The organism is Arenibacter sp. F26102 (assembly GCF_023015865.1).
GTDB lineage: Bacteria > Bacteroidota > Bacteroidia > Flavobacteriales > Flavobacteriaceae > Arenibacter.
The window spans coordinates 1-57,671 of the sequence record NZ_JALKBC010000005.1 but is presented as its reverse complement, the minus strand read 5'-3'; the positions used below and the strand labels follow the sequence as shown (position 1 = coordinate 57,671).

The following is a 57,671-nucleotide window of genomic DNA, read 5'->3' as shown; positions in this document are numbered from 1 at the left end:
GACCGCTGCCTGGAAAGCACCTTATTTATAACTGAGGGAGATTCAGCTTCCGGATCTATCACTAAATCGCGCGACGTAAACACACAAGCCGTATTTAGTTTAAGGGGGAAGCCCTTGAACTCTTACGGTATGTCCAAAAAAATTGTCTACGAAAACGAGGAGTTCAACCTGCTCCAGGCCGCCTTGAACATTGAGGAATCCATGGAGGATTTAAGGTATAACAAAATAGTGATAGCCACTGATGCCGATGTTGACGGAATGCACATTAGACTGCTGCTGATTACCTTCTTTCTGCAATTTTTCCCGGAACTTATTAAAGAAAATCACTTATATATACTACAGACACCGTTGTTTAGGGTGCGTAATAAAAAGGACACCTATTACTGCTACAGTCATGAAGAAAAACTACAGGCCATTGAAAAGTTATCAGGAAAGCCCGAATTGACAAGATTTAAAGGATTGGGCGAAATATCTCCCGATGAATTTCAGCATTTTATTGGTGAAGACATAAGATTGGAGCCAGTGATGTTGGACAAATCAATGCCTATAGAAACCATGCTGGAGTTTTATATGGGAAAAAACACCCCTGACCGGCAAGAATTTATTATCAAGAACCTCAAGGTAGAAGTTGACCTAGTTGAAGAAAACCAATTATAAACCCGCCTGCCGGCAGGCGGGCCAAACTAATCCGAATCTTTCTTTATGGAAGAGAATGAAGAACTGAACGAAGTACCACAAGAAAATCAAGAAGAATCCAATGACGCCCTTACGAAAGTAACGGGCATGTATAAAGACTGGTTTTTAGATTATGCTTCCTATGTAATTTTAGAACGTGCTGTACCCGCAATCGAGGACGGATTTAAACCTGTTCAGCGAAGGATTATGCATGCCCTAAAAGAATTGGACGATGGTAGATACAACAAGGTAGCCAATGTTGTGGGCCACACCATGCAATACCACCCACATGGTGATGCCAGTATTGCGGATGCAATGGTTCAAATTGGGCAAAAAGACCTTTTAATTGACACTCAAGGTAACTGGGGAAACATATTAACCGGGGATAGTGCGGCAGCCTCCCGTTACATTGAGGCCAGGTTGACCAAGTTTGCCTTGGAAGTGGTCTTTAGTCCAAAAATTACCGAATGGCAGCAATCTTATGACGGTAGAAAAAAGGAACCTGTAAATCTTCCTGTGAAATTTCCTCTCCTGCTGGCACAGGGTGCGGAGGGTATTGCAGTGGGACTATCCACCAAAGTGCTTCCTCATAATTTTATTGAGCTTATAGATGCCTCCATAAAACACCTGAAAGGGCAGCGATTCACGATCTATCCCGACTTTCCTACTTCGGGCATAATAGATGTAAGCAATTACAACGATGGCTTAAGGGGCGGAAAAATAAGAGTACGTGCCAAGATACAGCAATTTGATAAAAACACCTTGGTAATCAAAGAGATACCGTACGGCACCAATACATCTTCTTTAATAGATTCTATCCTTAAAGCAAATGACAAGGGAAAAATAAAAATCAAAAAAATTGAGGATAACACGGCAGCGGAGGTCGAAATTTTAGTGCATTTGCCATCGGGCCTTTCTCCAGACAAGACCATAGATGCCCTTTACGCCTTTACCTCCTGTGAATCCTCCATATCCCCTTTAGGCTGTATTATCGAGGACAATAAACCGCTATTTATAGGGGTTACGGAAATGCTGCAGCGCTCTACGGATTATACTGTGGAATTGCTTAAGGCGGAATTGGAAATACAACTTGGAGAACTGGAAGAACAATGGCATTTTGCTTCCCTTGAGCGTATTTTCATCGAAAATAGAATCTATAGGGACATTGAAGAAGAAGAGACTTGGGAAGGTGTTATTGCAGCTATAGACAAGGGGCTGGCACCATACACCAAACACTTAAAAAGAAAAGTTACCGAAGACGATATTGTTAGGCTTACGGAAATAAGGATCAAAAGAATCTCTAAGTTCGACCTGGACAAGGCCCAACAGTATTTGGACAGTTTAGAGGAAAAGATTGCCGAAGTAAAACATCATTTGGCCAACCTTATCGAGTTTGCCATCAACTACTTCAAATCGCTAAAGGAGAAATACGGCAAGGGTCGGGAGCGTAAATCTGAAATCCGAATTTTTGACGATATCGAAGCAACCAAGGTAGTTATTAGAAATACTAAATTATATGTAAATCGCGAGGAAGGATTCGTTGGAACCTCCTTGAAACGGGATGAGTATGTAACCGATTGTAGCGACATAGATGATATCATTGTATTCACACAGGATGGCAAGATGATGATTGCCAAAGTTGATTCAAAGATATTTGTAGGCAAAAACATTATTCATGTAGCAGTCTTTAAGAAAAAGGACAAACGAACCATCTACAATATGATTTATAAGGATGGTAAGGGCGGCCCCAGCTACATTAAGAGGTTTAGTGTTACCGGGGTCACCCGGGACAAACCTTACGACCTAACGGCCGGCAAGCCACAGTCCGAAGTGTTATATTTTTCTGCCAATCCCAACGGAGAGGCCGAAGTTATTACCGTTTTATTACGGCAGGTAGGAAGTATCAAGAAATTAAAGTGGGATATTGATTTCGCAGACGTATTGATCAAAGGCAGGGCCTCGAAAGGCAATATTGTTACCAAATACTCCGTGAAGCGAATTGAATTAAAAGAAAAAGGAGTTTCCACCCTGAAACCGAGAAAAATATGGTTCGATGAAATTGTCCGTAGATTGAATGTGGATGGCAGGGGAGAATTACTAGGAGAATTTAAGGGCGATGACATGCTGTTGGTGGTCACTCAAAAAGGAGTGGCCAAAACATTCATCCCCAACCTTTCTACACGTTTTGAAGAAGATATGGTGGTTTTGGAAAAATGGAATCCCAGCAAACCCTTATCGGCAATTTACTATGAAGGGGAAAAGGACCGTTATTATGTAAAGCGTTTTTTGATCGAGAACGAAAACAAAGAGGAACTGTTTATTTCAGAACATTCAAAATCGTTCTTAGAGCTCGTTTCCACGGACTGGAGACCGGTTGTGGAGATTGAATTCACAAAACCAAGAGGTAAGGAGGCAAAACCAAATCAAATAGTTGACTTGGAAGAATTTATATCGGTAAAAGGAATAAAAGCTTTGGGCAATCAGTTGACTTCGGATAAGGTTAAAAATATAAACGCCTTGGACCCCCTGCCTTACGAGGAGCCAAAGGAGAGTGAAACCAGCGAAATAGAGGTGGTGGATGAAGAAAATGTAACATCGGCCAACAAACCTAAATCCGATACGCCCAAGACTACGGAAGAAGAACCCAAAAAGCCAAAAAATTCGGCCCAAGACGATGACGAAACACAAACAACACTATTTTAAGACGTTGTGGGATAATCAAACCATTTACCAACACTTTGATTATCCTTTTTTTTTAGCTAATTAAAGGTTAATTGGCATAATTACTTCAGCATTCGTACAATAATACATTATATTTGCGAAAACTGATTTTTATATGGATTTTACCAACCCCCTGGTATATGGTGTGCCCTGTTTTATTGCTTTCATTTTATTAGAACTTACCTATAGTAAGACCCATGGAGATGATCAACTATATGATTGGAAAGATTTGGCAGCCAGTGGTTTTATGGGCGTTGGGTCTGCCATTATTGCTCCACTGATCAAGGTTGTATCTGCGATTGTAATATTCGAATTCACCTATGAATTATTCAATCCGGTTACAGACGGGATTAGAACCAACATTCTTGGATATACATCTTTCGGATATGCCTGGTACATTTGGCTACTATGTCAGCTAGCAGACGATTTCACCTACTATTGGTTTCACAGGGCCAATCATGAGGTCCGAATCCTATGGGCTGCCCATATTGTGCATCATTCCTCGGATAACTTTAACCTGGGCACAGCTGTGCGCAATGGATGGTTTACCATATTATATAAGCCTCTCTTCTACATGTGGATGCCAGCAATTGGTTTTCCCCCGGAAATGGTCGTAGTGTGCTTGGGAATCGAAGCTTTATGGCAATTTCAACTACATTCTGTTTATGTCCCTAAAATGGGATTCATAGAAAAAATATTCAACACACACACCATGCATCAAGTACACCACGCGCAAAATGTGGAATATTTGGACAAGAATCACGGTGGTTTTTTGAATATTTTCGATAAAATTTTTGGGACTTGGAAAGAGTTGGATGACGATGTTGATGTTAAATACGGTGTAATTCACGCACCAAATTCACACAATCCAGTAGTTATCCTAACACATGAATTCAAGGACATCTACCAAGATGTAAAGAAGTCGAAAAAACTTTCACACGCCCTAATGTATATTTTCGGCCCTCCTGGATGGAGTCCGGATGGCAGCACACTAACGGTAAAACAACAACAGCGATTGTTTAAGGAGCAAAAGAATTCCAATCCCGAGATAGCGTTTAGCAGGCCCAATTAAGGACAGGAACTGTTTACAAGCCCTTTTACCACAACCGCCTATAAGGCTTTAAATCCTTTTCTTTTGGTTATTTAACCAAGAGTACAATATTATTGTAAAACAGCCTCAAAAGACTCCTAAGCCTCTTCTACCTTATTTTATATATAACAAAAGCCAACTTAAATTAATAAGTTGGCTTTTTTCATTATTGTTGAAAAAGTTTTATTCTCCCATAGCTGCTGCTACTGCGGCAGACAATCTTTTGTAGGTGCCATTCTGCAAACGCTCACGAATTACGGAGAAAGCCTCCAAGGTTTCGGAAACGTCTTGTAGGGTATGGGTAGCCGTGGGAATCATTCTTAATAGAATTAAACCTTTAGGGATTACAGGATATACCACAATAGAACAGAATATTCCAAAATTCTCCCTCAAATCTTTTACCAATGCCATGGCTTCCGGAATACTTCCATTAAGATAAACCGGAGTAACACAACTAGTTGTGGTTCCTATATCGAATCCTCTTTCTTTAAGTCCATTTTGCAACGCGTCAACGTTTTCCCAAAGTTTGGCTTTAAGCTCTGGTTGGGTACGTAACATATCCAACCTCTTTAAAGCTCCTTTTACATAAATCATTGGCAATGATTTTGCAAACATTTGAGAACGCAAGTTATATTTAAGATAGTCTATAATCTCCTTATCCGCTGCCAAAAACGCACCTATACCTGCCATGGATTTTGCAAAAGTTGCAAAATAAACATCTATATCATCTTGCACTCCTTGCTCCTCACCTGCCCCGGCCCCAGTTTTACCCAAAGTTCCAAAACCATGTGCGTCATCTACAAACAATCTGAAATTATATTTCTTTTTAAGGGCTACTATTTCCTTAAGCTTACCCTGTTCTCCACGCATACCAAAAACACCTTCGGATATAACCAATATACCTCCTCCAGTCTGATCGGCCATTTTAACGGCGCGATCCAAGTTTTTCTCAAGACTTTCAATGTCGTTGTGCTTAAAGGTAAAACGCTTACCCATATGCAAACGTACCCCATCTATAATACAGGCATGTGCATCAACATCGTATACAATAATATCATCCTTGGAGACCAAAGCATCAATGGCAGAAACCATTCCTTGGTAGCCAAAGTTCAATAAATAAGCAGACTCTTTATTAACAAATTCAGCCAATTCCTGCTCCAATTGTTCGTGGAAATCCGTATGACCACTCATCATTCTTGCTCCCATAGGAAAAGCCGCACCGTACTCCAATGCCGCTTCGCCATCTACCTTTTTTACTTCTGGCAAATTGGCCAATCCCAAGTAATCGTTAATACTCCAGGTGATTACTTCCTTTCCTTGAAACTTCATCCTATTGGATATAGGACCCTCTAATTTTGGAAATACAAAATACCCCTCTGCTTGGGAAGCCCATTTTCCTAAAGGACCTTTATTTTCGATAATTCTGTCAAATAAATCTCTCATCTAGCCTACATTGATTATTACTGCAAAAGTATATATTTTTAATATGCATATGCAACTTATTTAATACCTAAAAAGCAACGACTTATGAACCGCTGCTCTTAATATCATAAGTTTTACATACTCCTTACTTTAAGAATTCTATTTTTTGTGGCTCTTCAACATTCTTACTATCAAAGAAACCTTGGTCGGCCATCCATTGGTCACTGTATATCTTACTCATATACCTGGAACCGTGATCGGGAAAAATAACTACCACATTGCTATTTTCATTAAACTCTCCCATTTCTTCCAATTGCCTCACAGCTTGCATTACCGCACCGCTAGTATAACCAACAAAAAGTCCCTCGGTTCTGGATATTTCCCTTGCCGTATGAGCGCTTTCTTCATCGGTAACCTTAATAAATTCATCTATCACCTCAAAGTTGGTTGCCGTAGGTATCAGATTTTTACCCAAGCCTTCAATTCTGTATGGATAAATCTCCTTAGTATCAAATTCTCCGGTCTCATGGTACTTTTTAAGAACGGAACCGAAAGCATCCACTCCTATTACACGAATATTCGGATTTTGCTCCTTCAAGTACTTGGCCGTACCCGAAATAGTACCTCCTGTACCACTACAGGCAACCAAATGGGTAATATGCCCATTGGTCTGTTGCCAAATTTCCGGTCCAGTACTTTTGTAATGGGCTTCAGAATTTAAATCATTAAAATATTGATTGATATATATGGATCCCTCAGTTTCCTCGTGCAATCTTTTGGCCACTTCATAATAGGACCTTGGATCATCGGCACTTACGTGCGCAGGACAAACATAGACTTTTGCCCCCATAGACCGTAACATGTCTATTTTATCTTTGGAAGATTTTGAACTTACTGCCAGTATGCAATCGTAACCTTTAATGATACTGATCATGGCAATGCTAAAACCCGTATTCCCCGAAGTTGTTTCTATAATGGTACTCCCCTTTTTTAACAATCCCCTGCGCTCCGCCTCTTCAATTATATAAAGGGCTATGCGATCTTTGGAAGAATGTCCTGGATTAAAGCCTTCTACCTTGGCGTAAAAATTACCTTCAAGGTTGGCAGCTATTTTATTGAGTTTGATTAATGGGGTGTTTCCTACAAGTTCTAGGAGGTTGTTACAAGCGTTTATCTTTTGTTCCATAAACAATTTCTAGGTTTAGAACATATCGACATTATTGATTTATGCCAATATTGATAGGACAAAATTAGTCTTTTTTTTGAATTAACGAATTTTATGCTCCAAATCTAACAAAAATGCATATTCCTTGGCCACCTCTTTTAAGGACTCAAAACGCCCTGAAGCACCGCCATGGCCTGCATCCATATTAATATTGAATAGCAACAAATTATTGTCTGTTTTATACTCCCTAAGCTTGGCAACCCATTTTGCCGGTTCAAAGTATTGCACTTGGGAGTCATGCAATCCTGTTATAACCAGAATATTGGGCTGTATTTGTCGTGATACATTGTCATAGGGCGAATAGGATTTTATATAATCGTAATATTCCTTTTCGTTAGGATTGCCCCATTCGTCATACTCTCCTGTGGTCAGGGGAATGGTATCGTCCAACATGGTGGTCAGCACATCAACAAAGGGAACGGCAGCAATTACTCCATTATATATTTCTGGACAAAGATTGACTATAGCCCCCATTAAAAGTCCCCCTGCGGATCCCCCGGAGGCGTACAAGTGTTTCGGGCTGGTATAATTCCTTTCAATTAGGAATTTGGAACAATCTATAAAATCGGTAAATGTATTTTTTTTATTTAACAATCTCCCTTCCTCATACCAAGTGCGTCCCAGATATTCCCCTCCCCTGACATGGGCTATGGCATATATAAAACCTCGGTCCAACAGACTTAAGCGTACAGTTGAAAAGTACGGATCTATGGTGTGACCATAAGAACCGTAGGCGTATTGCAACAATGGACTGGAACCGTCCAACTTGGTGTTTTTGTGATAAACCAAAGAGATCGGAACCTTTTTTCCATCTTGGGCAGTTGCCCAGATCCTTTCGGAAATATAGTTCTCCTTATTAAACTTTCCACCCAATACCTCTTGCTCCTTTTTTATAACCTTTTCCTTGGTCCTCATATTAAAATCAATGATAGAACTAGGGGTGGTCATGGAGTTATATCCATACCTGAGAATTTCCGTATCAAAATCCGGATTGGTGCCCACGTAGGCGGTATAGGTTTCATTGTCAAAGGGCAAATAATAGCTTTCTCCAGTATCCCATCGCACAATTTTCAACTGATTTAAGCCATTTTGACGCTCGGACAGGACATAATAATCATTAAACATCTCAATATCCTCAAGCAACACTTCCTCCCTATGTGGAATAAAGTCTACCCAGTTATCTGATTCTGTTTTATCTTCAGGGGTTGTCATCAATTTAAAATTGGTTGCCCCTTCCATATTGGTCAGAATATAAAAGTTGTCTTCGTAATGGGATAATGAATACTCCTGACCCCTTACCCTTTTTGAAAAAACATGAAATTTTCCATTGGGATCATCCGCCCTCAGTATTTGAAATTCAGATGTCAGTGTACTTGAAGAACCGATAACAATAAATTCCTTGGATTTAGTTTTATAAACAAAGGTGGTAAAGGTTTCATCCTCCTCATGAAAAACCAATTCATCCTCCTCCGGAGATGTCCCTAGAACGTGCTTATAGATATTATTGGACCTTAAGGTCTTAGGATCTTTCTTGGTATAGAACAAAGTCTTGTTGTCATTTGCCCAAACGGCACTTCCTGTTGTATTCTCAATTGTATCCTGATATACTTCCTGAGTACGTAAATTCTTTATCCGCAGTATATATTGCCTTCGTGAAACCGTATCCACTCCAAATGCCGCAAGTTCGTTGTTAGGACTAATAGACAGACCACCCAAGTTGAAATAGTCGAACCCTTCTGCCAAAATATTGCAATTGAACATTATTTCCTCCGCAGCATCCTCCTTTTCAAACCTTCGCGCAAAAATTGGATATTCCTTTCCCACTTCATAGCGCGTAGCATACCAATACCCATTATACTTGTAGGGTACGGAAGAATCATCTTCCTTGATCCTGGATTTCATCTCTTGGAACAAACTGTCCTTTAAATCCTTGGTATGTGCCGTCAATGCCTCGTAGTAGGCATTTTCCTGTTCCAAAAAAGCAATTACCTCTGGATTTTCCCTTTCGTTCAACCAATAATAATTGTCTATCCTAACATCATCGTGCTTTATTAATTGCTTCTCAATTTTTTTTGCACTTGGCGCTTTCAATTCCCACTGCATGACTATAGATGTTTTTAATAAGAAAGCGCAAAAATAATATTTAAATACCACCTACCTGATTAAATATGAGCTTTATCCATAATTAAATTACATGCCTCTAAAAACAACTATATTTATTAGGATCACGTATTATTTTTATATATCCCAAGCATTTTAGTAATTTTGGGGGTAGAACTTTTTAAATTTATAATTATGTTTGGAGATATGATGGGCATGTTGGGGAAATTGAAAGAAACCCAGGAAAAAGTAAAAGCCACTAAAGAAAGATTGAACACAGTAATACTGGATGAGCAATCACCGGACGATTTGCTAAAAGTAAGTATTACCGCCAATAGGACCATTAAATCAATTACCATAGATGATAGTCTTTTAAGTGACAAGGAACAATTGGAGGATTATCTGATCCTTACCCTGAACAAAGCTATTGAAAAAGCCACTACTATAAATGAAAACGAATTGGCAGCTGTTGCCAAGGAGGGTATGCCCAATATTCCGGGAATGGATTCGTTTTTGAAATAAATTTCAGTAAGTTTAGCACAGCCATATAATCAAAACTGTTATTAATGAAGAATTTTTTCATATTACTCTTGTTTCCATTTCTTGTTCATGCACAAAACAATAGTGTTGATACCCAAGAAACCGACTGGTTAACCGATTATAACAGTGCTCAAATAATGGCCAAGAGAAACAATTCCAACATCCTAATGTATTTTACTGGAAGTGATTGGTGCTCTCCATGTAAAGCTTTAAAGAAAGATCTGTTCGAGACCGAGCAATTTAAGGAAGTGGCCAAGGATTATGTACTCCTTTATATAGATCTGCCCCGAAAAAAAGAACGCCTTACTCCTGATGAAATGAAACAGAACAAGGAATTGTTATCACTATGGAACAAAAAGGGCATTTTTCCACTTATAAGTTTGGTAAGTACCGAAGAAAAAGAAGTGGCCACACTTTCGGGATATGGCACTAAAGGGGATGTGGAAAAGTACATGGATTTTCTTAGAAGTAACAGAAAAATGTGATTTAGGCCCCGACCAGTTCTTTTTATTTATTATTAATTCAGACCGTATTTTTACAAAAATTAAATCCCTTTTTTATTTTGCCGGCCTTATTTTTTGAAAGCCTACTACAGGATAAAAAAAAAGCTGGCCCAAGCTCATTATACCCTTTGGGAAAAACTGATATTTATTATAGAATTCATTATAATTGTAAAGGCATTTGTTTTTTGCCTTCCAACTTATATATACCTTACTAACTTCACATTAATTATGTCGGAAAATTATTTTAAAACCTATCCAGATAAAAATGGTTTTTTTAAAGAGTACGGTGGTGCCTTTATACCTCCTGTTCTTGAAGCAGAAATGAAAAAAATTACAGACGCTTATTATTCCATTAGCAAATCCCATAATTTTATTTCGGAACTGCGTAGCATTCGCAAACACTATCAAGGTCGCCCAACGCCAGTTTATTACTGCAATAGGCTGTCTGAAAAATACGGAGGGAGAATATATCTTAAACGAGAAGATCTTAATCATACCGGAGCCCATAAACTAAACCATTGTATGGGAGAGGCCCTTTTGGCGAAACACTTGGGCAAAAAGAAACTAATTGCAGAAACTGGAGCCGGACAGCACGGTGTTGCCCTAGCAACCGCAGCGGCCTATTTTGGACTGGAATGCGAAATCCATATGGGAGAAGTGGATATTGCCAAAGAACATCCCAATGTGGTTAGGATGAAAATCCTTGGCGCAAAAGTAGTGCCGGTTTCCCATGGCCTAAAAACCTTGAAAGAGGCTGTAGATTCGGCTTTTGAAGCCTATTTAAAAGACCCCATTACAACAATTTATTGTATAGGCTCTGTGGTAGGCCCACATCCATTTCCCATGATGGTCCGCGATTTTCAGCGTGTAGTGGGTATTGAAGCCAAGGAACAATTTTTTGAAATGACCGGAGAATTACCGGACAAGGTGGTAGCCTGTGTTGGAGGTGGTAGTAATGCCATGGGAATATTCTCCTCTTTTCTCGATGAACCCGAATGCACCTTGTACGGAGTGGAACCTGGCGGACGGTCCATGGAATACGGCGAACATGCCGCCACTATGACCCTGGGCACACCAGGAGTAATACATGGATTTAAATGTTATATGTTAAAAGATGAGAAGGGCGAACCGGGAGCCGTACATTCCGTAGCCAGCGGTTTGGATTACCCTGGGGTGGGTCCTGAACACAGTATGCTGAAAGACCTTAAAAAAGTAAACTATGAAGTAGTTTCCGACCAGGAAACTATAGATGCATTTTACGAATTAAGTCGATTGGAAGGCATTATCCCTGCATTGGAAAGCGCACACGCCGTTGCCTACGCCATAAAATTGGCGCAACAAAATCCGCAGTCCTCCATTTTGGTCAACCTAAGTGGTAGGGGCGATAAGGATATTGATTATGTTGTAGATACCTTCGGTCTGCCCGATGTTGAAAAATAATTTCAAAAAAAAACAAAAGAAAGGGAGTCCAAAAGCTATAACCCATAGCTTTTGGACTCCTTTTATATTACTTCTATACAAACCTCCGACTTGAAAGACGGACAATTTTTAGATAAAAGATTCCCATATTTTTGTGTAACTTTAAAAAAAGTTGCCTAGGCTATGCTAGAAATAAAAAAGGAATCGGATACCACTTATACCTTTAGTCTGCAATCGGAAAGCGGACAAACTCTCCTTACGAGCGTCCCATATAACAGTAGGGCAGAAATTGAGGATACCATTGCTAAACTCAAGATTCTTATTGGTCAATCTTCTGTATTTGAACGAAAGACAGACTACAACGGGAAATTTCTTTTCACCATGAAGAACAGTGAAGGAAAAACAATTGGAAACTCCATGCTTTATAGCTCCGAGGCCGGAATGGAAAATGGCATAAAAAATCTTAAAACCAGTATTTCCTTATTGCCGGATGCCATTGGGCTATAATTTGGGCAGTATATTCAATAAAAACTCGTGCATTTCCTCAGTATAATCCATATGCGTAACCATACGCAACTTACTTTGCCCCATTCCAATGATTTGAATATTCTTTTGTTTCAGCTTATCCAGAAAACGATCCGTAGAAATCTGCCTTTCCTCTATTTCGAAAATAATAATGTTCGTTTCCGTAGGCTCCACCTTTTTAATGTAAGGCAAGCCCGTTAATAGTTTACTAATTTCCGCAGCCTTTCTGTGGTCTTCCACCAATCTTTCCACGTGATTGTCCAAGGCGTATAATCCTGCTGCGGCAAGATATCCTGCCTGCCTCATTCCTCCTCCAAGCACCTTCCTCACCCTTAGCGCTTTGTCTATATTCTCCTTGTCCCCTATTAAAACGGAACCCACAGGACATCCTAGCCCTTTACTTAAACAAACACTGATGGTATGAAACAACTCCCCGTATTCCAAGGGTGATTCTTCTTTGGCCATTAGGGCATTCCAGAGACGCGCTCCATCCAAGTGATATTTTAAATGATGCTTGTCGCACACCTTTCCAATAGCTCTTAACTCTTCCAAATCCCAGCAAGCTCCCCCGCCTTTATTGGTCGTATTTTCTATGCACACAAGAGAAGTTAATGGGCTGTGGTAAAAATCCGGAGGGTTTATAGATTCCTCTACTTGACTCGCCGTCATCATTCCCCTATGACCATCCACCAATCTGCAGGAGACACCACTATTAAAGCTTACTCCTCCCCCTTCATAATTATAAATATGGGCGTACTTATCGCAAATTAATTGCTCCCCAGGTTGGGTGTGCAATTTTATGGCCGTTTGGTTGGCCATGGTACCGCTGGGAAAAAATAAAGCCGCTTCCATGCCAAACAATTTGGCCATCTTCTCTTCCAGCCTATTGACCGTAGGATCATTTTTAAAAACATCATCCCCCACCTCAGCGGTCATCATGGCCTGCAACATACCAGGCGTAGGTTTTGTAACGGTATCACTAATGAGATTTATAAACATAAAGATTGACAATTATATAGAACAAATGATTCAGGATTCACATACTTATTAAATTGGGTTCCTAAATTTATGTAAACGTATTAAACATTTTTCAAGTAGCTATTTTTTTCCTTTCATTTAATGTGAATCGACAATAATACCATTCCATATTTTAAGTATGGATAATTTTTTGGCTTAAAAAAATTAAATCGCACGTATGTAACTAAAATAAAGTAACTTGAAGAAAAATATACCTATGAACCCAGAGGTAAAAAAACCCATATTTTCTTCGTACATCAACAATCCTGCACTTTTTGATGAAGTTTTCAATACCGATGGATCGGCTAAAAATGTTTATCAAACATTGTTAGATCTATACGGGAATCATTCCATTCAAGACTATGTGCAATTGAACAATAAGGCTAAGTCCTCATTTTTTAACCAAGGAATCACTTTCCAGGTATACGACAATAAAGAAACACAGGAAAAAATATTTCCATTCGATCTTTTTCCAAGAATCATAGATGAGGATGAATGGGAAATTATTGAAAGGGGCGCTATACAGCGCAGTAGAGCATTAAACCTATTTTTATGGGATATTTATCACGATAAAAAAATCATCAAAGATGGCATAGTTCCGCTGGACTTGATCAGTTCCTCTGCAAACTATTTGCATCAAATGATTGGAGTTGACCCTCCTGGGGGCATTTATAACCACATATCCGGAACTGATATTATTAAACACTCGGATGGCAACTATTATGTTCTTGAGGACAACATTAGATGTCCTTCCGGGGTAAGTTATGTTATTTGTAATCGTACCGCCTTAAAAAGAGCGCTCTTCGGGGTTTTCAATCATTATAAAACGCATTCGGTGACGAACTACGCCGAAAACTTGTTGGATATATTGGAAAGTGTAAAACCAAAAGGGGTCGATGTCCCAAATTGTGTGGTTATTACACCAGGTATGTACAATTCTGCTTTTTATGAACATTCATATCTTGCAAAAGCTATGGGTGTGGAATTGGTGGAAGGTAGAGATCTATTTGTTGAGAACGATTTTGTCTACATGAAAACCATTCGCGGACCCATTAAGGTTGATGTGATTTACCGAAGAGTGGATGACCAATATTTAGATCCCCTGGAATTTAGGGCCGATTCGTCATTGGGGGTACCCGGTCTTTTCGCCGCCTATATAAAAGGCAATGTTTGTTTGGCAAATGCTCCGGGCACTGGAGTGGCAGATGATAAGGCCATCTACACCTACATGCCGGAAATCATTAAATATTATTTGGATGAGACCCCCATTCTCAACAATGTACACACCTACCATTGTAGCAGGCCGAATGAACTTAAATATGTATTGGAACACATACATGAACTAGTGGTTAAACCTGTGGATGAAGCAGGAGGTTATGGTATATCAATTGGCAATAGACTCTCCAAGGCTGAAATAAAGGTAGTTCAAGAAGAAATAAAACAAAATCCTAGAAAATACATTGCCCAGCCTATTATGTCCTTATCGGTTCATCCAACCTATATAGATGACAGCGAATCATTTGAACAACGTCATGTAGACCTAAGGACGTTTACCCTATTGGGCAATAATAAGGAGTTTGTACTCAAAGGTGGATTGTCTCGAGTAGCACTAAAAAAAGGAAACTTAATTGTAAATTCCTCTCAAGGAGGTGGTTCCAAAGATACTTGGGTATTAAAAAAATAAAAAAAATCTTATGTTAGCTAGAGTTGCCAATAACCTTTTTTGGATGGGGCGTTATATTGAACGTGCCGAACATGTTGCCAGATACTTAAATGTAAATTATTTCTCATCATTGGACGCTCCGAACGAGCTGTCACAATCCAGACAATTTGTTCTCCAGTCCATGATGTTCTTGGTAGGGGAGCCATTGGATGACGATTCCACAATTCTTAAAGAAGAAGATATTTTATTCAACATAGGACTAAATGCCAGTGTACCGTATTCCATTATCAATAACGTAAAACATGCCCGGGAGAATGCCAATAGCGCCAGAGACCTTATTTCTACGGAACTATATGAATCCATCAACAAATTTTATCATTTTGTAATCAATTATTCCATAGAGGATTTCACAAAAAAGGGTCTATACGATTTTACCGTAAATATCACTGAAATGACCGCCATTTTAAGAGGAAAAATAAGAGGTACGCTTTTGCATGACGAGGTGTATGCAATTATTATGCTCGGTATAAATCTGGAGAGGGCCACGCAGGTAATCAGAATCATTAATGCCAAATTCAATGATGCCGTAAAGGCCAAAGGGAGTTATGGCGATAAAATTAGCCATAGCTTTGAATGGACCACACTTCTTAAATGTGTGGAATCTTATGATATGATGCGCAGATATTATAAAAAGACGCCTTCCAGTATCTCCACTTTGGAATTCTTAATATTAAATCCAGATTGTCCAAGGTCTGTCATCAATAGTATAAACCAGGTACATAAACATATTAAAGTTTTGGATGAATCCAAAAGTCCAGATAAAAATTCCACCGCTTTTTTAATAAGTAAGGTTAAGGGAGAATATGAATTTAAATTTGCCGAAGAAATTGAAGAAGACATTCAGGGCTTTATTGAAAAAATACTCAATAGTCTGGTGCAGATCAGTCTTAAGATGGAAAATGAATTTTTTAACTATTGATTTAGATTCCATCGGATTACCTTTGCCTTAACAACTACTTAAAATGTCATTTGAATATTCAGTTACTTATTATGCCGAAAATAACTACGAAAATCCTGTAGAAAATGCATATTGGCAATTTTTGATTGTACCTGAGAATAACGATACGCAAGAATTGATCAGCGTGGAAATAAAAAATTCATTGGAAGCCAAAAGTGGTTTTTCCCAAAATGGTTTTGGATTTCAGACCATTAGGATAAATACCTCGGAACGATTCCAGAAAATTAACTTCAGTGCCACTTTTAAACTTAAAAAAATAAGCTTCAACCCATTTGGGCAAATTCCAATCTTTGATATCCCAAGCAACTATGAACTTGTTAAAAGCTTGAATTTCAAGGTAGATCATGAGCCTTATCTGCGAGAGACCAAATATACAGCCTTGCCAGCCGGTTCAGAAAACCTGTTTGTTTTTGATACTTCCATAAGTATATTCGATAATCTTCAAAAACTGAATAAATGGGTCTATCTTTTTATTCATTTCAATACTGGCGTTACCCATGTAAATACCTTATTGGAAGAAATCATAAATAATCCTGAGGGGGTATGCCAGGATTTCACTCATTTATTCTGTGCTTTATCAAAAAAAAATAATATTCCTACCCGTTATGTCTCGGGTTACCTGCACCAGGGTAATGGTTACTTTGGCGACTCGCAAATGCATGCTTGGGCAGAAGCATATATCCCCCAAGTTGGCTGGATAGGCTTTGACCCTACCAATAATTTATTGGTCAATGACAACCATATTAAAGTAGCTCACGGCAAAGACTATAATGATTGCTCCCCTTTAAAAGGCGTAGTATATTCCCAAGGCGCTAATAAAACCTCCCATTTCGTGGAAGTGCAGGCCGAACAATAAATATCATTTCATATTTGGTACATAATCAGAAAAAAGAATCCTATTTTTGGCTGAAAATAATTAGCATATGATAACTACGGACCATTATAAGAGTCTCATTGATCGCCTTGGTGCGTTAAGGAGGTATCTTTGACATAGATGCCAAGCTTGTAGAAATAGAAAACGAGGAGGAAAAAACACTGGCTCCAGACTTTTGGAACCATCCCCAGGAAGCCCAAGAACAGATGAAATTAATTCAATCCAAGAAACAATGGGTTGATGATTTTAATAGCGCTCAAAGTTTAGTGGCGGATCTGGAGATTTTCTTGGAATTTCAGAAAGAAGGTGAAATGTCCGAGGCCGATGTAGAAAGCCATTACAACAAGACTATTGAAGCCTTGGAGAAATTGGAATTCAAAAATATGCTCTCTGCCGAGGGTGATGAACTTACGGCCATAATTCAAATCACTGCGGGTGCTGGAGGCACGGAAAGTTGTGATTGGGCAGCCATGTTGATGCGGATGTACATGATGTGGAGTGAAAAGAATGGGTATAAGATAAAGGAACTCAATTATCAGGAAGGTGATGTGGCCGGAATAAAAACGGTGACCTTGGAAATTGATGGCGACTTTAGCTTTGGATGGTTAAAGGGCGAGAATGGAGTACACAGGCTTGTACGTATTTCACCTTTCGACAGTAATGCAAAGCGCCATACTTCTTTTGCTTCCGTTTATGTTTATCCATTGGTGGACGATAGTATAGAAATAGATATAAATCCGGCCGATGTAGAGATTACCACGGCTAGATCAAGTGGTGCCGGAGGGCAGAATGTAAATAAGGTGGAAACCAAAGTTCAACTTACCCACAAACCTTCCGGAATACAGATTTCTTGTTCAGATTCCAGATCGCAACACGACAATAGGGCTACGGCTTTAAAAATGCTTAAGTCCCAATTGTACGAAATAGAATTGCGCAAGAAAATGGAAGCCCGACAGGAAATTGAGTCTTCCAAAATGAAAATAGAATGGGGTTCACAGATTAGGAATTATGTAATGCACCCATACAAATTGGTAAAGGACGTGCGTACGGGTGAAGAAACAGGCAACGTTGACGCGGTAATGGACGGCAATATTGATCAATTCTTAAAAGCCTACCTAATGATGATGGGGCAAAAGGAAGAAATCTAAATTGAAGGCTGCTGCTTAAAACATTATAATAATGCTAAAGGACTTGATAGGAAAATTTCAGGCATCTTATTCAAAACGTTTTGTACAGTATAAACTGAATCCCTGTAACCTTTAACGACAAAACTTAATACCAAAATTATGATTAAAATATATCACAATCCCAGATGTGGAAAGTCTAGGGAAGGTTTGTCCATTTTGGAAAATTCTGGAAAGGAATTTGAAATTGTAAAATATTTGGACAACGTACCTACCAAAAAGGAACTTGAGTCCATATTAAAAATACTGGGCATATCCCCTATGGATTTGGTACGTACCAACGAAGCCATTTGGAAGGAAAAATACAAGGGAAAATCATTGACGGAAGACGAGATAGTGGTTGCAATGGTAGAAAACCCTAAATTAATTGAACGTCCCATTGTAATCGAAAACAAGCAGGGAGTTATTGGACGACCTCCCGAAAAAATAAAGGACCTTTTAAAAGGACAGGAGTTAAAATGATTTGGAAAAGGAACATTTATTATTATATTATGTACTTCCCAAAGAATCAAAAACAATTGGAGCCGCAAAACGGCATAATTCTTGAAATATTCAATTTAACAAACATTTAACCATTCACGGTTAAACCATCTATTAATTTTGGAATCCCACTAAGCAGTTGACATTATGAAAACGAACAAGAAATTATTTTTAAGTGTTTTATTGATCGTACTATCATTTCCTTTTTTAAGTGCCCAATATGGGTATGGAAATGGATACGGAAATGGATATGGATACGGAGGATATGGTAGACAGCGAAACAGTATTCCACAAGCACAGGAAACGCCCAAGGAACCAGAAAAATTAACGGCAGCTCAAATTGTGGATCAGGAAATGCCAAGCATTACAGAAAAATTAGGCTTAAACCCTTTTGAGGAAGCTGTTCTGAGCACCACCTTAAAAAAATACCTGCAGGAACGTATAGAATTGCAGATACTGGAACTACCAGCCGATAAGATGCGGGAAAGTTATGAGAAAATTACCTTAAAGCAAGATGAAGAACTTAAGGCAGGATTACCAGCGGATAAGTATGAGGCCTTTGTAGAACTTCAGAAAAACGGTTTTAAAAAGGTTAAAGAAAAAAAGAAGAAGAAGAAGAAAAAGAATAGATCTAAAACATAGCAAATGAAAAAACTACTCCCAGTTACACTATTATTAATCACTTTAATAGGTTATGCACAGGGGGGCCAAGGCCCGCAAGAACCGATAAAAATAACTGGGACCGTTTTGGACCAAGAGACAGATCAACCACTGGAATATGCCACTTTGGTACTACAAAGTGTAAGAAATCCTGAAAAAGTAACTGGTGGTATCACAGATGCCATTGGAAAATTTGAAGTTGAGGCTGCTCCTGGCAACTACAACATTAGCGTAGAATATATCTCCTATAAATCTTATAAATTAAACAATCAAAGCTTAAGAAAGGCGACCGATTTTGGGGTAATACGTCTTGCTCTGGATGTTTCGCAGTTGGCCGAAGTTGAAGTTGTGGGCGAGCGGACTACAGTAGAATTAAGGCTGGACAAAAAAGTATACAATGTAGGTTCCGACCTTACCGTAAAAGGGGGTTCCGTAACCGATGTCCTTAGCAATGTACCCTCGGTTTCCGTGGATGTGGAAGGCAATATCAGTCTTAGGGGCAACGAAAGTGTTAGAATCCTTATCAATGGCAAGCCATCCGCCCTGTCCGGGCTAAGTCCCGAGGCGTTACAACAGTTGCCTGCAGATGCTATAGAGAAGGTAGAAGTAATTACCAACCCATCGGCCAGATATGATGCAGAAGGAACAGCAGGTATCCTAAACATCATATTAAAACAAAGTAAGACCGCTGGGCTTAATGGTTCTGTAAATGTTTATACGGGACACCCAGAGACCTATGGCGGTTCTGTAAGCCTAAATTTAAGACGCGATAATTTCAATGTTTTTACCAATACCACCTATCGTTACCGCAGCGGACCAGGTAATGCCTTGTTCAATCAAGAAAATTTTGACAGTAATGGCAATACCCTGAGTTACCAGGATGAAATAAGGGATTACCAAAGAAAGGACAAAAGCTTTAACACCAATGTTGGTTTTGAACTGTTTTTAGATAAAAGCAGCAGTATTACCAACTCCCTTGTTTTTGGTAAATCCAATGGTGACAACACAGTTAATGTGGATTTTTCCAATTTTGATGAGAATAGAACCCCCACCATCCAAAGAAACCGATTTACGGTTGAGGACGAGTTTGAGGAAGAGGTGCAATACTCTTTAAATTATCAGAAGAAATTTGAAAAAGAAGGACACACACTTACTTTCGATTACCAATATTCCAAAGGAATTGATGATGAAAACTCAATAATCAAAGAGGTTATCTTGGGGGATAATATTGCCCTGGAAACGGAAAAGACCATAGATGCCCAAACACAAATTAGCCAATTGGTGCAAATGGATTATGTGCTTCCCTTTGGAAAGGATAACAAGTCCCAATTTGAAATAGGGTATCGCGGAACTTTCAATAATAACAATACCGACTTTGATTTTGGCATAGAGCAGGAAGATGGGAGTTTTGACAGCGACCCCAACTTTAGCAACGAATTAAATTATAAGGAATACGTAAATGCCGCCTATACGCAATTAGGATCTAAATTCGATAAATTCAGTATTCTAGGTGGATTGAGAGTTGAGGCTTCCGATATTGGAGTAGAACTATTGAACACCAACGAAATAACCAATAAGGATTATGTAAATTGGTTTCCTTCGATATTTTTGGGATATGAATTTTCAGAAAAGGAGCAAGTTACTTTAAGCTATAGCAAAAGACTCAGAAGACCGCGATCTAGGTTTATAAACCCATTTCCCTCCAGGTCCAGTAACACCAATCTTTTTCAAGGAAACGCGGATTTGGACCCTACTTTTACAGATGCATATGACCTTGGATATTTAAAAAGATGGGATAAATTCACTTTTACAACATCTGGATACTTTAATAGGTCTACTGGAGTGTTTCAATTTGTTTCCAGGGAGACCGGTGATTTTGTCACGATTGAAAATCCGGACGATCCACAAAATCCAATTGTCGTACCTGTACAGGTACGTAGCCCTATAAATTTGGCCACCGAAGATCGTTATGGTATGGAGTTTACCACTACATATACCCCAAAAAGAAATTGGAGATTAACTTGGAACGTCAATGCTTTTCAAAGGGATTTACAGGGAGATTTCACTTATATAAACAGTCAAAATGAAGAAATAGTTCAAAATTTTGATGCCAATAACTTTTCATGGTTTACGCGCTTTAGTGCAAAAATACCATTACCTGGAAAAATCGACTTTCAGACCAACTTCTTTTATATGGGCCCTTCCGAAGATGCCCAAAACACCAGTAAGGGTATGTTGAGTTCAGATCTTGGCTTAAGTAAGGATATCCTAAAAGATAAAGGCTCCCTAACCTTGAACGTAGGGGACATATTCAATACCAGAAAACGTAAAAGCGATACAAGAACCGAAAACGTAGCTACCTATAGTGAATTTCAATGGAGGCAAAGGCAAATTACCTTGTCTTTTCAATACAGATTCAATCAACCCCAGAATCAGAAAGGAAGAAATGGCGGAGGCCGCAATGGCGGTGGGGAAGACATGGATTTTGAAGGATAAAAGCTAAAACTTCAAAAACAAAAAGGGAACCGATGGGTTCCCTTTTTGTTTTATATATCGTAATCCTATTCGTTACGCTTCGCTTTTTTAGCAGCGCGCTTCTCCTTAAAGATTTCAAGTAGAGCACCACCTATCCAATAGGGTATAACAAATGTCAACAGAAAAATCATCAACCAAAAACCGATGGTTAAGATGGTCAAAAATGCTAAAAACCCTAGATATTGGTCAAAATCGAACATGATTGGTATGTTTTTTTAATTGTGGTACAAAGATATCAAAATCTAAGTTATTATTCCAAGGGCTATTAAAAATAATTTGCACAATTAGAGCACAAATTTTTCCCTGCTTACTCTCACCATAGACCATTTCTCAAGAACCTTACAAATCCCAAACCAGTGGAATAATAACCATGGGTCTTTTTATTTTAAGTTGTCCAGTATAAAATCCAGGGTCCTGTTATTATTACAATTCTGCCTAAAGGCCACATTGGTATGGGTCAAATCATTTGCTAGGCCCAAGTCTTTAAATCGGTTTATGGTGGCTTCAGATTCCATGGTAACCTTGCCCGTCAGCAAATTGTCCATAGACAAACCATTCTTGTGTCGTTTGTATATCTTTTTCAATCCACTTAAATACAAGCGATCTTTGGTAAATCCACCGCCTCTATGGACGCGCATAGTTATTGTAAAGGCCTTATTTCTATCCAACTTGTACTGCCCGTAGAGCATGTCGAAAGTATCGGAAAAGCTATATCCCTTAATTAAACTATCGGAGGCCAAGACCCTGTAGGCCAATTCCTTTACTCTTTTCAAGGTAAGGGCACCACTCATATACTCACTAAAAACCGCCAAACCTTCTTGGGTTTCAACATTTTTGGGAAATCCATTGGAAAAAACTTTAAGAGGCTGTAATGCGCCGTTATAAGTGGTTACCAAATGGACTCCTATCTCATGATTGGCCAGCGTAAGCAATTGGTTCCTGCTAAAAATGGCATTTTTTTTAATTAATAGGGATTGGGTATTGTTTCTCACCATAGCATCCGCTGCAATACTATTCGAGAAGGTAATATTTAAGGGAAATTTAAATTGCTGGGCAAACTCCTCGAAATAAGACTTTGCATCCTCAGGGGTATATATTTTCTCCATATCCCTTGAATCGGGTTCGTCGCCTACATGAAGAATAAATCTGGCATTCTGAACATCCTTTTCAGTGGGAGAACCATAAACCCTGAGAGAATTATAATAGAACTTTTTACCCTGACCAATGGTCTCTATGCACTGTATCATATTGGCATAGTAATAGATCACCTCCTGATAAAATTTTCTTATCTGTTCATCCTTGATGCGCTCCAACCGTTGGGAGAAGAACAGTCTGTGCAATTTATAAGGGTCAAATTGAAGTTTCTTATACTTAAATATAGGCTCCTCTACATACTTGGAAGAAAAAAATCGATGCTTTTCCTTTTCAATATTTAGCGGGTTTAAATAGGTAAGTAGTTCAATTTTCTTTACCAATCGGTCTAGGTTGGCATCTATTTCGAATACATTGGGAAACTGCCGTACAACCTCCTGTGGTCCCTTTTCTTTAATCATATAACCATATCTACGAATTACAAAATTTATAAACTTTCTATCGAAAATACAAAGCGCAATAAATCCCTTTATCCTTTCAGTGGGATGAATACCAAGAATTGTAGATTATTGTGGCTTTTTGTAATGATCGCTCCATTCTTTGACTTTAGGTTCTCCTAATTTATCAACAGACTTTGCCACCATCATGGACACCGCAGCATCTCCGGTAACATTAACTACCGTTCTACACATATCCAAAGGCCTATCTACAGCAAAGATCAATGCCAGTCCGGCTTCAGGAATCCCGGCCTGTGCCAAAACAATTACCAGCATAACCATTCCTGCTCCCGGTACGGCGGCACTACCAATTGAAGCCAAGGTGGCCGTAACTATAATGCCAAGTTGGGTGCCGAAACTAAGATCCATTCCAAAGGCTTGGGCTATAAATACAGCCGCAACAGCTTGATATAGGCTTGTACCATCCATATTTATAGTAGCCCCAATGGGCAATACAAAACTGGCAACTTCTTCCTCTACCCCTAAATGCTCCTCTACCCGTTCCATGGTTACCGGTAGTGTAGCAGCACTGGAACTGGTTGAAAACGCCAGCAACTGTGCAGGGGAAATTCCATTGATAAAAAATGATGGTTTACTTTTGGTAAATATCCATACCAATGAAATATATACGCCTATCATCAAAATTAACCCCAAAAGTACACTGATAGCATACCATCCCAATGCTTTGAATAGATCAAAACTGGGCGATTCCACTACCAAAGCTGCCAATAAGGCAAAAACTCCGTAGGGAGCGGCCAGCATAATCAAATCGATCAACTTCAGAATTACCTCATTAAATCCATCAAAAAATTTCTTTACCGGATCGGCCTGCTCCGCAGGTATCAAAATAAGTCCTATCCCGAAGAAAATGGCAAAAAAGATGACCTGCAACATGTTTCCGTTATCACTGGCCGCAGCAAAAATATTACTGGGAACCAAATCCTCCAATGCTCGTAAGGGTCCGGACTCCTTTTGCTCATTGGCCTGGGAAATTTTGGAATCGGCATCGCCTTTATAATTTTCCACCAATTCGTTACGTGTCTCTTCGCTAATTGAGGATCCCGGCTTTATCACATTCACTATAGTAAGACCAATGGAAACGGCAATTACAGTAGTCACAATGTAAATTCCAATAGTCCTCCCTCCCATTTTGGAAAGTTTGGAAATATCTTTTAGGTCTGAAACCCCCTTGATCAAGGAAGCTAAAATTAATGGAACCGCTATGAGTTTTAAGGAATTAATAAAAATATTCCCGAACGGTTTAATCCAATCCGAAACTATTTTGGGACCCCATTCAAACTGAACCATGGCTAGGGCAAAAAGAACTCCGCCCACCATTCCCAATATAATTTGCCAGTGCAATTCCAACTTCCTCATAAAAACAATGATTTAGATTGGAAAGATAGCATTTTGTGGTACAAAGCACCAAAAATACAGGGCTATAATTTAATGGTCCTATTTAGCAATGTAAAATCGGCCATTACCAAAGCTGCCATGGCCTCTACTATTGGTACCGCTCTAGGGACTACGCATGGGTCGTGCCTGCCCTTACCCTGAGTGGTTACTTTATTCCCCTCCTTGTCTATAGTATCATAGGCCTGAATTACTGTGGCTACAGGTTTAAAGGCAATATTGAAGTAAATATCCATTCCGTTGCTAATACCTCCTTGAATACCACCGCTATGATTGGTTTTTGTGGTGCCATCCGTATTAAATTGGTCATTATGGGCACTACCTTTCATCTTTACCCCTTCAAATCCGCTACCATACTCAAAGCCTTTTACAGCATTGATGGAAAGCATAGCCTTACCCAATTCGGCATGCAGCTTGTCAAAAACAGGTTCCCCTAAGCCAATTGGAACATTTTGGATAACACAGGTAATAATCCCACCAATGGTATCGCCTTCTTTTTTTATTTTTTTGATATAATCTTCCATTTTGGCCGCCATGGCGGTATCCGGACATCGTACCGGATTGGATTCTATAAGTGAAAAATCGAGTTCTTGGTAGCTTTTGTTCAATGATAGCTCCCCAACTTGGGAAACGTATGCATTTATTTTCATATTACCCAAAAATTGCTTGGCAATGGCACCAGCTACTACCCTACTGGCGGTTTCCCTTGCGGAACTCCTACCTCCCCCGCGATAATCCCTAAAACCATATTTTTGATCATAGACGTAATCGGCATGCGAAGGCCTGTAAGAGTCCTTTATATGCGAGTAATCATGAGATTTCTGATTGGTATTATGTATTGCAAAACCAATAGGTGTCCCAGTGGTCTTCCCTTCAAAAAGTCCGGAATAAAATTCAACTGTATCCGGCTCCTTACGTTGTGTAACAATGGCAGACTGACCTGGTTTACGCCTATCCAAATCCTCCTGAATGGCTTCCAAATTCAATTCTATGCCCGCTGGACAACCATCCAATACACCTCCAATAGCAACACCGTGAGATTCTCCAAAGGAGGATAATTTAAAAAGGGTTCCAAAAGTATTTCCTGCCATAATCGTAATTAAAGGTTGTGGTTATGCAATGGTTTCTAAGGTGATACCTACTTAAAGATCCAAAGGTAAATCTTAAAACAGAGATACGAAAATTGAACCCTTGGTTATTGCAAAATAAACGGTATTTAACTAGAAATCCCGACAAAAAAAGCGAGGTTTGTTACACTATCCCAATTACAATAAGCCTGTAGCTTCTGAAATTCTGGTCTCATGAATAAAAACAGAATTGGCCCAACTTAATAAAAGCTTAACTATTTCCTTAATCTAATTTGATTTTACCTTCACTTTAAGTTTAAACTCAAAGCTTTAATTTGATAAAATTCCTCTTCTGTGAAAAAGCGACAAATAGATTTAGTAGTTATTTCCGATGTACATCTAGGAACGTTCGCTTGCCATGCCGATGAACTACTTGCCTATTTAAATAGTATAAATCCCAAAAGGCTTATTTTGAATGGGGATATTATGGACACAGGGCAATTAACAAAGAAATATTTTCCTCCTACCCACCTAAAAGTGCTGAGAAAAATAATGGGCATGGCCACCAATGGGACGGAAGTGCATTATATTATTGGAAATCATGATCAAAGGCTGCGAAAATTCAGTGGCACCTCTTTCGGGAATATATATTTTGTGGATAAATTAATTCTTGAATTGGATGGTAAACGAGCATGGTTCTTCCACGGTGATGTTTTTGACATTTCCATTCAGAATGCCAAATGGGTGGCAAAACTAGGGAGATATGGGTATGATCTCCTAATTCTTCTTAACAGCACCGTTAATTGGTCATTGATCAAATTAGGCCGGGAGAAATATTCCTTATCAAAAAAAATAAAGGGCAATGTCAAGGGTGCCGTTAGGTTCATCCAGAATTTTGAACACTCGGTCAAGGAACTAGCTATCGACAAAGGTTATGATTATGTTATCTGTGGACACATTCATCAACCCAAAAAAGAGATCCACGAAAATGAAAACGGCAAATGCACCTATTTAAATTCCGGGGATTGGGTAGAAAATCTTACCGCCCTGGAATACACATTTAAACGTTGGAAATTATATAGATACAGCTCGGATAAGCTATCCCCCTTCTTTGCTGATGAAGAAATTAAGGGCATGGATATACACGAATTATTGGCTGCCACATCCATAAATATAAAGCCCTCCAAAAAAACTAAAATTTAGGAGTATTCCAAGACTAAGTTTAATTACTACAAACCTTTTCACATAGCTGGTAGCTACCAAATAAAATATAAGGAAAAAGCCCCGTCCAATATTGCATAACAAATATCGGACTGGGCTAATTTTTTTATTAAAGGTAAAAAAGAGCAGGCTCATAGCAATAAGCCAAACCCTTGTTACGCAATAAGAGCCTCTTTTAAAATGGAAATAGGGTGTAAGGCCTTTCTTTTGGTGCCGTCATAAATCTGATGCCTGCAACTGGTGCCGTTGGCAGCAATGATTACTTCATCGGCAGCTTTCCTTACTGCTGGAAACAACTTTAACTCCCCTACCTGCATACTTACCTCATAATGTTCCTTTTCATAACCAAAGGACCCCGCCATTCCGCAACATCCAGAGCTAATGATCGAAACACTGTAGTTTTGTGGAAGGTTCAATATATCAAAGGTCACCTTTTGGTTGGAAATGGACTTTTGATGGCAATGCGTATGAATCTTAACGGTCTTGGCTTCCTTTGTAAAGAGGTCCGAGGTTAAAACACCGGCCTGTATTTCCTTGGCCAAAAACTCTTCAATCAGATAAGAATTGGACCCAATGGCCTCGATCTTCTGCTTGTCGAACCCAAAACGCTTGTATTCATCCCTAAACGTTAATATAGCGGATGGTTCCAAACCTAGAATAGGAAGTCCCTTATCTGTTATTTCAGAAAGTTTCTCCAAATTCTTAATGGCCAATTTTTTGGCTTGTTTTAGAAATCCTTTGGAAATATAGGTGCGTCCACTCTCGGCATAAAAAAGTTCCACAGCATAACCCAATCGCGTCAACACTTCTATGGCATCTTTTCCAAGTTCAACATCCAAGTAGTTGGTGAATTCATCTATATACAATACTACAGTGGACCTAGTGGTATTGGATTTACCTTTAGCATTTAGAAGTTCCTTATCAAAGTCTACATTGTACACCTTTGGCAAACTTCGTTGATCTGCAACTCCGACCGACTTTTTAAGCAATGCTCCAAATATTTTGGAATCGTACATGGCATTGGTTATACCTGCCATTTTACTCCCCAATTTATTAAATTTGGTATTATAGGCGAAGAGCTTGGCTCTAAGCGGGTAGCCATTCTCCTCTTGGTACTGATAAAGAAATTCTGCTTTTAAGGTAGCCACATCCACATTACTCGGACATTCACTGGAGCATGCCTTACAACTCAAACATAGGTCAAAAACTTCCTTTAGCTCCTTATTATCGAACTTATTGGTCTTTTCAGAGGAAGTTAAAAATTCCCGTAGGGCGTTGGCTCGACCACGGGTGGTGTCCTTTTCGTTTCTGGTTGCATGGTAACTGGGGCACATAGCTCCGGATACCAAATGTGTTTTTCTACAATCCCCACTCCCATTACATTTTTCTGCAGCTTTTAGAATCCCTTCACTATCGGAGAAATCCATCAATGTCTCAATCTGTGGCTCTTCCCTATCAATTTCATAACGTAGGGATTCATCCATAGGGTAGGCATCCACAATTTTCCCTGGATTGAAAATATTATAGGGATCAAAATAGCTTTTTATGCGCTTTAGCAGCTCATAATTCTTTTGCCCTATCATCAACGGAATAAATTCTGCCCTTACAATTCCATCTCCATGCTCCCCACTAAATGATCCATTGTACTTTTTGGTAAGCTTTGCAACGTCTGTAGTAATGGCCCTGAACAAAGCCACATCGGTAGATTTCTTTAAATTTAGTATTGGCCTTAAATGCAATTCTCCTGCACCCGCATGGGCATAATAGACGGCATCTTGTTTATAATCCTTCATTATTTGGGAGAACTCGCCAATAAAATCCTTTAAATCTTCCAAGGCCACCGCAGTATCCTCTATACAGGCAACCGCTTTACGGTCACCAACAATGTTACCCAATAGTCCCAGCCCTGCCTTTCTAAGTTCAATGGCCTTATTAACATCCCCTAGCCTAAGAATGGGATTGGCATAGCTTAATCCCGACTTCTTAACGGTCTCCAATAATTTTTGAATTTGAAGATCTAGATCCTCTTCGGTAAATGCCTTAACCTCCAACATCAATAATGCTGCGGGATCCCCTTCAACAAAAAATCTATTCTCCAATTGGGTGCGGTTATTTTTGGTACAATCCAAAATTACCTTATCCATCATTTCACAGAGATGCAAATTATGCCCCATCACAGGAGCAACATCCAATAAACAGTCCTCCAACGTTTTGTAATGGGTAACCACCATGGCTGAAAGTTTGGGAGGCATCTCTGTTAATTGAAGCACTATTTCTGTGGTAAAGGCCAAAGTTCCCTCACTCCCACTCAATAATTTACATAGGTTTATTCCCTCGTCGCCATCGCCAAAAATATTATTATGCAGTAGCTCGTCCACAGCATAACCCGTATTGCGTCTATGGATTTGGGGTTTTGGAAATTCCTTAACAATTTCCGCCTGTATCTCCTTATTGCTTAATTCTTTATGAATGTTGTTGTAAATTTCTCCTTCAAAACTGTCCAAGGACATTTTACCCAGAAATTCGTTCATGGACAAAGTCCTAAATTCAACCTTATTACCATCGGATAAAAATGTCTTAAGGGAAACCACCTGATCACGGGTAACCCCGTATTGTATTGAAGTAGTACCCGAGGAATTATTACCGACCATCCCCCCGATCATACAACGATTGGAGGTAGAAGTGTTGGGTCCAAAAAATAATCCATAAGGTGCCAAATAAAGGTTCAACTCGTCCCGAATTACCCCTGGCTGCACGGTCACCTGTTTTTTGTCGACATCAACAGAAAGTATCTTGGTGAAGTTTTTGGATACATCCACTACAATTCCATCACCAACACACTGTCCGGCAAGGGAGGTTCCGGCTGTTCTGGGTATTAGGCCAATTTTGTGTTCTCCAGCAAAAAGAATTAGCTTTTTAATATCCTCCTCAGATTTCGGGTAGGCCACGGCCATTGGCATTTTTCTATATACGGAAGCATCCGTGGCATATAGGGTGGTCATTAATTTGTCTACAAACAAATCTCCCTCTAAATCGTCCTTTAATTTATTTAGCATATTTTTATCCAACTCGAAACAATTTTGGGAACAAAATTAAGTTTTATTGTTTCAGATTAATAATGAATTAATAATTTTTACATTAATTAACTTTAGAACACTTATGAAAATTTTAAAATTGTTTACTCTATTTATGTTCTGCTCCTGGTACTCTATGAGCGCTCAGGAAATATCCGATAATACCATTGGGCTTCGCTTGGGAGATAGTGATGGCTTTGGTGCAGAAATTTCCTATCAAAAATCCTTGGATCGCGATAATAGGTTGGAAGCCAACCTCGGATGGCGGGACAGTAGGTATTTTGACGCCTTTAAATTAACGGCTCTTTACCAATGGGTTAGGCCTTTGGACGGGAACTTTAATTGGTATTACGGTGTAGGTGGTGGACTTGGAAGTGTTGATTTTGCCTCCAGGCCCAATAATCAAAATGAATACTATACCCCTGATGGAGGATTATTTGTTTTGGCTGCAGGTGATATTGGTATAGAATATAACTTTGACATTCCTTTATTGCTTTCACTTGATTTTAGACCGGAAATTGGTATTGCGGGCTATAAGAATTTTTCGGATAATTTTGATTTTGATATCGCTTTGGGCGTTCGCTATCAGTTTTGATATAAACACCTAAATACTATTTTATTAGGCCATGAATGTTCTTGTAACATTTATGGCTTTTTTTATTACCCATATATAAGTACATTTGCGGCAATAAAAAGAAAAACAATGAAGAAAATATTATTGCCCCTTACTGTGATTTTAGGAGTATTAGCTTGTAACAGTAAACCGGAGGGTTACGTTTTGAACGGAACTTTAACGGGTGATGTTGAAAACGGCACCCAAATATTTATTAGAAAGATCAATGAAAGTAATCAGCCCTTCGATATAGATACCACTACGGTTGAAAATGGCAAGTTTACTATAAGTGGCCCTGCAGATTCTCCGGAATTAATCTATGTTTTTATTGACAAAATACAAGGTTACACACCTATTGTTGCAGAAAAAGGTGAAATAGAACTAATCGCCCAAAAAGACAGTTTAAATTTTGCTACGGTCAAAGGAACCGTACAGAACGATATATTTTTTAAATATCTGAAGGAGTCCAGGTCTTTGTCCGATCAGGCAGTTTCAATCCAAAGGGATATGCAAAATGCCAATGCAAACGGCAACGAGGCCACGATCAATTCTTTGCGTGATGAATTTTCCGAACTTCAGGAAGAGTACAAGAATTTTGAATTGGATTTCATTAAAAACAATCCAAATGGTCTTATTTCCGCTTTATTGATAGAAAAGGGACTTAATTCAAGGATGGTAGAGAGTGCAGAGGCACAGAAAATGTATGATGCCCTAACTCCAGAAATAAAAGAAACACTACCGGCCAAGAACGTCCTTAAAAGTCTGGATGCAGCTAAGGAAAGGGAAGAGAAAGGCAAGAGCACTACTATAGGTGCTAAGGCTCCCGATTTTTCTGGACCTACACCAGACGGAAAGGAATTGTCCCTAAAAGAGGCTATGGGGAAAGTTACAATAGTCGATTTTTGGGCCGCATGGTGCAAGCCATGTAGAGTTGAAAACCCTAATGTGGTTAACGTTTACAATAAGTATCATTCCAAAGGACTTAATATTATTGGGGTTTCCTTGGATCGTAAGGAAGAAGATTGGAAAAAAGCCATTGCGGACGACAAACTTACCTGGAACCATATCTCCAGTTTGGATTACTTTAATGATGCCGTGGCAAAACTTTATAACGTAGAAGCAATTCCTGCTACTTTTATTCTTGACGAAAATGGGGTCATCGTTGCAAAAAATCTTAGAGGCCCAGAATTGGAGGCAAAAATCTCAGAACTTTTACAATAAAATATACTTATACTACATATAATAATAAGGGCCCGTACAATGTACGGGCCCTTATTATTTTATACATGCCCCATCCCTACATTACCTTTTGATCAGTGTTCCAATTTAAACGTTCCGCTACCTAGCAGCACAATAGCACCCACATTAAGATATTCTGGAAACCGAACTAAATCTTACCCATTTTACCCAGGATAAAAAGAAGAACAATGGGCAAGGCCAACAATAGCACCATTAAGGTATCTGTATAAAGTAGATCGGGCTTAAAAAATAGGGTAACAATATATCCGCCTATAGCGCCCCCAAAGTGGGCGGTATGACCAATGTTCCCCAATCTTGTTTTCATTCCATAAATAGAATAAAATAAATATAGAATTCCCAAAACGTAGGCAGGCAACGGAATTGGAATGAACATAATTCCCAAGCGCATTCCAGGCTCCAATAGGATCGCCGAATACAATATTCCCGTAACGGCCCCACTGGCGCCAACGGCGCTGTAATAAGGTTCACTTTTATGAAAATACAATGCCAATAAACTACCGGCAACGAGACTTATAAAATAAAGGATAACAAATTTGCCAGGTCCAAACCAATCTATGACCACATCGGCAAAAAAGTAAAGGGTAAACATATTAAAAAAAAGATGGGAGAGGTCTACATGTAAAAATCCGGATGTGAGCATCCTATCCTTTTGCCCTGTCTGTATGGCACCAACACCAAACTTATAACGTTCAAAGAATGTATTATCGTTAAATCCTTTTAAAGAAGCCAAGACGTTGGCGGCCATAATGGCAATGGTTGCAAAATGAATGTTATTCATAAAGAAAACTATTATTTTTGGGTTCAAATATAGCTATATTTGCCCTAATTATATTTGCATGCAATTTCTGGTCTATATTTTAGTTTACCCCTTACTATGGCTTATTTCCATACTACCTTTTAGACTTTTTTACTTTTTTTCAGATTTTGTTTTTATTATTCTTTACCATGTTGTTGGTTACCGAAAAAAAGTGGTGAAAGAAAATCTTACACGTGCTTTTCCCAATAAAACCAAGGAAGAAATAGCAAAGATCCAGAAAGATTTCTACCATCATATGTGCGATATGTTCCTGGAAATGGTCAAGACCTTGAACCTATCCAAAGAGGAGCTCAAAGAACGTTATAAGGTTATCAATATTGAAGTGCTACAAGAAATCGTTAAGAACAAAAGTGTTCTCATCGTATGTTCGCATTATGCCAATTGGGAGTGGAACGTGAGCATTAATAATTATGTGAATGCCCAAGGATATGCCGTTTATCAAAAGATAGGGAATTCCTATTTCGACGATCTTATAAAAAAAATAAGGGCCAAATGGAATACCACCCTAATCACCCAACAAGAAACTGTTAAAACCGTATACAGGAATGTCCAAGACGGGGTAATTTCCGCTTACGGCATGGTTAGTGATCAATCCCCACAGGTAAAGAGAGCTCAATATTGGAGCGAATTTATGGGGGTCAAGGTGCCAATTTTCAACGGCCCCGAAAGTATGGCCAGAAAATTGGATCTGGCCGTGGTTTTCCTAAAGGTATCAAAAGTAAAAAGGGGATATTATCAAGCAGAATTCATTCCAATAACAACAGCCGGCAAGCAAACCAAAAAGAACGAAATTACGGACCGATTCCTAAGATTAACGGAACAGCAGATTTTGGAACGACCGGAGTACTATCTTTGGACCCATAAGCGTTGGAAACATAGAAATAAGGTTCCCAGCCAATTTCAGTAGCCCAATTTTCAACCTCACATTTCCTGTAATCGTTCGCCGTCCAAATCCCGCTAAAGCCATTCTATTAAGCTTGTGCCACGGGCGATTATACCATAAAAACTAAATATTTTAATTTTTTTTGCGTTATAGAACAAAATTTATTTATAATAAATGGGATTTTGTCTTAGGAAAAATAATAATGAAGGTAGGATTATTTTACTTTTTTGCCTTCTATTTTACATAGGGGGACAAAGTAATTGTTATGCTACTCCCAAGACTGTTTCCGAGCTGAACAAGGTGGATAAACTATTTTTTTATGACCACCCCGGCAAAATGGAAGTGTCCCCACCAACAACCAAGAACAACCATCAGGAGTTTTGCGCAGGAGAACTACCTACCCTAGCCTCCGTTCAAATAAACGAAGCCAATATTCTTTGGTACGACAAAGCTTCCAAAGGAACGCCATTGGCACCAAATAGCCCCATAGAAAACAATGCAACGTATTATGCGGCTCAATTAATAGGAAACGAGGAAAGCACCCAGCGTTTGGCAGTGTCCATCTCCTTGACCTCCCCTTCCACGCCAACAACAATAAACACAGTCCAAGTTTTTTCATCAACCGATAATGCCACTGTTGCAGAATTGGAAGTTGAGGAAACATACATTGTCTGGTACGACGCTCCGGAGGCAGGCAACCTACTTGATTTGGATACGCCATTACAAAATGGAATGAGTTATTACGCTGCCCAAGTCACCTCCATTTGTGAAAGTATTACTAGACTAATGGTGAAGGTAGAAGTAAACGAACCATCGGATATAAAGGTCAGCAAAACGGTCAACAACAAACATCCAATGATCGGTGAAAAAGTAGTTTTTACCATTACGGTGGAGAACGATGGTATTTCCAACTTCAACAATATTGTGATTACAGAGCATCTGGATAGAGGCTATAAATATGTAAATGCGAAAACTTCGAACGGCAGCTACGATCCATCCAACCAAGTTTGGACGCTTAACTCTTTGCCTGCCAATGCTACCGCAGTTTTGAACCTCGAAGTTGAGGCCACGGAAAACGGAAGTTACAGCAGTATTGTTGCCCTTAAGGCGTCTATGCCCCAGGACATAAATTCACAAAACAACAGTGCGGAAATTATTTTGGAACCATCCTGCATAAAGATTTACAATGAATTTACCCCTAATGACGATGGGGACAACGACTATTTTAGAATAGATTGCATTGAGACCTTTCCTGAATCTGACCTGCAGGTGTTCAACAGATATGGCGCTCTTGTATATCAGAAAAAAGCTTATCAAAATGAGTGGCGAGGTTTAGCCAATGTAAATGGTGTTGGCAAAGGAGAAATATTGCCAACAGGAACCTACTTCTATATCCTAAAAACAGATGCTTTGAGCGAAAACAAAACCGGCTGGATATTTTTAAGAAAAGAATAATGAGCCATACCTTTTAAACCAATAGATGAAAACCCCCTTAAATTATTGTTTAAAGCTAACCTTACTGTTTCTCCTATTAAGTGGAGGTAGACTGCTGGCGCAGCAGTTGCCACAGTATACCCAGTATATGTACAATACCTCTACAATAAATCCTGCATACGTTAATGAAAACAACCGTATGGATGCCACTTTGAGCTACCGGGCCCAATGGATAGGGATCGATGGTGCCCCCGAAACAAAAGCGCTGACCGTTTCCGGAATCATCAACAACAGAATTGGATTGGGCATTAACATTTTTAAGGATAACATTGGACCTTCGACCGAGTTTAATTCCAACGCGGTTTTCTCCTACTATCTAAACCTGAGCAAAAAAATAAAAATGTCCCTTGGCCTAAATGCCGGTATCGATTTTTTCGAGGTCGATTATTCTAAAGGCAGCTATTACGATCAGGATGATATTCTTTTCAGTTATGACAATTATTACAATGCACTCCCAGCAGTAGGAGCCGGAATATTTATTTTTACTGACAACTGGTACGTCGGGTTTTCCGTTCCCAATATGCTCATAAACCAATCCAATGTAGAAAGTGATAAAAATTTGATCCATCGGGACAACCATATGTACTTTATTGGTGGGTATGTTATGGACCTTTCTGCCTCCCTAAAGTTAAAACCTTCAATTTTGGTAAAGACCATTGATAATGCACCTCCAACAATAGACGCCTCCCTAAACGTACTATTTCTGCAAAAATTTACGTTGGGTGCATCACATAGACTTAAGGACAGTTATAGTGCCTTGGCTGGATTCCAAATTTCCAAAAACTTTTTTCTGGGCTATTCCTATGATTACAGTATATCCGATCTTGGTGATTACAATCAGGGGTCGCACGAAATAATCCTCAAGTATTTAATGCCACGATGGGGGCCAAATGCCCGTTCACCCAGATTTTTCTAAGCAAAGACCTATGAAAATTATCCTATCCATATTCGCATTATTAATATTTAATATCCATTTGGGACAGAATTCCAGAGCGGATGCGAACGAGTATTTTCAGAACTTAAATTTTGCCGAGGCCATAAATCTTTACCAGCAACTGGAATCGAAGAAGAAAAAATCCAAACCTCTGTTTGTAGAGCGCTTGGCAGAAAGCTATTTCAGTATTAATGATTATACCAATGCTAAAATTTGGTACGAAAAATTATATGCCCTGAAAGAGAAAAGAGTGGATGAAGTAACCTTTATCAGATACATACAAAGCCTAAAAGCCTGTGAGGATTATTCAGTTGCCAATATTCTAATAAAGGAATATTACAACTATGATAAGCAAAAACTAGGCACCATCCTTGAGCAGGAAAAATATTTGGATAGCCTAATGGTAGAAGAACCCACGTACAACATTGCAAATTCCCAAATTAACTCCCCCCTTTCCGACTTTGCCCCAATGTACTACAAAGATGATATAGTATTTTCCTCCAGTCGAGCACCGGAGTTTTCAGAAGATGCCGAGTATTCTTGGAACAACCAACCGTATCTTTCCATTTTAGTGGCCGATAGGAACAAAACTACAGGGGAGCTTAGCGATGTAGAAAAATTCCATCAGAACATTCAATCTTCCTATCACGAAGGGACACTGACCTATTCTTCGGATTATAAAACCGTTTATTTTACCCAAAATTATTTAAAGGGCAACGACTTACAGGTAAACCCAAAGGGGTTCTCCAATATGCAGATCTTACGGGGAGAGGTGGAAGGAGATTCCATTGTGAATGCAGTTTCCTTGAAATTCAATAATCCCAAATACTCCTTCGGGCATCCATTCTTAACTGAAGATGGGAAGCGATTATTCTTTGTCGCCAACATGTACGGAGGCTTTGGAGAAACTGATATTTACTATGTAGATATTGATGAGGACGGAAAGTTGGGCCCTGCCACCAACCTTGGACCTACCGTTAATACACCGGGAAGGGAAATGTTTCCCTATGTTGCCGGCCAATACTTGTATTTTGCTTCGGACAGTCATTTTGGCCTGGGCGGATTGGATATTTTTAAATCTGAAATTGAATCGAAAAATGAATATGGAATCCCAAAAAATATGGGAATGCCCATCAATAGCAATATGGATGATTTTGCTTTTATCATAAACGATTCAATAAACACCGGCTACTTTTCATCCAACAGGGCCAATGGCAAAGGGGACGATGATATTTACTCCTTTAGTAAATTGGCAGAAATGATGATATATAAGGGCAATATATTGGATGATATGTCCAAAGCTCCCATTCCAGGGGTTACTGTAAAAGTATACGACAGTAACAAACAGTTGGTTACAGAAGCTAGCACCGATGAGCAAGGTAATTTTCAGGTGGAGCTATCCCCTAGCAGCAATCACATTTTCGCCTTTCTAAAGCTGGAATACAAACAAGAAATTAAGGCGGTGAACAATGCAGATTCACCAGGCCTTTTTAAAGACCTTAATAGCACTACATTAATTCCATTTTCAAGTTTTGTGGTTAACGAAGGTGGGGTAGAAAAAGTTAGGGTAAACCCGATATTTTTTAATCTGAACCGATTTAATATAACCTATAAAGCAGCGGCAGAGCTGGATAAGATAGTGAGCTTTATGAATGACTTTCCATCTGTAAAAATTAAGATAGAGGCGCATACAGATTCTAGGGCCTCGGATGAATTTAATTTGCAACTTTCTGACAATAGGGCAAAATCTACCCTGGATTATCTTATTTATAAGGGCATAGATCCCTCAAGAATTGAGAGTGCAGTCGGCTATGGCGAGTCCCGTTTGATCAATAATTGTGCTAACGGAGTTCCCTGCAGCAATGAAGATCATTTGGACAATAGACGTTGCGATTTCATAATTATAGGCAAATAATGAACAAAAAGTTTTAGTGCAACAGTGTTACCTATTGTCCTTATTGTAACAAAACTCAGTCCTACAAGGGTGTTGGTCTAAATTAGTGGTAAAATTGCCCTTTTATTTTTATATTAATACCTTAATGATATTAAGATAGTTTTACTATGGACATTATAGGCACCCTATATGATGAGGTCATTGGATTTTTGGGCATAAGTCAGGCATTGGAATTATTGCAAGCAAGTGATTACAGCGTTTTCTCCACTTATGACGGCGTGGTTTCTTTAATATACCCTTTAATTCCCCTGTTGTTAATACTGGAATTTATTCTTGGCCTGGTATACAAAAAACCTAACATCAAAGTATACAAGGTAAACTTCCTTATTTATATCTTCAATAGGTTTATTGGCAGATTTATTGCCATAGCCATGGTAACTTTTATCATTGGATGGCTACAACCCCATGCCCCATTTCAGACCAAGATGACCTGGTATTGGTTTATTTACGGGTACATCGTTTGGGAATTTGGGCACTTTTTATACCACTATTGGGGTCATAAGGTCCGACTTTTTTGGTGTTTGCACTCTACCCACCACGCTCCCGAGCAAATGAACCTATCCGTAACCCACGCCCATTTTTTTCTAGAGGCCCCTTATGCGGATGCCATTAGAACCACTGTCTGTATTCTATTGGGTGTAGAACCTGTCTTGTTGTTTTTAATCATGTTTATAGATGGTACCTACGGTGCCTTTATTCATGTGGGTGAAAATATGATGAAAGATGGCAGAATGGGATTTTTGAATAAAATTATTTTAACGCCATCGCACCATAGGGTTCATCATGCCAGAAATCCGTTGTACATGGATACCAATTTCTGTAATTTGCTGAATATCTGGGACAAGGTCTTTGGAACCTACCAAGATGAACAACATGATATTGAAATTGAATATGGGATTACCCGCAAAATGGATAGCGGCAACTTTTTGGATGTTTATTTCGGCGAATTTGTGGCCTTGTTTAAAGATGTCGCCAAAGCGCCCGGAATAAAAAATAAACTCCTTTATTTTGTAATGCCTCCGGGTTGGAGCCATACAGGCGAACACCAGACCTCCAAGTTGGTACGTGGAGCCTACCTAAAGCAACAACTGGCTAAGGAGTAAAGACCAGGGTGGCAATCACGATACAGTGATCACTGGCATAATTCTCACATAATACCTCATATTCCAACACCTGCCATTTTTCGGGCTGATTGTACATAATATGGTCAATGCAGATATTGGGACCGGTTGCTGGAAAAGTACCCTTCCACGCATTGGGATGTTTGGGTTTTGAGAATTTTTCGGAAATAATATTGATTGGGTTACTATTTGGCACAGCGTTAAGATCGCCCACCAACAAAGTGGGATATTCAGTATCACCCAGGCTTTTAACGATGGCCTTGGCCTGCATAACTTTATCGGTCTCATCCTTCAAGTGATCCAAATGGGTACCAACAAACTGAATGGTATTCCCTTTTTTAGTTTTGACACGGGTTACCAAAGCCGCCCGAGGTTCCGAATTAGGTAAGTGTGGCAGCCCCAAATTTTCACTGCCAATAAACGTAAATTTTGATAACACCGCTTCACCATATTCACCTCCATCATAATACATGGCGCGGGCAAAGAGCGAAGCCATTTTTGTCCGAATGCCCAATTCGGTGGGAAGATCATAGTTTTTGGCCCTTTTCGTCTTAAAGTCGACCTCCTGTAAAGCCACCAAATCCGGTTGGTAATAATTGATCACTCCGGCAAGGGTATCCAGGTTAAAATCGTTCTTGGTGGTAGCCCCATGGAGAATGTTAAAACTCATCACCCTAAGGGTATCGGCCTGTGCAAGACTAGTAAAGGAAGTCCCTGCCAATAAAGTAAATAGAAATAATTTTAAGGTCGTCGATTTCATATATCAAATAAAAAATTAGGGTCGGATTTAAGTACTCCGACCCTCATGCAACTATAATCTTAGATTCCGGCTACCGCCTTTATCTCGCCAATAATTTGATCGGCCAAGCCATCCGCTTCGGCCTGACTTTTAGCTTCTGTGTAGATTCGAATAATGGGCTCCGTATTGGATTTGCGCAAGTGCACCCAATTCTCGGGAAAATCGATTTTTACACCATCAATGGTAGAAATTTCTTCGTCCTTATATTTCTCCGCCATAGCTTCGAGGATACCATCTACATCCAAACCAGGTGTTAGTTCTATCTTCTTTTTGCTCATAAAATAACTTGGGTAGCTAGCTCTTAGCTCACTAACCGTACCTCCCCTTTCTGCCATCAACATTAAAAATAAGGCCGTTCCCACTAGGGAATCCCTACCATAATGACTTTCAGGGTAAATAATACCTCCATTGCCTTCGCCACCAATAATGGCCTTATTGGCCTTCATTTTGGTCACTACATTTACCTCGCCCACGGCTGCGGCCTCATAAGTACCTCCGTGTTTTTCGGAAATATCCCGTAAAGCTCTGGAAGAGGATAGATTGGAAACGGTATTTCCCTTAGTTTTTCCCAACACGTAATCCGCGCAGGCGACCAAAGTATATTCTTCCCCGAACATTTCACCTTCATTGGTGATAAACGCCAAACGATCCACATCGGGGTCTACTACTATTCCGAAGTCTGCCTTTTCCTTAACTACCAACTCGCAGATATCACCCAAATGCTCCTTTAGCGGTTCCGGGTTATGGGGAAAATGCCCTGTTGGGTCACAATACAACTCAACTACTTCTACTCCCAATTCCTTTAAAAGTTTTGGGATCGCGATGCCTCCAGTAGAGTTAACACCGTCTACCACTACCTTAAATTTGGCTGCTCTAATAACATCGGCATCTACCAAGGATAGATCCAAGACCTCATCTATATGGATATCTATATAAGAATCATTTTTAGTTATGCTCCCTAAATGGTCCACTTCAGAGAAGTTGAACGCCTCTTTTTCGGCTATTTCCAATATTTTAGCTCCTTGGGCAGCATCCAGGAACTCGCCTTTTTCGTTTAGAAGCTTTAGGGCGTTCCATTGTTTCGGGTTATGACTTGCCGTAAGAATAATACCTCCATCTGCCTTTTCCAATGGAACTGCAATTTCTACTGTGGGTGTGGTAGATAGGTTTAGATCAATTACGTCTATTCCCAATCCTACAAGGGTGGATACTACCAAATTCTGGATCATTTCTCCGGAAATACGTGCATCGCGGCCAATGACAACGGTTAATTTTTCCTTTTTAGAGTATTCTTTTAACCAAACACCGTAGGCGGCCGCAAATTTCACTGCATCAATAGGAGTGAGATTGTCTCCTGGCTTACCTCCAATGGTACCTCGTATTCCGGAAATAGATTTTATTAAAGTCATAATTATTTATAAATTTTTACAAATATAAAAGGTTAGGTTTAAATCCTACGTTGCTAAGTTGTAAATTCGAACTTAATAAACTTCAACCGAGGTCAATGAATTTTTTAGCACATATTTACCTCTCCTTTGGGGACAATGAACTTACTATCGGGAATTTTATAGCAGACAGTATTAGGGGCAATAAATATCATTACCTCCCAGAAAGGGTACAAACTGGAATACTTTTGCACCGGGCCATAGACACGTATACGGATTCACATCCTACGGTAAGGCAGAGCACCAAACGATTACACGAGAATTATAGTCATTACAGTGGGGTGATCGTAGATATTTTTTACGATCATTTTCTGGCCAAAAATTGGAAAGCGTATTCTGAGGTGCCCTTAAAACATTACGTGAATGATTTTTATCAATTATTGGATGAAAATTACGAAATACTACCCTTGGGTGTTAAACGTATGATGCCTTATATGATATCGGATAATTGGATCTACAATTATTCCAAAATGGAAGGGATTTCGAGAGTTCTGCATGGTATAAACAGAAGAACCAAAAATAAATCCAAAATGAATTTCGCCATATTGGATCTGGAGGAACATTATTCGGTATTTGAAGAAGAGTTCGGTTTATTCTTCGATGATTTGATCACTTATGTCAAAAACATTGAAATTGAGAATTCCAACCCATTCATTGTCAAGTAAAAACAATATTTTTATCACCCTAATAAGGTATTAAATTACAATAAATAAGTACCTTTAATCACCTTTCCCAATTTTGGGAATACTTCCCCAAATACTTATAAGTTCCCTTTAAATTCATTTCCCCTCACAGTTAGTCCTCTTAACATTGTGTAAACATTGGTGTGCGTTTTTATTTAAAACTTTAACTAAAAAACAATAACTATGGGATTTAAACATTTGCACTACATAGGAGTGGGATTGATCTTTCTCCTAACACTTCTGGGCTGTAGTCCGGAGTCCACAATCGAGGATACTCTGGAACCCGTCAAGGGTAAGGCCCTTTTAAAATCGAACACTTTCTATGGCCCCCAAATTTCCTTGGGGAAAGGCCATGTGCGGTCATGGTTAAGGCTTGCAAAAGATGGCACTCCAGAAGAATTGGGCGTGGAAATGTCCAAAAACTTACTAAACCAATTGCCTGAAGGTGATGATCCTGTACAATTGGTACTGCCACTTCACAAGAAAGCAAAAGAAAACACCCCATTTGATCATATCTTTTTTGATTGGAATCCACACGGACATGAACCCGAAGGGGTGTTTACAGCGCCTCATTTTGATGTACACTTTTATTTGACTTCAGTGGCCGCACGGGAGGCAATCCCGACATACCTCGAAGCAAAACCCCTGTTTGACAATTATCCGCCACCAGGCTACCTACCTGTTGATTATGAAACTCCGCCAGATGGTGGTACGGCAGTGCCTATGATGGGTACCCATTGGATCCCAACGAGCTTTGTTCCCCCATTTTCCAATATACTGCTGTATGGATCTTATGACGGGGAGGTAACCTTTGTGGAACCTATGAATACAGTGGCATATATAGATAGCGGGGTTCCTTTCACTGAAGCTTATTCACAACCTGCAAAATTTGCAAAAACCTCCTATTATCCAACGGTCTATAATGTTTATCGAAATCCAAAAGATCAAAAGCAAATTATCTCTTTAAGCGAATTCGTTCATCGGGAAGCCGAATAGGCACTTTAAAAAGGGTTGTTTTTTGACAACCCTTTTTCTTTGCAACTTTTTCAGTTACCTATACTTATTTTCTGTTGCAGTCGCCCAAGAAAAGAAGATGGGCTGTATGCCACTGACAAGGCGGTCAATTACCTGGACGCCTTTGACCTATTCTTATTTTAGCAATCCCCTAGTAAATTAATTATATTATTGTCCGAATTTTCCAATGGATAAATCATTATCGATAAATATCTTTTCAATTATATCATAATATTTATAGTTTCTTGGAATATGACTATCTTTTTGGAAAAATAATAGTCTATGATCCGCATCTTTGGTTTCCTATTTGGAATAATCCTATTCATCAATTGCAAGAATACAGCCCCTCCCATAGCCACGGGATTGGTTACCGAAAAGGCTATGGTAGTTTCTGCCCGAGTAGAAGCTTCCAAAATTGGATCGGATATCATTCAAAAAGGGGGTAACGTCTTCGATGCCATGGTCGCCACGGAATTGGCACTTGCCGTAGCCTATCCCTATGCCGGGAATATTGGTGGCGGGGGATTTATGGTATACCGAATGGCCAATGGGGAAATAGGAGGCTTGGACTATCGCGAAAAAGCGCCATTGGCTGCACACGCTGATATGTATCTGGATTCCTTGGGCAATGTAATCCCGGACAAAAGTACCTTGGGAGCAACCGCTGTAGGAGTTCCTGGCACTGTAGCAGGTGTTATGGCCGTACACGAAAAATTTGGTTCCCTACCACTTAAAGAAATACTGGCACCAGTAATACGATTGGCCGAAAAGGGCGTTATGGTAACCGAAAAACAAGCCAAGCGATTGGATGACTATCGTGACATTTTTATTAAAGTAAATAGCGACACTACTTTTTTTGCAACGGTATATAAAAAGGGGGATTCCATAAAATACCCAGCATTGGCCAAAACGCTTCAGAAAATTTCAGAACAGGGTAAAGACGGATTTTACAAGGGGGAAGTAGCTGAAAAATTAACTAGTTTTATCCAGGCCAAGGGAGGTTATGTCACTATGGAGGACCTTGAAAAATATGAGGCCAAATGGAGGTCCCCAATTACTTTTAACTATAGGGACCTTAAAATTATATCCATGAGTCCCCCCAGCAGCGGCGGGTTTACGATCAATCAAATTTTTAAGATGATGGAACCCTATGACGTATCGTCCTTTGGGCACAATTCTGTTAAATCCATTCAATTATTTACCGAGGCGGCCCGCAGGGCCTATGCCGATAGAAATTATTTTCTTGGCGACCCGGATTATGTGGAAATTCCTCTAAATGAGCTCCTGTCAGATCAATATCTTAAAGAAAGAATGCAAAATTTCTCTTTTGATAAGGCTACCAAATCCTCGGATGTATCCCGTGGAGCCGTTCAGATTGTAGAAAGTGATCAAACCACCCACTACTCTATTGTGGATTCTTATGGGAATGCCATTGCGGCCACAACGACTATTAACGGTGGCTTTGGTTCCAAACTGTACTCGGATGAACTCGGTTTCTTCCTCAACAATGAAATGGATGATTTTAGCGCCAAACCAGGGGTTCCCAATATGTTCGGACTTGTGGGTGCAGAGGCCAATAGCATAGCTGCAGAAAAGCGCATGTTAAGCAGTATGACACCTACCATTGTAGAAAAGGATGGAAAACTATGGATGGTGGTTGGCTCTCCAGGCGGTTCCACGATTATCACAGCTGTAGCACAGACGATTCTTAATTGCTACGAATTTAATATGAGTATGCAAGACGCAGTTAACGCGCCCCGCTTCCACCATCAATGGCTACCGGATGCCATCATTTTTGAACCGGACGGATTCCCAAGCAGTTTAATGACCGACTTAAAGAAAAAAGGATATAATATCAATGAAGAAAATACCCCGGTTATAGGTAAGGTAGATGCCATTAAGGTTTTGCCCAACGGAAAACTGGAGGGGGGCGCCGATAAACGCGGGGATGATACCGCAGTTGGATTTTAATATAAAATGTAATAAGCTTATTTTACCCATATATCGCAATCAATACATAGACTATCCATCCAAAATAAAGATAAAAGGTGCTGAAAAAATTAGGTAAAATACTACTTGGAATATTCGTGCTCTTGTTCATCTGTGGCGGCATTTTCTTTGCCATATACAATGAAGCTAGACCCCAAGGTATAAGTGGCGATAAGGCGGATTCTTTGGCCCTGAAAATGTTGGCTGCCCTCAATTATGATGCCTATAGGGAAACCCGTTTCCTGGAATGGACCTTTGCCAATGGAAAACACCATTATCTTTGGGATAAGGGAGCCAATACCGTAAAAATTTCTTGGAGCGATTATCAAGTACATCTCGATTTAAAAGAATCCGCCAAAAGTTCAGTTTCGAAAGATAAAATTGATATTAGTGGTGCAGAAAAACAGAAGCTTATTAAAAAAGCCATCTCCTTTTTTAACAATGACTCTTTTTGGCTGGTTGCCCCATTTAAAATTTTTGACCCCGGCACAGAAAGGAGTATTGTACTCTTGGAAGACGGTAGCCAAGGACTGTTGGTAACCTATACTTCGGGCGGGAGCACTCCAGGCGATTCCTATTTGTGGATATTACAACCTAATGGTTTCCCCATCAGTTTTAAGATGTGGGTGAGTATTATCCCTATTGGTGGTATTGAAGCCAGTTGGGACGAATGGCAAGTAACGGAAAGCGGCGCATTTTTGCCCAGTAAACACAGTATTGGTCCTATTACTTTGGATATTGGGGATGTAAGGGGGTATAAGTGATGCAGTGAACAGTTTTCAGTAAACAGTACTCTTCAGTCATAAGCCATTAGGCAATAGTCAATAGTGGATTACCACAGTGAACAATAAGCAATGTTAACGTAAGAAGTAAAATAGTATTGAGTGATTAGTATTGAGAATCTAGAACCTAGAGTCTAGGTTTTTGGCAACCAACAAATTCCCCTCTTGGGAGAGCCAGTCCCGCGATTTCCGCGGGAGGTTAGCCTGCCAGCCGCAGGCAGGGGGTGTGTTTCAAACCTCGCAACTTATCCATACCCCTCGGCTTGGGCTTTCCATCCCTTCCGTCTTCTCCGCTGTCAGCGAAGAATCCACCTTCCCTTGGTTAAGGGAAGGAGCTTTTCATGTTTCGTCACTTCAAGTTTACCTACCGTACAGGAAGGCCTGCCTCGCCGTTAGGCGGGTGATCCGACGAAGGAGGATTGTATCGAGAAGGGGGCACACTGACGATAGAATGTAGAGCCTAGAACATAGAAATTCAAATGTTATCGACTCTGATCGGTCTCTTTATTCTTTACTCTTTTTTCTGTAAACTCTGCCTTTTTCCTTTTGGCTATTCCGTCATTGCAGGTTTACCTCCTATAGATCCCTTTACCCAAACCAAAAAGTCACCAATAGACCTTTACAAATCTTATTGGTGACTTTTAGCTTTTTAGGCTATATCTATTCCCTATTTAAAATCGGGCCAATATTCCTTTACTTTTTTTCTTAGGAAGGCTACACTGCGTTCCAATTGGTCCATACCGTCCACGCCGTCTTCTATACTGATCCATCCGTCAAAACCAACTCTTTTCAGTTCCTTAAAAATGGCATCATAATCGTTTAGGCCCTTTCCTATTTCTCCATGGCTAAGTCTTTTGGCATACCCCATTGCACCGCCTTCTTCCTTTCTCAGATCTTCTATTGTTCCTTCTTTCAGATAGCGGTCACTGGCATGCATGGTCACAACACGATCGGACACACGGTAAAGGAGTTCCAAGGGATCCTCCCCGGCCAAAAATGTGTTGCTGGGATCGTAATTTACCCCAAAATTGGGATGGTGGATCCGATCTACCAGTTTGCAAAAAATGTCCATTTGTTGTGCAAACTCGGGATACTCCCAAAAATCGTCCTTATAGTGGTTTTCCAAAATTAAGGTAACCCCCAATTTTTCAGCAAGGGGAAGACATTGTTTTATACAATCGGCCGCAAAGCCAATTCCTTCCTCCATGGTTAATTCAGGACGACGCTGTCCTGACAATACCCTACAATAGGAACCCCCTAAGGCATGGGTCATTTCTATCCACCCTTTTTGTTTTTTAATTTCATTTTCCCGGAAAGAGGCATCAGGATGTGTAAAATCCGGGGAACAGCAAAGCATGGGTATTGTTTTTCCATGACGTTCTACCTGCTCCCTAAAAACGGGCCAATTGGCCTTATCACTCATTTCTAAAAATCCGGCATACCATTCCAATCCGTCCACCTCTAGCTCAACGGCCAGGTCGATCCATTCGGAAACCTTCATGGTTCCATCCTTACAAAGTTCATGCATAAATGCTTTGGGAAATACTGCTAATTGTGGCAAATCTTTATTCTTTTATTGTTATTAAATTATTTCTTTTTGTGGGAACCTTCCCAGTTCTTTGGGAGGTTGCGTCCTATCATGGGAAACTGTTCCAAGTCCATCACTTGCGAACTAACAGGCCCGCATTCATCGGAAAGCCAATATAGGCAGGCTGCTGCTATTTCTTCGGGGGCAAAAATCCTTTGGGCAGGAGCAAAAATATCAGGTATGTCCTTGTACCAGTCCGCTTTCATCCCCTGTTCTTTCTTATTCAAAATTTCTTTTTCCGTAAGTACCCAACCTGGATTGATCTGATTTACGCGTACCCCATTTTCTCGAAACAGACTGTCGCCCAAATTTCTTGTCAAGGTCATCAATGCACCTTTAGACATGCTATAGGCCAGCAAATCCGGTTCCCCGCCCCAGGCGTTGATTGATCCAATATTAAGGACACAACCGCGAACCGAGGATAAATGAGGCAATGCTGCCTGAATGATCATTAGGGGAGCAATGGAATTAACGGCCAGCATTCTTTTAATAAAAGGTACTTCGGTGCTCTCTATATTGGAAGACGCTATATATGCAGCGTTATTCACTATGGCATTTAACTGCCCAAATTTGGATAAGGCCTTTTTTACCAGTAACTGCGGAGCACTTTCCTCCGTAATATCCATGGTAATGTGAACTGCGTTATCAGCCCCCAATTCCTTAACCAGTGCCAAGCCTAGCTCCTCTTCCAATCCGTTGACGACTACTTTCGCCCCTTCCTGAACACAACGGGTGGCTATGGCCTTGCCTATACCGGTATATCCACCTGTTATTAATACTACTTTATCCTTTAAACGCATCCGTTTTAATTTGGTTTCAAAACACTTTTCACCACCTTGCCCGAGTGCATTTGTTCAAACGCCTCATGCCAATCCTTTAATTCCCAAACCCCACCAATGATCGGTTTTACATTTAAGGTTCCGGAAGCCAAAAGAGAAAGCACTTTTTCCCAAATCGGATAATTATGGCTAAAGCTACCTTGAAGGGTAACATTCTTTTGCACTAAGGGATCTAAGGAGAAGTTCAAGGGTTGTGGGCCCCACCCTACTTTGGTAATATGTCCATTGGGACGCACAAGTTCCAAGGCTATTTTTAAGGTAGCACTTGCCCCAGCGGCATCTATAACACAATCCGCACCCAAACCGTCCTGCTTATTGGCCCAGGCGCTTGCATCGCCTACAATGCCCTCACATCCATATTGTTTGGCAATGTTCAATCTTTCCCTATCCGCTTCCAATCCAACAATGGCCACATCGGCACCACATAAACGCGCCATGGCGGCACAGAGGATACCAATGGTCCCGGGCCCTAATACTATGACCCTATCCCCTGGTTTAATTTTGGAATTTACTACAACGGCACTGTAAGCCACCGAACAGGGCTCTGTTAAACAGGCTTGTTCAAAAGGCAGGTTTTCCGGTACCTTATGCAGACATCTGGCAGGCACCTTAACAAAACGTGTCATGGCTCCATTTACACCATAGCCAAAACCTTTCCTAGTGGGATCAAGATTGTATAGGCCTTGTCTTGTAAGTGGGCTATTGGGATCAATTACGGCAGCGGTTTCACTTACTACCCTATCGCCTTCCTTCCATCCGCTTACTCTATTTCCCAATGCTACTATATGCCCTCCAAACTCGTGACCAAGTACTACGGGATAATTTACATGCCAACTATGATCGGCAGTCCATTGATGTAGATCGCTACCACATACCCCAACATTGGCCACTTCCAAAAGCACATCATCTTCCCCAATGGTTGGTTTTTCTATTTCCCTAATTTCTACACTTCCTGGCTTGGAAGAAAAATTTACTACTCCTATTGAATTCATCTATATAACTCTTTTATTTTTTATAATTAGTGTTTATTAGCGTGTGACTTCCCCGTAAGCATGGATCTTTTCACAAATAAGTCGCAACGAACTTTCCAGGTCGCCATCGGCTGTTTTAAAAGAATCGGCATCTATCGTCAATGGAGCTCCAAGAACAACCATGGGCGCCCCATATTCCGGACATCGTATAGCCTGTTCCAAGGTAAGTCCCCCTACGGCCTGTACCGGTACTTTTACGGCATTGACCACCTCACGCAATTGATCCATTGGACTCGGCATTTTTAAACCTTGTGCTGCAATTCCACGACGTTCGTCATAACCAATGTGGTGAATAATATAATCACATCCAAGGTCTTCCAGCCATTTGGCCCCTTCCACCATATCCGGACATCCTAAATTATCGCCCATTACCTTTACCCCGTAATCCTTCCCAGCCTTTACCACTACCTTTATGGTTTCGGCATGGGCCCTGGCCATTACCACCACATGGGTAGCACCTGCCTTTGCCATCATCTCTGCCTCCAGATATCCTCCGTCCATGGTTTTAAGATCGGCGACTATAGGTATATTGGGAAAAGCTTCCCTTAATTTGCGAACTCCGTGCAAACCTTCAGCCAATATAAGAGGCGTCCCAGCTTCCAGCCAATCCACACCCGCGCGCAACGCCATGGCGGCGGTTTCCAAGGCTTCGTCAATATTGGTAAGGTCAAGGGAAATTTGTACAATTGGTTTCATAATTGGTCTAGAATTTTTTTAATTGATTATGGTGTATTCTATGATCTACTGTAATCCTTTTTCAATTTAAAATACCAATAAAAGCTTTAAGAATACATTGGTTTTTTTGGGCTACAGCAACAATCCAAAGATAAAGGATCACAATACATAAAATTTATCAATTATAAATCCAATATTACCCTTTTCAGATTTTTCAACACCTCGATTGCCCCAAGCAATACTAAACATACCCACCGGACATCAATCCAAAATATTGACTTTTTTATTCTCGGAAGAACTATTATTATTGCATTTGAATTTTAATTAATACCGATTTAATTTCAATCCATCGATCAATACACCTTTAAGCATAAGATTCCTATACCTTAATTACTGAATACCCATAAAATGACATTTTCCAATAATCGACCTTTAAATTTACCGTTCGCCTTCGTCTTTTGTTTTTCTATTGCTTTGTCATTTGGCCAGGACAATACCTCGTCCACAAGGGATACGGTGGCGCCACATAGTTTGGATGAAGTGGTAATTACAGCAAATAGGTTTGGAACATTTCAGAATAAAACTCCTGAAGCCATAGAAGTGGTACATAACAACACCATTCAAAGATTTCAGTTGCGTACCGCTCCCGAAGCCCTTCTCCTATCTCCCGGAGTATTTGTTCAAAAGACCAATCACGGTGGGGGATCACCGTTTGTACGAGGGTTGACCGGGAACCAGACCTTACTATTATATGATGGCATCCGACTCAATAATGCCACCGTAAGATCGGGACCAAATCAATATTTTAATACCATAGATGTTTTTAGCGTTGGAAAAATGGAGGTCTTGCGCGGAAGTGGTTCTGTTCAATATGGCTCCGATGCTATCGGGGGAACCATTCAGGCCTTGAGTCGAGAGTTGAAGTTGGCCCCAAAACCATTGTGGGGTACAGACCTTTTCACCAGACTTGTAACCCAAGGTATGGAACAGACAGTTAATGGAGCATTAAAGTACAGTGATAAACGAATGGCCTTTAGGGCAAATGCCACCTGGCGAAATTTCGGGGACCTTGTAGGTGGCGATACTACAGGACAACAAAGCCCTACGGGATATCGGGAACTGAATTTTGACCTCAAGGGCAAAATACTACTTAATGACCGATCCAATCTTACCACGGTCTACCAAAGAGTGCATCAAAGAGATGTGCCAGTTTACCACAAGGTAGCTTTGGAAGACTACGCCATTAATAGGATGGACCCACAAAAACGGGAATTGGCCTATGCCCGACTCCATCAAGATCTAAATAATAGCATCTTTAAATCGGCCCTGGTTACCGCCTCCTTTCAGCAAAATGAGGAAGGCAGGATATTACAAAAAAATGGCTCTTCCCTAGAACGTACCGAAAACGATAAGGTCCGTACCTTTGGATTTTCTGCCGAAACTAGGACGAGCTCTGGAGAAATATGGTCGGCAAATAGTGGCGTTGAGGTATATAGCGACAAGGTAAAAAGTAGTCGCACGGACAAAGACCTATCCACCAATACCGAAACTGTCGGCCGAGGATTATATCCGGATGGGGCTACAATGACCAGTATTGCCGCCTTCAGCATGCATACCCTAAGTTTACAGCAATGGGAAATTACAGCTGGAGGGCGCTTTAACACATTCATCAATAAAGTTACCGATTCTGCCCTGGGCACCACTAAATTGACCCCTTCGGCCCTAGTGGGTAATTTAGCTGTTCAACGGAGTTTAAACCAATCCTCAAATATCTTTGCCTCCATCAATACCGGGTTTAGGGCTCCAAATATTAACGACCTTGGTTCCCTGGGAATTGTCGATTTCCGATACGAAACACCAAATTTCGACCTCAAACCAGAGCATTCGCTACAATATCAAGTGGGATATAAATTTCGAAATCGCCTCCTAAAAGCCGAGGTGTTTCTTTATCGCAATGAATTAAACGACTTAATAGTACGCCATAGAATTGAGGGAGATAGCATTGAAGGTTATCCCGTTTATCAGAAGAAAAATGTGGAACGCGGCTTTGTCCAAGGTGCTGAAATGGCTTGGGATTTAACATTGAATCCTACTTGGAAATTTTCTGGAAACCTGACCTATACCTATGGACAGAACAAAACCAGCGACGAACCGGCACGCCGCATCCCTCCCCTTTTTGGCCGACTTGCCACCGAATATGGTGTAAAGAACTGGGCTTTTAATGTAGATTGGCTGATAGCTGGCAAGCAGGACCGTTTGGCTTCCGGGGATTTGGACGATAATAGAATCCCGCTTGGGGGCACCCCTGGTTGGAACGTCCTTAATTTACATACTAGTTACACCTTTAGTTATGTGACGATTGATCTTGGACTGCAGAATATTTTTAATGAAGATTATAGATACCATGGCTCTGGCGTTAATGGTTATGGCAGGTCTGGAGTGGTTTCAGTTTCTGCGAGGTTGTAATGGTGATTTTTGAGTTTTAAATCAAGAACGGAATAAGAAAAGCTCCTTCCTTCAGATGAAGGGAGGTGGCTTCGCCACAAGCGAAGGCAGAGGGTTCAGAAATCCCTGGCCTAAGAATAAGAACATTTGATAGGGTAATGGTTAAAACCCACCCCTAACCCCTGCCAAAAGACGGGGCAGGCTCCTCCCAAGAGGGGAATTAGTCAGGTGCCAATAAGGTATTGTGTACAACAATTATTCCCCCTCCAAGGAAATCTAAAGGTCGGCAGGCAGGCTCCCCTCCCGATAGTTATCGGGACTTCCCCCGCTGATGGCGTGGAAATTCATTCCCCACTTCGTTCCAAGAGTGGAGCCGTTAGCTATTGTGCTCAAAAGGAGTTCTACCCCGATAACCTAATTATTTCAACGTCATCCCAATTTGTGCATTCTGTGAAAATGTTAGGGCTAGTAATTAAAGCTGGCTCGCAATGACCGACAAAATTGCTCCTTCCCTTGGTTAAGCCTGTCCCGCGTTTTCCGCGGGAGGACAAGGTGGATTCTCCGCCAGCAGCGGAGGAAACGGAAGGGATCGAAGGCCTAAGCCACATGAATGGGATAATGTATGAGGTAATGGGTAGACAGTCTCCCTCTTCAAAAACACACCCCTAACCCCTCTCAAGAGGGGAATTGGGTAGGTCCTTTTTAGGAGTTTTATTGCTAGATTTAGTATTCATTCAAAGGATCCGTCATTGCGAGGAGTGCTTTCGACGAAGCAATCTCATCATGGAATAATCAGATTGCCACGCTTCGCTCGCAATGACTACTGGGCAGGCCTGCCTATCGGCAGGCAAGCTCGAAGTGACCCCTAGTCAATTATACTGAACAAACCAACTATTGGCTATTGCCTAAGGCCTTTTGGCTGAAGATCACTGCCCACTGATCACTGCTCACTAATTACTGTTATCCCCTACTCCTCATCCGCCTTGTTCTCATAATGATTTACCCTTGCATCGTCCTCGTCATCCATTGGAGGGCCTTGTTCTATTTTGCGCCAATCTATGGTTTTATTGTACTTCTTCATGGAAAGTTCGGCATTGTAGATTCGGTCATCATGGCGCTCTAAGGTATAGGGTGTGAAGTCAGGCTCCGAAGTGAAGAAATCCTGAAGCAAGGAGGCCGTAACATCAAACTGATTTACATAGGGAACATTCAATATGTTGTACATCGTCTTTAAAATAGCCCCAAAATTGGCATGGGTGTTGGAAACATATCCCTTTTTTACATAAGGGCCTGCCATCATGAGTATAGACCTATGCGCATCCACGTGATCTACACCACCTTGTGGATCATCCTCCGTTATAATCACCAACATATTCTTCCAGTATTTGGTCCTGGAAAGAAAGTGTAGTACCCTACCCACCGCCAGGTCATTATCTACCATAAAGGATTGCGGATAAGGATATCCATCTTCCGGACGGACTCTTGCTCCATGATCATTGGGTAGCATCATGGTCACTAATTGCGGCATTTCTTCCTCACCTTCGATCCATTTCTCTGTAAACTCCCTTTCAAATTGATCCATACGGTATTGATCGGGAATATTCATATTATAACCGGCATAGTCGTGGCTGGTCCTTGTAAAAAGTGCTTTTTGCATGGGCACCATCACCCCATGCGCCGCCCCTGTATTGGTATCGTACCAATCCTCACGTACGTGTGCCGTTTCATTGGCCTGTCCAAAATTGTAGAAAGAAACCTTTTCCCTATCCAAGGCCTCCCAAAGTCCACCTATCTCCGCATAGTCCTCAGGGTCTACACTTCCTATGGTTCCCGGGTGACGACGTCCTGGAGCGTCGGAAAAAATCTTTGCCGTTTTACTTACGCTGGAGTTTGCCTCTACCCACTCATTGGGAATAACACCCACCAACCAGTGGTGGCCATGAACGGAAGCATCGCTATCACAATAATAATTGTCCGAATAGGCAAATTGCTTTGCCGCCTTGTGGTGGTTGGGAGAAATTCTCAAGTTTGGGAATTGTGCCTGAACAGAATCCGGCAAGGTATAGGTATTATTAACACCATAACGGGCCAAGGTACTATCTCCCTTTCCTTCTTTTAACTGTCCAAAAACCTCATCGTAGGTCCTGTTCTCCTTAGTAATATATACCACATGTTTTATAGGACTCTGACGCAGTTTTGGCAAGGGTGGTAAGGGATTGGTACCGTCATCGGTTACGATGCTTTCCCTAAAGGTATTGTCTATAGATATTTTGGTGTACTCGGCAAGCTTCTCCTCCGTGGGCATAGGCACCCTTTGGAAACTTCCCAATTGAATATCGCCTATATAATCCCCCTGCGGTGGTTCCACAAAATCGCTACCCCCATTGGGTCCAGCACCAAGACCTCTGCAGGTAATGATGTAAATATTCTTTTCATCTTTGGACAGTTCTACCCTGGTAGGCCCCCATCCACTGGGAATAAGTCCCTTTGTGGTTTGGGATGGAATATCTATTACGGCCACCGCATTGAATCCCAACAGGGCTACGTACAATGTTTTTTCATCCTTGCTCATGGTAATTCCGAAGGGCAATAGGCCACGATATTTGTCAATACGGGCATCGACCTTAATGGGAATATGACCAACAATTTCCTGGCTCTGGTGATCAATGATCGTAATATTGTCATTGGTGGCATTGGTGACATAGGCAAATTGCTTCCCTACCGCAATGGAATTTGGGCTTGCTCCCCCAACCACTTCGGCATCTTCCACCGTCTGTCCTATTTGGTGCCCTGTCTTAAATTTTTTGATTACCTTATTATTATCGAGGTCTATGGTAAAAACACTCATGGCATCAGGGTGCAATGGACTCCCCAGGCCAGGGATTTTACGCCCTTCCACTACGGTACCTTCAATAGACTCTTTGGTATTGTCACCATAGGGGTGATGGGAAATCATTAGAGAATCGTAATTGGCCGGAGTGGCGCCTTCGATCAAGGGATAGGAATACACTCCAACATTGGCCACAAATGCCTGCTTATTATCTGGACTGATCGCCAAGCCAAAAGGCTGTCGGCCTACATTAACGGATCCCTTTATTTTTTTGGTATCCAAATCGATACGCACCATTCTAAAGTTTGCTCGATCTAGCACCAAAAGTTCGTTCTGGGCTTCATTTATCCGTAGATCCGAAGTAAAACTATCTTGATAATCCTTTCCATCAACAATACCATTTAAAGAGATGGAATCCAATTTGGAAAGGTTCTCCACATCATATTGAATGACCGCTCCGGTATCTCCCCCACTCAAATAAACCGTTTTGGAATCCTGTGCAAATTCGACCCCCAAAAAAGACCCTTTTGCCAAGGGTGAAGGAATAGTGCCATCATAACTGGGAATCCTGACCGACTCCAAGGAGGTTACGTCTATTACCGTAAAAACCCCATCGTGCAGGGTAACCGCCTTGCTCCCGTCCGGAGATACTGCCATCCCAAAGGGATCATGTGTTATCCGCAATTTATCGCCTACCGGAGTTACATACCTCCCACTGGCCAGGATAGATATCCCATTTTCATCAATAATACTGTACTGGTCTTTACCCGGCACCTGTAAAATGGAAATGCTTTTTTGGCGTGAATTACAGGAAATAAAAACTAAAACTAGAAGGATTGCAAATAACCTATTCATTGGGTTGGAATTAAATGATGGACAGACGTTTTTAAAATAAAAAATAATATTACGCATTTTTGCTGAAAGGTTAAAGCAGATAACATTCATTTAAAATTAATTTAATTGAAGTAAAAGTTTGAAAGCTCTGTTCTACTGACCAAAAAGAATGGTCATCTACTTAATATTGCCATAGACGGGCACCACAAAATTTCCGTTTAAAAATGGCTTCGGATCTATCTTACTTTGCAGGATAAGCCCCTTTTGATTGGACTCCAGCAGCATAAAAGCTGCCTGTACCATGGGTGCTGCGGTAGTGGTTTGTATGGCCCTAAGTCTGTGTTTCCCTACTTTTTGCGGTAATATTAAATTGGAAGCCTCGCTTCTTCTTAGAATACCATGACTGTCCTTGCCCTCTACTGCGGCATACAACACTATTTGATCCTGTTCTATATGTGGGATTTCCGTTTCCATTTTCTCCTGCAGCGTCTTTATGGCTGCATCCCCTTTTGCTAAACCGGCCAATTGTTGTTCTACCCAGGTGTAATGCCCAGGATACCTCAGGGTCTTGTAATCCAAATAGCGCACCTTGGCCGATAGGGCATCGGGCAGATCGGCGGCCCCACCGGAAGTTAGGTCTTCCTCATAGGTCCTGCCATCTATAATGATTTTTGCCCTTTCAGAGAGCGACTTCAGGTATACCTTTTTATAATCCCGCAGGGCTTCGGCATCCTTAATATATTCGGTAGCAACGCCAACGGGGCTCCAGGTAAATCCGTAGTAATGGGGTGCCACGGCATGGTCCGTTAAGGCCCCTACCTTAAATTGCAGTTTATCCACTTTGTCTACACTGTGCTTTCTACAAAATTCCTGATATAGGTAATGGGCCAATATATCTATATACCCTGGTGCCAGACCTGATTGTAGTACAAATCCGGTTTTGGCATTTTTGGCCAATTCCATTATTTCATTGGTCTCCGCCACATATTCGGTGAGATTAACGTAATGAAGTCCAAAGGTTTTGGCGTAGGTTGCCATTTTGGGCGCCAGACTTCCGGGAAGGCAATCGAGCAGCACATCGCCCTGGGTGAAAATTTCTTCCATTTCTTTCGTCATGCCACTTTCGGAAAGACAAAATGCCTTTGCCACCGATGGGTTTGTAGTCCCCTCCCCGATCCAACGGGCTACTTTTTCTGCCTTTTGCAGCGTACGATTACCAATAAAGATCTTTAAGGGCACAGTTCCCCATTCGGAAAGTATCAATCCAACGGCCTGGGCAATACCCCCTGCACCCGCAATAACCATGTTGTACGACATAATTTGGCACCTAAAATTGTTATAAGAAAGATAGCGTTTTTTCTTGGGATTTTACGCTGTTCCTTGTGGATACGATCTTCGTTTGTAGGACTACCTACTTGCCGGTGGGCAGGCTCACACGGACTGGCGGGATGCTAAGAGGTAAGAGCCTAGAGTCTAGACTCTAGACTCTAGACTCTATCGTCAGTTCGAGACCCAAGAAATTTTATTTTTCAAGCGGTAATAATGACGTAAATTAGATTGTAATCTACCGAATTGCAAAATAATCGTAGTCGGAATAGTGTTATTTACCTGTGTTCGAGCATGATT

At 40.5% G+C, this 57,671-nt stretch carries 45 protein-coding genes (1 of these 45 running past the window's edge); 27 read left to right on the top strand and 18 right to left on the bottom strand.

Annotated features, from left to right (window positions below; translation table 11 throughout):
- The 3 genes from MWU78_RS08045 to MWU78_RS08035 all read left to right on the top strand — a co-directional run.
- Nucleotides 1-657: the final stretch of a DNA topoisomerase IV subunit B gene (locus tag MWU78_RS08045; protein ID WP_246996761.1), read on the top strand. Its footprint begins 1,206 nt before the window's first position; 657 of the gene's 1,863 nt are visible here — the last part of the coding sequence; the start codon falls outside the window, past its left edge; it ends in the stop codon at nucleotides 655-657.
- Nucleotides 658-702: 45 nt separating this feature from the next.
- A complete protein-coding gene (locus MWU78_RS08040) occupies nucleotides 703-3,378 on the top strand; it encodes a DNA gyrase/topoisomerase IV subunit A (RefSeq protein ID WP_246996759.1) in 2,676 nt (891 codons plus the stop codon).
- A 133-nt stretch (nucleotides 3,379-3,511) separates the two neighbouring features.
- Nucleotides 3,512-4,468, top strand: coding sequence for a sterol desaturase family protein (locus MWU78_RS08035; protein ID WP_246996757.1), 957 nt, complete (start codon nucleotides 3,512-3,514; stop codon nucleotides 4,466-4,468).
- A gap of 201 nt (nucleotides 4,469-4,669) precedes the next feature.
- Here the strand turns inward: MWU78_RS08035 and MWU78_RS08030 are convergent, their stop codons facing one another.
- The 3 genes from MWU78_RS08030 to MWU78_RS08020 form a co-directional block, all read right to left on the bottom strand.
- Nucleotides 4,670-5,929, bottom strand: a complete 1,260-nt coding sequence (locus MWU78_RS08030) for an aminotransferase class I/II-fold pyridoxal phosphate-dependent enzyme (RefSeq protein WP_246996755.1) — start codon at nucleotides 5,927-5,929, stop codon at nucleotides 4,670-4,672.
- 124 nt (nucleotides 5,930-6,053) lie between these two features.
- A complete protein-coding gene (locus MWU78_RS08025; RefSeq protein WP_246996753.1) occupies nucleotides 6,054-7,094 on the bottom strand; it encodes a cysteine synthase family protein in 1,041 nt (346 codons plus the stop codon).
- An 81-nt stretch (nucleotides 7,095-7,175) separates the two neighbouring features.
- Nucleotides 7,176-9,236, bottom strand: a complete 2,061-nt coding sequence (locus MWU78_RS08020; protein ID WP_246996751.1) for a S9 family peptidase — start codon at nucleotides 9,234-9,236, stop codon at nucleotides 7,176-7,178.
- 192 nt (nucleotides 9,237-9,428) lie between these two features.
- Between MWU78_RS08020 and MWU78_RS08015 the strand changes: the two genes are divergently transcribed.
- The 4 genes from MWU78_RS08015 to MWU78_RS08000 all read left to right on the top strand — a co-directional run bounded on the left by MWU78_RS08015 (nucleotide 9,429) and on the right by MWU78_RS08000 (nucleotide 12,202).
- The gene (locus MWU78_RS08015; protein WP_246996749.1) at nucleotides 9,429-9,755 is read left to right on the top strand and encodes a YbaB/EbfC family nucleoid-associated protein; all 327 of its coding nucleotides are present in this window, start codon (nucleotides 9,429-9,431) and stop codon (nucleotides 9,753-9,755) included.
- Between the two features lie 44 nt (nucleotides 9,756-9,799).
- On the top strand, nucleotides 9,800-10,258 hold the full coding sequence (locus MWU78_RS08010; protein ID WP_246996748.1) for a thioredoxin family protein: 459 nt from the start codon (nucleotides 9,800-9,802) through the stop codon (nucleotides 10,256-10,258).
- Between the two features lie 246 nt (nucleotides 10,259-10,504).
- A complete protein-coding gene (trpB, locus tag MWU78_RS08005) occupies nucleotides 10,505-11,716 on the top strand; it encodes a tryptophan synthase subunit beta (protein ID WP_246996746.1) in 1,212 nt (403 codons plus the stop codon).
- A 162-nt stretch (nucleotides 11,717-11,878) separates the two neighbouring features.
- A complete protein-coding gene (locus MWU78_RS08000) occupies nucleotides 11,879-12,202 on the top strand; it encodes a YegP family protein (RefSeq protein WP_246996744.1) in 324 nt (107 codons plus the stop codon).
- Here MWU78_RS08000 and MWU78_RS07995 read toward each other — a convergent pair.
- Nucleotides 12,197-13,219, bottom strand: coding sequence for a GntG family PLP-dependent aldolase (locus MWU78_RS07995; protein WP_246996741.1), 1,023 nt, complete (start codon nucleotides 13,217-13,219; stop codon nucleotides 12,197-12,199). The two genes, MWU78_RS08000 and MWU78_RS07995, sit on opposite strands and share 6 nt — an antisense overlap.
- A gap of 235 nt (nucleotides 13,220-13,454) precedes the next feature.
- On the opposite strand from MWU78_RS07995, the gene MWU78_RS07990 reads away from it, so the two are divergent.
- The 7 genes from MWU78_RS07990 (at nucleotide 13,455) to MWU78_RS07960 (ending at nucleotide 21,612) form a co-directional block, all read left to right on the top strand.
- Nucleotides 13,455-14,921 carry a circularly permuted type 2 ATP-grasp protein gene (locus MWU78_RS07990; protein ID WP_246997429.1) on the top strand — a complete coding sequence of 489 codons (1,467 nt, stop codon included), beginning with the start codon at nucleotides 13,455-13,457 and terminating at the stop codon, nucleotides 14,919-14,921.
- A 10-nt stretch (nucleotides 14,922-14,931) separates the two neighbouring features.
- A complete protein-coding gene (locus MWU78_RS07985) occupies nucleotides 14,932-15,879 on the top strand; it encodes an alpha-E domain-containing protein (RefSeq protein WP_246996739.1) in 948 nt (315 codons plus the stop codon).
- A gap of 43 nt (nucleotides 15,880-15,922) precedes the next feature.
- Nucleotides 15,923-16,774, top strand: coding sequence for a transglutaminase family protein (locus MWU78_RS07980; protein WP_246996737.1), 852 nt, complete (start codon nucleotides 15,923-15,925; stop codon nucleotides 16,772-16,774).
- A gap of 67 nt (nucleotides 16,775-16,841) precedes the next feature.
- Nucleotides 16,842-17,940, top strand: a protein-coding gene (prfB, locus tag MWU78_RS07975) for a peptide chain release factor 2 (protein ID WP_246996734.1) whose coding sequence is annotated in 2 segments (ribosomal slippage) — nucleotides 16,842-16,904 and nucleotides 16,906-17,940 — 1,098 coding nt in all. Because the reading frame shifts where the segments join, the coding sequence is not laid out codon by codon here.
- Nucleotides 17,941-18,078: 138 nt separating this feature from the next.
- Nucleotides 18,079-18,438 (top strand): arsenate reductase (glutaredoxin), encoded by a 360-nt coding sequence (gene arsC, locus MWU78_RS07970; protein ID WP_246996732.1) that lies wholly within the window; start codon nucleotides 18,079-18,081, stop codon nucleotides 18,436-18,438.
- 165 nt (nucleotides 18,439-18,603) lie between these two features.
- On the top strand, nucleotides 18,604-19,098 hold the full coding sequence (locus MWU78_RS07965; protein WP_246996730.1) for a hypothetical protein: 495 nt from the start codon (nucleotides 18,604-18,606) through the stop codon (nucleotides 19,096-19,098).
- Nucleotides 19,099-19,101: 3 nt separating this feature from the next.
- Nucleotides 19,102-21,612, top strand: coding sequence for a TonB-dependent receptor (locus MWU78_RS07960; RefSeq protein ID WP_246996728.1), 2,511 nt, complete (start codon nucleotides 19,102-19,104; stop codon nucleotides 21,610-21,612).
- A 65-nt stretch (nucleotides 21,613-21,677) separates the two neighbouring features.
- On the opposite strand, the gene MWU78_RS07955 is transcribed toward MWU78_RS07960, so the two are convergent.
- The 4 genes from MWU78_RS07955 to aroC form a co-directional block, all read right to left on the bottom strand.
- Nucleotides 21,678-21,851: a hypothetical protein gene (locus tag MWU78_RS07955; protein ID WP_187587391.1), complete on the bottom strand. Its 174-nt coding sequence runs from the start codon at nucleotides 21,849-21,851 to the stop codon at nucleotides 21,678-21,680.
- 180 nt (nucleotides 21,852-22,031) lie between these two features.
- Nucleotides 22,032-23,204 (bottom strand): flavohemoglobin expression-modulating QEGLA motif protein, encoded by a 1,173-nt coding sequence (locus MWU78_RS07950; RefSeq protein WP_246996726.1) that lies wholly within the window; start codon nucleotides 23,202-23,204, stop codon nucleotides 22,032-22,034.
- A 105-nt stretch (nucleotides 23,205-23,309) separates the two neighbouring features.
- On the bottom strand, nucleotides 23,310-24,617 hold the full coding sequence (locus tag MWU78_RS07945) for a dicarboxylate/amino acid:cation symporter (RefSeq protein WP_246996725.1): 1,308 nt from the start codon (nucleotides 24,615-24,617) through the stop codon (nucleotides 23,310-23,312).
- 62 nt (nucleotides 24,618-24,679) lie between these two features.
- On the bottom strand, nucleotides 24,680-25,744 hold the full coding sequence (gene aroC, locus MWU78_RS07940; protein WP_246996723.1) for a chorismate synthase: 1,065 nt from the start codon (nucleotides 25,742-25,744) through the stop codon (nucleotides 24,680-24,682).
- A gap of 330 nt (nucleotides 25,745-26,074) precedes the next feature.
- Between aroC and MWU78_RS07935 the strand changes: the two genes are divergently transcribed.
- Nucleotides 26,075-26,923, top strand: a complete 849-nt coding sequence (locus MWU78_RS07935) for a UDP-2,3-diacylglucosamine diphosphatase (protein WP_246996721.1) — start codon at nucleotides 26,075-26,077, stop codon at nucleotides 26,921-26,923.
- 173 nt (nucleotides 26,924-27,096) lie between these two features.
- Here the strand turns inward: MWU78_RS07935 and MWU78_RS07930 are convergent, their stop codons facing one another.
- Nucleotides 27,097-29,997: an FAD-binding and (Fe-S)-binding domain-containing protein gene (locus MWU78_RS07930; protein WP_246996719.1), complete on the bottom strand. Its 2,901-nt coding sequence runs from the start codon at nucleotides 29,995-29,997 to the stop codon at nucleotides 27,097-27,099.
- Between the two features lie 103 nt (nucleotides 29,998-30,100).
- Here MWU78_RS07930 and MWU78_RS07925 point away from each other — a divergent pair, with 103 nt between their 5' ends.
- Together MWU78_RS07925 and MWU78_RS07920 are read left to right on the top strand one after the other, a co-directional pair.
- Nucleotides 30,101-30,610, top strand: coding sequence for a hypothetical protein (locus MWU78_RS07925; RefSeq protein WP_246996717.1), 510 nt, complete (start codon nucleotides 30,101-30,103; stop codon nucleotides 30,608-30,610).
- Nucleotides 30,611-30,718: 108 nt separating this feature from the next.
- Nucleotides 30,719-31,849, top strand: coding sequence for a TlpA disulfide reductase family protein (locus tag MWU78_RS07920; RefSeq protein ID WP_246996715.1), 1,131 nt, complete (start codon nucleotides 30,719-30,721; stop codon nucleotides 31,847-31,849).
- 166 nt (nucleotides 31,850-32,015) lie between these two features.
- On the opposite strand, the gene MWU78_RS07915 is transcribed toward MWU78_RS07920, so the two are convergent.
- Nucleotides 32,016-32,666, bottom strand: coding sequence for a rhomboid family intramembrane serine protease (locus tag MWU78_RS07915; protein WP_246996713.1), 651 nt, complete (start codon nucleotides 32,664-32,666; stop codon nucleotides 32,016-32,018).
- A gap of 58 nt (nucleotides 32,667-32,724) precedes the next feature.
- On the opposite strand from MWU78_RS07915, the gene MWU78_RS07910 reads away from it, so the two are divergent.
- The 5 genes from MWU78_RS07910 to MWU78_RS07890 all read left to right on the top strand — a co-directional run bounded on the left by MWU78_RS07910 (nucleotide 32,725) and on the right by MWU78_RS07890 (nucleotide 39,073).
- Entirely contained in the window at nucleotides 32,725-33,612 is an 888-nt protein-coding gene (locus MWU78_RS07910; RefSeq protein WP_246996711.1) for a lysophospholipid acyltransferase family protein, read from the top strand.
- Between the two features lie 150 nt (nucleotides 33,613-33,762).
- On the top strand, nucleotides 33,763-35,043 hold the full coding sequence (locus MWU78_RS07905) for a gliding motility-associated C-terminal domain-containing protein (RefSeq protein ID WP_246996709.1): 1,281 nt from the start codon (nucleotides 33,763-33,765) through the stop codon (nucleotides 35,041-35,043).
- A gap of 25 nt (nucleotides 35,044-35,068) precedes the next feature.
- On the top strand, nucleotides 35,069-35,998 hold the full coding sequence (locus tag MWU78_RS07900; protein WP_246996706.1) for a type IX secretion system membrane protein PorP/SprF: 930 nt from the start codon (nucleotides 35,069-35,071) through the stop codon (nucleotides 35,996-35,998).
- Nucleotides 35,999-36,008: 10 nt separating this feature from the next.
- Complete coding sequence (locus tag MWU78_RS07895) at nucleotides 36,009-37,931, top strand: OmpA family protein (RefSeq protein ID WP_246996704.1); 1,923 nt, start codon at nucleotides 36,009-36,011, stop codon at nucleotides 37,929-37,931.
- Between the two features lie 146 nt (nucleotides 37,932-38,077).
- Complete coding sequence (locus tag MWU78_RS07890) at nucleotides 38,078-39,073, top strand: sterol desaturase family protein (RefSeq protein ID WP_246996702.1); 996 nt, start codon at nucleotides 38,078-38,080, stop codon at nucleotides 39,071-39,073.
- Here the strand turns inward: MWU78_RS07890 and MWU78_RS07885 are convergent.
- Together MWU78_RS07885 and glmM are read right to left on the bottom strand one after the other, a co-directional pair.
- On the bottom strand, nucleotides 39,063-39,851 hold the full coding sequence (locus MWU78_RS07885; RefSeq protein WP_246996700.1) for an endonuclease/exonuclease/phosphatase family protein: 789 nt from the start codon (nucleotides 39,849-39,851) through the stop codon (nucleotides 39,063-39,065). The genes MWU78_RS07890 and MWU78_RS07885 overlap by 11 nt on opposite strands.
- Nucleotides 39,852-39,910: 59 nt before the next feature.
- Nucleotides 39,911-41,299 (bottom strand): phosphoglucosamine mutase, encoded by a 1,389-nt coding sequence (gene glmM / locus MWU78_RS07880; protein WP_246996698.1) that lies wholly within the window; start codon nucleotides 41,297-41,299, stop codon nucleotides 39,911-39,913.
- A 95-nt stretch (nucleotides 41,300-41,394) separates the two neighbouring features.
- Here glmM and MWU78_RS07875 point away from each other — a divergent pair, with 95 nt between their 5' ends.
- The 4 genes from MWU78_RS07875 (at nucleotide 41,395) to MWU78_RS07860 (ending at nucleotide 45,785) form a co-directional block, all read left to right on the top strand.
- Nucleotides 41,395-42,000 (top strand): acyl carrier protein phosphodiesterase, encoded by a 606-nt coding sequence (locus MWU78_RS07875; protein ID WP_246996696.1) that lies wholly within the window; start codon nucleotides 41,395-41,397, stop codon nucleotides 41,998-42,000.
- A 201-nt stretch (nucleotides 42,001-42,201) separates the two neighbouring features.
- On the top strand, nucleotides 42,202-43,014 hold the full coding sequence (locus tag MWU78_RS07870; protein ID WP_246996694.1) for a DUF5602 domain-containing protein: 813 nt from the start codon (nucleotides 42,202-42,204) through the stop codon (nucleotides 43,012-43,014).
- 300 nt (nucleotides 43,015-43,314) lie between these two features.
- Nucleotides 43,315-45,003 (top strand): gamma-glutamyltransferase, encoded by a 1,689-nt coding sequence (gene ggt / locus MWU78_RS07865; RefSeq protein WP_246996692.1) that lies wholly within the window; start codon nucleotides 43,315-43,317, stop codon nucleotides 45,001-45,003.
- Between the two features lie 77 nt (nucleotides 45,004-45,080).
- The gene (locus MWU78_RS07860; protein ID WP_246996690.1) at nucleotides 45,081-45,785 is read left to right on the top strand and encodes a hypothetical protein; all 705 of its coding nucleotides are present in this window, start codon (nucleotides 45,081-45,083) and stop codon (nucleotides 45,783-45,785) included.
- Between the two features lie 685 nt (nucleotides 45,786-46,470).
- On the opposite strand, the gene MWU78_RS07855 is transcribed toward MWU78_RS07860, so the two are convergent.
- The 4 genes from MWU78_RS07855 to MWU78_RS07840 are packed head-to-tail and all read right to left on the bottom strand — an operon-like array spanning nucleotide 46,471 to nucleotide 49,957.
- Entirely contained in the window at nucleotides 46,471-47,364 is an 894-nt protein-coding gene (locus MWU78_RS07855) for a sugar phosphate isomerase/epimerase family protein (RefSeq protein WP_246996688.1), read from the bottom strand.
- A 26-nt stretch (nucleotides 47,365-47,390) separates the two neighbouring features.
- Entirely contained in the window at nucleotides 47,391-48,191 is an 801-nt protein-coding gene (locus MWU78_RS07850) for an SDR family NAD(P)-dependent oxidoreductase (protein ID WP_246996686.1), read from the bottom strand.
- 5 nt (nucleotides 48,192-48,196) lie between these two features.
- The gene (locus tag MWU78_RS07845) at nucleotides 48,197-49,222 is read right to left on the bottom strand and encodes a zinc-binding dehydrogenase (protein WP_246996684.1); all 1,026 of its coding nucleotides are present in this window, start codon (nucleotides 49,220-49,222) and stop codon (nucleotides 48,197-48,199) included.
- A gap of 36 nt (nucleotides 49,223-49,258) precedes the next feature.
- Nucleotides 49,259-49,957 (bottom strand): orotidine 5'-phosphate decarboxylase / HUMPS family protein, encoded by a 699-nt coding sequence (locus MWU78_RS07840; RefSeq protein ID WP_246996682.1) that lies wholly within the window; start codon nucleotides 49,955-49,957, stop codon nucleotides 49,259-49,261.
- Nucleotides 49,958-50,344: 387 nt separating this feature from the next.
- On the opposite strand from MWU78_RS07840, the gene MWU78_RS07835 reads away from it, so the two are divergent.
- Nucleotides 50,345-52,402: a TonB-dependent receptor gene (locus MWU78_RS07835; RefSeq protein ID WP_246996680.1), complete on the top strand. Its 2,058-nt coding sequence runs from the start codon at nucleotides 50,345-50,347 to the stop codon at nucleotides 52,400-52,402.
- A gap of 946 nt (nucleotides 52,403-53,348) precedes the next feature.
- Here the strand turns inward: MWU78_RS07835 and MWU78_RS07830 are convergent.
- Both MWU78_RS07830 and MWU78_RS07825 read right to left on the bottom strand, forming a co-directional pair.
- A complete protein-coding gene (locus MWU78_RS07830) occupies nucleotides 53,349-56,066 on the bottom strand; it encodes a bifunctional YncE family protein/alkaline phosphatase family protein (protein ID WP_246996677.1) in 2,718 nt (905 codons plus the stop codon).
- A 156-nt stretch (nucleotides 56,067-56,222) separates the two neighbouring features.
- On the bottom strand, nucleotides 56,223-57,362 hold the full coding sequence (locus MWU78_RS07825; RefSeq protein ID WP_246996675.1) for a saccharopine dehydrogenase C-terminal domain-containing protein: 1,140 nt from the start codon (nucleotides 57,360-57,362) through the stop codon (nucleotides 56,223-56,225).
- Nucleotides 57,363-57,671 lie beyond the last annotated feature (309 nt).

What these genes read in the sequence shown, in the direction of transcription:
- MWU78_RS07830 (WP_246996677.1), bottom strand. Translation starts at nt 56,066, where the DNA reads ATGAATAGGTTATTTGCAATCCTTCTAGTTTTAGTTTTTATTTCCTGT.
- MWU78_RS07995 (WP_246996741.1), bottom strand. Translation starts at nt 13,219, where the DNA reads ATGTTTATAAATCTCATTAGTGATACCGTTACAAAACCTACGCCTGGT.
- MWU78_RS08030 (WP_246996755.1), bottom strand. Translation starts at nt 5,929, where the DNA reads ATGAGAGATTTATTTGACAGAATTATCGAAAATAAAGGTCCTTTAGGA.
- MWU78_RS07925 (WP_246996717.1), top strand. Translation starts at nt 30,101, where the DNA reads ATGAAAATTTTAAAATTGTTTACTCTATTTATGTTCTGCTCCTGGTAC.
- glmM (WP_246996698.1), bottom strand. Translation starts at nt 41,299, where the DNA reads ATGACTTTAATAAAATCTATTTCCGGAATACGAGGTACCATTGGAGGT.
- MWU78_RS07825 (WP_246996675.1), bottom strand. Translation starts at nt 57,362, where the DNA reads ATGTCGTACAACATGGTTATTGCGGGTGCAGGGGGTATTGCCCAGGCC.
- MWU78_RS08025 (WP_246996753.1), bottom strand. Translation starts at nt 7,094, where the DNA reads ATGGAACAAAAGATAAACGCTTGTAACAACCTCCTAGAACTTGTAGGA.
- MWU78_RS08015 (WP_246996749.1), top strand. Translation starts at nt 9,429, where the DNA reads ATGTTTGGAGATATGATGGGCATGTTGGGGAAATTGAAAGAAACCCAG.
- MWU78_RS08010 (WP_246996748.1), top strand. Translation starts at nt 9,800, where the DNA reads ATGAAGAATTTTTTCATATTACTCTTGTTTCCATTTCTTGTTCATGCA.
- MWU78_RS07950 (WP_246996726.1), bottom strand. Translation starts at nt 23,204, where the DNA reads ATGATTAAAGAAAAGGGACCACAGGAGGTTGTACGGCAGTTTCCCAAT.
- MWU78_RS08000 (WP_246996744.1), top strand. Translation starts at nt 11,879, where the DNA reads ATGCTAGAAATAAAAAAGGAATCGGATACCACTTATACCTTTAGTCTG.
- MWU78_RS07875 (WP_246996696.1), top strand. Translation starts at nt 41,395, where the DNA reads ATGAATTTTTTAGCACATATTTACCTCTCCTTTGGGGACAATGAACTT.
- MWU78_RS07835 (WP_246996680.1), top strand. Translation starts at nt 50,345, where the DNA reads ATGACATTTTCCAATAATCGACCTTTAAATTTACCGTTCGCCTTCGTC.
- MWU78_RS07900 (WP_246996706.1), top strand. Translation starts at nt 35,069, where the DNA reads ATGAAAACCCCCTTAAATTATTGTTTAAAGCTAACCTTACTGTTTCTC.
- MWU78_RS07910 (WP_246996711.1), top strand. Translation starts at nt 32,725, where the DNA reads ATGCAATTTCTGGTCTATATTTTAGTTTACCCCTTACTATGGCTTATT.
- MWU78_RS07885 (WP_246996700.1), bottom strand. Translation starts at nt 39,851, where the DNA reads ATGAAATCGACGACCTTAAAATTATTTCTATTTACTTTATTGGCAGGG.
- aroC (WP_246996723.1), bottom strand. Translation starts at nt 25,744, where the DNA reads ATGGCAGGAAATACTTTTGGAACCCTTTTTAAATTATCCTCCTTTGGA.
- MWU78_RS07890 (WP_246996702.1), top strand. Translation starts at nt 38,078, where the DNA reads ATGGACATTATAGGCACCCTATATGATGAGGTCATTGGATTTTTGGGC.
- ggt (WP_246996692.1), top strand. Translation starts at nt 43,315, where the DNA reads ATGATCCGCATCTTTGGTTTCCTATTTGGAATAATCCTATTCATCAAT.
- MWU78_RS07895 (WP_246996704.1), top strand. Translation starts at nt 36,009, where the DNA reads ATGAAAATTATCCTATCCATATTCGCATTATTAATATTTAATATCCAT.
- MWU78_RS07985 (WP_246996739.1), top strand. Translation starts at nt 14,932, where the DNA reads ATGTTAGCTAGAGTTGCCAATAACCTTTTTTGGATGGGGCGTTATATT.
- MWU78_RS07915 (WP_246996713.1), bottom strand. Translation starts at nt 32,666, where the DNA reads ATGAATAACATTCATTTTGCAACCATTGCCATTATGGCCGCCAACGTC.
- MWU78_RS07965 (WP_246996730.1), top strand. Translation starts at nt 18,604, where the DNA reads ATGAAAACGAACAAGAAATTATTTTTAAGTGTTTTATTGATCGTACTA.
- MWU78_RS07905 (WP_246996709.1), top strand. Translation starts at nt 33,763, where the DNA reads ATGGGATTTTGTCTTAGGAAAAATAATAATGAAGGTAGGATTATTTTA.
- trpB (WP_246996746.1), top strand. Translation starts at nt 10,505, where the DNA reads ATGTCGGAAAATTATTTTAAAACCTATCCAGATAAAAATGGTTTTTTT.
- MWU78_RS07945 (WP_246996725.1), bottom strand. Translation starts at nt 24,617, where the DNA reads ATGAGGAAGTTGGAATTGCACTGGCAAATTATATTGGGAATGGTGGGC.
- MWU78_RS08020 (WP_246996751.1), bottom strand. Translation starts at nt 9,236, where the DNA reads ATGCAGTGGGAATTGAAAGCGCCAAGTGCAAAAAAAATTGAGAAGCAA.
- MWU78_RS07870 (WP_246996694.1), top strand. Translation starts at nt 42,202, where the DNA reads ATGGGATTTAAACATTTGCACTACATAGGAGTGGGATTGATCTTTCTC.
- MWU78_RS07960 (WP_246996728.1), top strand. Translation starts at nt 19,102, where the DNA reads ATGAAAAAACTACTCCCAGTTACACTATTATTAATCACTTTAATAGGT.
- MWU78_RS08040 (WP_246996759.1), top strand. Translation starts at nt 703, where the DNA reads ATGGAAGAGAATGAAGAACTGAACGAAGTACCACAAGAAAATCAAGAA.
- MWU78_RS07840 (WP_246996682.1), bottom strand. Translation starts at nt 49,957, where the DNA reads ATGAAACCAATTGTACAAATTTCCCTTGACCTTACCAATATTGACGAA.
- arsC (WP_246996732.1), top strand. Translation starts at nt 18,079, where the DNA reads ATGATTAAAATATATCACAATCCCAGATGTGGAAAGTCTAGGGAAGGT.
- MWU78_RS07955 (WP_187587391.1), bottom strand. Translation starts at nt 21,851, where the DNA reads ATGTTCGATTTTGACCAATATCTAGGGTTTTTAGCATTTTTGACCATC.
- MWU78_RS07930 (WP_246996719.1), bottom strand. Translation starts at nt 29,997, where the DNA reads ATGCTAAATAAATTAAAGGACGATTTAGAGGGAGATTTGTTTGTAGAC.
- MWU78_RS07980 (WP_246996737.1), top strand. Translation starts at nt 15,923, where the DNA reads ATGTCATTTGAATATTCAGTTACTTATTATGCCGAAAATAACTACGAA.
- MWU78_RS07850 (WP_246996686.1), bottom strand. Translation starts at nt 48,191, where the DNA reads ATGCGTTTAAAGGATAAAGTAGTATTAATAACAGGTGGATATACCGGT.
- MWU78_RS07990 (WP_246997429.1), top strand. Translation starts at nt 13,455, where the DNA reads ATGAACCCAGAGGTAAAAAAACCCATATTTTCTTCGTACATCAACAAT.
- MWU78_RS07845 (WP_246996684.1), bottom strand. Translation starts at nt 49,222, where the DNA reads ATGAATTCAATAGGAGTAGTAAATTTTTCTTCCAAGCCAGGAAGTGTA.
- MWU78_RS07920 (WP_246996715.1), top strand. Translation starts at nt 30,719, where the DNA reads ATGAAGAAAATATTATTGCCCCTTACTGTGATTTTAGGAGTATTAGCT.
- MWU78_RS08035 (WP_246996757.1), top strand. Translation starts at nt 3,512, where the DNA reads ATGGATTTTACCAACCCCCTGGTATATGGTGTGCCCTGTTTTATTGCT.